48 protein-coding genes and 1 pseudogene (2 of these 49 cut by a window edge) are annotated in these 57,671 nt (G+C 36.2%); 37 read left to right on the plus strand and 12 right to left on the minus strand.

Annotated features, from left to right (window positions below; all coding sequences use genetic code 11):
- The 4 genes from DSM03_RS05090 to DSM03_RS05105 all read left to right on the plus strand — a co-directional run.
- Window positions 1-223, plus strand: the end of a protein-coding gene (locus DSM03_RS05090) for an ABC transporter permease (protein WP_128759910.1). Its footprint begins 2,174 nt before the window's first position; 223 of the gene's 2,397 nt are visible here — the last part of the coding sequence; its start codon lies beyond the left edge, outside the window; its stop codon occupies window positions 221-223.
- Window positions 224-268: 45 nt separating this feature from the next.
- Complete coding sequence (locus DSM03_RS05095; RefSeq protein WP_128759911.1) at window positions 269-946, plus strand: ABC transporter ATP-binding protein; 678 nt, start codon at window positions 269-271, stop codon at window positions 944-946.
- A gap of 83 nt (window positions 947-1,029) precedes the next feature.
- Entirely contained in the window at window positions 1,030-2,454 is a 1,425-nt protein-coding gene (locus DSM03_RS05100; RefSeq protein ID WP_128759912.1) for a TolC family protein, read from the plus strand.
- 244 nt (window positions 2,455-2,698) lie between these two features.
- A complete protein-coding gene (locus DSM03_RS05105) occupies window positions 2,699-2,923 on the plus strand; it encodes a hypothetical protein (RefSeq protein ID WP_128759913.1) in 225 nt (74 codons plus the stop codon).
- Window positions 2,924-3,523: 600 nt separating this feature from the next.
- Here the strand turns inward: DSM03_RS05105 and DSM03_RS18960 are convergent.
- A complete protein-coding gene (locus DSM03_RS18960) occupies window positions 3,524-3,679 on the minus strand; it encodes a hypothetical protein (protein ID WP_161567052.1) in 156 nt (51 codons plus the stop codon).
- A gap of 38 nt (window positions 3,680-3,717) precedes the next feature.
- Window positions 3,718-3,897 (minus strand): annotated as a pseudogene (locus tag DSM03_RS19290) (IS3 family transposase); the annotation flags it as partial.
- A 231-nt stretch (window positions 3,898-4,128) separates the two neighbouring features.
- Here DSM03_RS19290 and DSM03_RS05110 point away from each other — a divergent pair.
- From DSM03_RS05110 to DSM03_RS05120, 3 genes are all read left to right on the plus strand, one after another.
- Entirely contained in the window at window positions 4,129-5,481 is a 1,353-nt protein-coding gene (locus DSM03_RS05110) for a hypothetical protein (RefSeq protein WP_128759914.1), read from the plus strand.
- 870 nt (window positions 5,482-6,351) lie between these two features.
- Window positions 6,352-6,750 (plus strand): hypothetical protein, encoded by a 399-nt coding sequence (locus tag DSM03_RS05115; RefSeq protein WP_128759915.1) that lies wholly within the window; start codon window positions 6,352-6,354, stop codon window positions 6,748-6,750.
- Window positions 6,751-7,087: 337 nt separating this feature from the next.
- Window positions 7,088-8,326 (plus strand): hypothetical protein, encoded by a 1,239-nt coding sequence (locus DSM03_RS05120; protein WP_128759916.1) that lies wholly within the window; start codon window positions 7,088-7,090, stop codon window positions 8,324-8,326.
- Window positions 8,327-8,519: 193 nt separating this feature from the next.
- Here DSM03_RS05120 and DSM03_RS05125 read toward each other — a convergent pair whose 3' ends face one another.
- The 6 genes from DSM03_RS05125 to DSM03_RS05150 all read right to left on the minus strand — a co-directional run bounded on the left by DSM03_RS05125 (window position 8,520) and on the right by DSM03_RS05150 (window position 14,695).
- Window positions 8,520-9,197 (minus strand): potassium channel family protein, encoded by a 678-nt coding sequence (locus DSM03_RS05125; RefSeq protein ID WP_128759917.1) that lies wholly within the window; start codon window positions 9,195-9,197, stop codon window positions 8,520-8,522.
- A 23-nt stretch (window positions 9,198-9,220) separates the two neighbouring features.
- Window positions 9,221-10,783: a TrkH family potassium uptake protein gene (locus tag DSM03_RS05130; protein ID WP_128759918.1), complete on the minus strand. Its 1,563-nt coding sequence runs from the start codon at window positions 10,781-10,783 to the stop codon at window positions 9,221-9,223.
- A complete protein-coding gene (locus DSM03_RS05135) occupies window positions 10,776-11,072 on the minus strand; it encodes a hypothetical protein (RefSeq protein WP_128759919.1) in 297 nt (98 codons plus the stop codon). The genes DSM03_RS05130 and DSM03_RS05135 overlap by 8 nt, the downstream gene beginning before the upstream one ends.
- 203 nt (window positions 11,073-11,275) lie before the next feature.
- Window positions 11,276-11,953, minus strand: coding sequence for a response regulator (locus DSM03_RS05140; RefSeq protein WP_128759920.1), 678 nt, complete (start codon window positions 11,951-11,953; stop codon window positions 11,276-11,278).
- Window positions 11,946-13,019, minus strand: coding sequence for a sensor histidine kinase (locus tag DSM03_RS05145; RefSeq protein ID WP_128759921.1), 1,074 nt, complete (start codon window positions 13,017-13,019; stop codon window positions 11,946-11,948). The genes DSM03_RS05140 and DSM03_RS05145 overlap by 8 nt, the downstream gene beginning before the upstream one ends.
- Window positions 13,020-13,909: 890 nt before the next feature.
- Window positions 13,910-14,695 (minus strand): hypothetical protein, encoded by a 786-nt coding sequence (locus DSM03_RS05150; protein WP_128759922.1) that lies wholly within the window; start codon window positions 14,693-14,695, stop codon window positions 13,910-13,912.
- A gap of 383 nt (window positions 14,696-15,078) precedes the next feature.
- Here DSM03_RS05150 and DSM03_RS18965 point away from each other — a divergent pair, with 383 nt between their 5' ends.
- The 3 genes from DSM03_RS18965 to DSM03_RS05160 all read left to right on the plus strand — a co-directional run bounded on the left by DSM03_RS18965 (window position 15,079) and on the right by DSM03_RS05160 (window position 17,943).
- Window positions 15,079-15,252: a hypothetical protein gene (locus DSM03_RS18965; RefSeq protein ID WP_161567053.1), complete on the plus strand. Its 174-nt coding sequence runs from the start codon at window positions 15,079-15,081 to the stop codon at window positions 15,250-15,252.
- A gap of 70 nt (window positions 15,253-15,322) precedes the next feature.
- Complete coding sequence (locus tag DSM03_RS05155; protein ID WP_128759923.1) at window positions 15,323-17,266, plus strand: tetratricopeptide repeat-containing sensor histidine kinase; 1,944 nt, start codon at window positions 15,323-15,325, stop codon at window positions 17,264-17,266.
- A gap of 11 nt (window positions 17,267-17,277) precedes the next feature.
- Window positions 17,278-17,943: a response regulator transcription factor gene (locus tag DSM03_RS05160; protein WP_128759924.1), complete on the plus strand. Its 666-nt coding sequence runs from the start codon at window positions 17,278-17,280 to the stop codon at window positions 17,941-17,943.
- On the opposite strand, the gene DSM03_RS05165 is transcribed toward DSM03_RS05160, so the two are convergent.
- Together DSM03_RS05165 and DSM03_RS05170 are read right to left on the minus strand one after the other, a co-directional pair.
- Window positions 17,940-18,752: an endonuclease/exonuclease/phosphatase family protein gene (locus DSM03_RS05165; protein ID WP_128759925.1), complete on the minus strand. Its 813-nt coding sequence runs from the start codon at window positions 18,750-18,752 to the stop codon at window positions 17,940-17,942. The genes DSM03_RS05160 and DSM03_RS05165 overlap by 4 nt on opposite strands.
- Before the next feature lie 244 nt (window positions 18,753-18,996).
- Window positions 18,997-19,575, minus strand: coding sequence for an RNA polymerase sigma factor (locus DSM03_RS05170; RefSeq protein ID WP_128759926.1), 579 nt, complete (start codon window positions 19,573-19,575; stop codon window positions 18,997-18,999).
- Between the two features lie 107 nt (window positions 19,576-19,682).
- Between DSM03_RS05170 and DSM03_RS05175 the strand changes: the two genes are divergently transcribed.
- From DSM03_RS05175 to DSM03_RS05230, 12 genes are all read left to right on the plus strand, one after another.
- Window positions 19,683-20,837, plus strand: a complete 1,155-nt coding sequence (locus tag DSM03_RS05175; RefSeq protein ID WP_128759927.1) for a FecR family protein — start codon at window positions 19,683-19,685, stop codon at window positions 20,835-20,837.
- Between the two features lie 140 nt (window positions 20,838-20,977).
- Complete coding sequence (locus DSM03_RS05180) at window positions 20,978-24,430, plus strand: SusC/RagA family TonB-linked outer membrane protein (RefSeq protein ID WP_128759928.1); 3,453 nt, start codon at window positions 20,978-20,980, stop codon at window positions 24,428-24,430.
- Window positions 24,431-24,441: 11 nt separating this feature from the next.
- Window positions 24,442-25,974 carry a SusD/RagB family nutrient-binding outer membrane lipoprotein gene (locus DSM03_RS05185; protein ID WP_128759929.1) on the plus strand — a complete coding sequence of 511 codons (1,533 nt, stop codon included), beginning with the start codon at window positions 24,442-24,444 and terminating at the stop codon, window positions 25,972-25,974.
- 12 nt (window positions 25,975-25,986) lie between these two features.
- Complete coding sequence (locus DSM03_RS05190) at window positions 25,987-26,466, plus strand: RidA family protein (protein ID WP_128759930.1); 480 nt, start codon at window positions 25,987-25,989, stop codon at window positions 26,464-26,466.
- Between the two features lie 4 nt (window positions 26,467-26,470).
- Window positions 26,471-27,721: an aminotransferase class V-fold PLP-dependent enzyme gene (locus tag DSM03_RS05195; RefSeq protein ID WP_128759931.1), complete on the plus strand. Its 1,251-nt coding sequence runs from the start codon at window positions 26,471-26,473 to the stop codon at window positions 27,719-27,721.
- On the plus strand, window positions 27,711-28,976 hold the full coding sequence (locus DSM03_RS05200; RefSeq protein WP_128759932.1) for an amidohydrolase/deacetylase family metallohydrolase: 1,266 nt from the start codon (window positions 27,711-27,713) through the stop codon (window positions 28,974-28,976). Before DSM03_RS05195 ends, DSM03_RS05200 begins: the two co-directional genes overlap by 11 nt.
- 7 nt (window positions 28,977-28,983) lie before the next feature.
- The gene (locus DSM03_RS05205; RefSeq protein WP_236643934.1) at window positions 28,984-29,904 is read left to right on the plus strand and encodes an RraA family protein; all 921 of its coding nucleotides are present in this window, start codon (window positions 28,984-28,986) and stop codon (window positions 29,902-29,904) included.
- Between the two features lie 18 nt (window positions 29,905-29,922).
- Complete coding sequence (locus DSM03_RS05210) at window positions 29,923-31,146, plus strand: aminotransferase class V-fold PLP-dependent enzyme (protein ID WP_128759933.1); 1,224 nt, start codon at window positions 29,923-29,925, stop codon at window positions 31,144-31,146.
- 1,766 nt (window positions 31,147-32,912) lie between these two features.
- Window positions 32,913-33,731, plus strand: coding sequence for an ABC transporter ATP-binding protein (locus tag DSM03_RS05215; protein WP_128759934.1), 819 nt, complete (start codon window positions 32,913-32,915; stop codon window positions 33,729-33,731).
- Window positions 33,728-34,564 (plus strand): hypothetical protein, encoded by an 837-nt coding sequence (locus tag DSM03_RS05220; RefSeq protein ID WP_128759935.1) that lies wholly within the window; start codon window positions 33,728-33,730, stop codon window positions 34,562-34,564. Before DSM03_RS05215 ends, DSM03_RS05220 begins: the two co-directional genes overlap by 4 nt.
- A 1-nt stretch (window position 34,565) precedes the next feature.
- A complete protein-coding gene (locus DSM03_RS05225) occupies window positions 34,566-34,916 on the plus strand; it encodes a GntR family transcriptional regulator (protein WP_128759936.1) in 351 nt (116 codons plus the stop codon).
- Window positions 34,917-34,935: 19 nt separating this feature from the next.
- The gene (locus DSM03_RS05230) at window positions 34,936-35,688 is read left to right on the plus strand and encodes a hypothetical protein (protein WP_128759937.1); all 753 of its coding nucleotides are present in this window, start codon (window positions 34,936-34,938) and stop codon (window positions 35,686-35,688) included.
- Window positions 35,689-36,031: 343 nt separating this feature from the next.
- Here DSM03_RS05230 and DSM03_RS05235 read toward each other — a convergent pair whose 3' ends face one another.
- Both DSM03_RS05235 and DSM03_RS05240 read right to left on the minus strand, forming a co-directional pair.
- Window positions 36,032-37,129: a hypothetical protein gene (locus DSM03_RS05235; RefSeq protein WP_128759938.1), complete on the minus strand. Its 1,098-nt coding sequence runs from the start codon at window positions 37,127-37,129 to the stop codon at window positions 36,032-36,034.
- A gap of 2 nt (window positions 37,130-37,131) precedes the next feature.
- A complete protein-coding gene (locus tag DSM03_RS05240; protein ID WP_128759939.1) occupies window positions 37,132-37,926 on the minus strand; it encodes an RNA polymerase sigma factor in 795 nt (264 codons plus the stop codon).
- A 1,268-nt stretch (window positions 37,927-39,194) separates the two neighbouring features.
- Between DSM03_RS05240 and DSM03_RS05245 the strand changes: the two genes are divergently transcribed.
- The 15 genes from DSM03_RS05245 to DSM03_RS05320 all read left to right on the plus strand — a co-directional run.
- The gene (locus DSM03_RS05245; protein ID WP_128760113.1) at window positions 39,195-39,410 is read left to right on the plus strand and encodes a transcriptional regulator; all 216 of its coding nucleotides are present in this window, start codon (window positions 39,195-39,197) and stop codon (window positions 39,408-39,410) included.
- A gap of 176 nt (window positions 39,411-39,586) precedes the next feature.
- Window positions 39,587-39,814, plus strand: a complete 228-nt coding sequence (locus DSM03_RS05250; RefSeq protein ID WP_128759940.1) for a hypothetical protein — start codon at window positions 39,587-39,589, stop codon at window positions 39,812-39,814.
- 273 nt (window positions 39,815-40,087) lie between these two features.
- Window positions 40,088-40,969, plus strand: a complete 882-nt coding sequence (locus tag DSM03_RS05255; RefSeq protein ID WP_128759941.1) for a hypothetical protein — start codon at window positions 40,088-40,090, stop codon at window positions 40,967-40,969.
- Between the two features lie 172 nt (window positions 40,970-41,141).
- Entirely contained in the window at window positions 41,142-41,822 is a 681-nt protein-coding gene (locus DSM03_RS05260; protein WP_128759942.1) for a hypothetical protein, read from the plus strand.
- Between the two features lie 176 nt (window positions 41,823-41,998).
- Window positions 41,999-43,546, plus strand: a complete 1,548-nt coding sequence (locus DSM03_RS05265) for a type I restriction-modification system subunit M (RefSeq protein ID WP_128759943.1) — start codon at window positions 41,999-42,001, stop codon at window positions 43,544-43,546.
- Entirely contained in the window at window positions 43,543-44,763 is a 1,221-nt protein-coding gene (locus tag DSM03_RS05270) for a restriction endonuclease subunit S (RefSeq protein ID WP_128759944.1), read from the plus strand. Before DSM03_RS05265 ends, DSM03_RS05270 begins: the two co-directional genes overlap by 4 nt.
- A 1-nt stretch (window position 44,764) precedes the next feature.
- The gene (locus DSM03_RS05275; RefSeq protein ID WP_128759945.1) at window positions 44,765-45,943 is read left to right on the plus strand and encodes an ATP-binding protein; all 1,179 of its coding nucleotides are present in this window, start codon (window positions 44,765-44,767) and stop codon (window positions 45,941-45,943) included.
- Window positions 45,930-49,034 (plus strand): type I restriction endonuclease subunit R, encoded by a 3,105-nt coding sequence (locus DSM03_RS05280; RefSeq protein WP_128759946.1) that lies wholly within the window; start codon window positions 45,930-45,932, stop codon window positions 49,032-49,034. Before DSM03_RS05275 ends, DSM03_RS05280 begins: the two co-directional genes overlap by 14 nt.
- Window positions 49,035-49,067: 33 nt before the next feature.
- The gene (locus DSM03_RS05285) at window positions 49,068-49,970 is read left to right on the plus strand and encodes a DUF5655 domain-containing protein (protein WP_128759947.1); all 903 of its coding nucleotides are present in this window, start codon (window positions 49,068-49,070) and stop codon (window positions 49,968-49,970) included.
- A gap of 19 nt (window positions 49,971-49,989) precedes the next feature.
- Window positions 49,990-50,817, plus strand: a complete 828-nt coding sequence (locus DSM03_RS05290; protein WP_128759948.1) for a HipA family kinase — start codon at window positions 49,990-49,992, stop codon at window positions 50,815-50,817.
- Window positions 50,814-51,689 carry a hypothetical protein gene (locus DSM03_RS05295; protein ID WP_128759949.1) on the plus strand — a complete coding sequence of 292 codons (876 nt, stop codon included), beginning with the start codon at window positions 50,814-50,816 and terminating at the stop codon, window positions 51,687-51,689. The genes DSM03_RS05290 and DSM03_RS05295 overlap by 4 nt, the downstream gene beginning before the upstream one ends.
- Before the next feature lie 713 nt (window positions 51,690-52,402).
- Entirely contained in the window at window positions 52,403-53,137 is a 735-nt protein-coding gene (locus DSM03_RS05305; RefSeq protein ID WP_128759950.1) for a CPBP family intramembrane glutamic endopeptidase, read from the plus strand.
- A gap of 456 nt (window positions 53,138-53,593) precedes the next feature.
- A complete protein-coding gene (locus DSM03_RS05310) occupies window positions 53,594-54,712 on the plus strand; it encodes a DUF2254 domain-containing protein (protein ID WP_128759951.1) in 1,119 nt (372 codons plus the stop codon).
- A 445-nt stretch (window positions 54,713-55,157) separates the two neighbouring features.
- The gene (locus DSM03_RS05315) at window positions 55,158-55,757 is read left to right on the plus strand and encodes a hypothetical protein (protein WP_128759952.1); all 600 of its coding nucleotides are present in this window, start codon (window positions 55,158-55,160) and stop codon (window positions 55,755-55,757) included.
- Between the two features lie 89 nt (window positions 55,758-55,846).
- On the plus strand, window positions 55,847-57,671 hold the 5' portion of the coding sequence (locus DSM03_RS05320; RefSeq protein ID WP_128759953.1) for a S41 family peptidase. It continues 377 nt past the right edge of the window; the window shows 1,825 of its 2,202 coding nt (coding positions 1-1,825); the start codon lies at window positions 55,847-55,849; the stop codon falls past the right edge of the window.

Genomic DNA, 57,671 nt, shown 5'->3' on the forward strand with positions numbered 1-57,671 from the left:
TGATTTTTTGAAATTGATATTTTTGGCTATTCTCATCGCATCGCCGCTGGCATGGTATTTTATGCATCTGTGGCTTCAGGACTTTAATTATAAAACCACCATACACTGGTGGGTCTTTTTAGGCGCTGGTACAGGGGCTATGGCTCTTGCGATTTTAACGGTCAGCTTTCAGGCGATTAAAGCCGCACTTGCAAACCCCGTAAAATCATTACGAACTGAATAGAAATAGGAATTAAAATATCAATAGTAATAACAATAAAACTAAATCATGCTTTTACAACTCAATCATATTTACAAATGGGTCAAACAAGGCGGGAAACGCGTCTTTTTACTAAATGATATCAGCCTTGATGTGGAAGAAGGCGAGTTTATCTCCATAATGGGACCTTCGGGATCGGGTAAATCGACCTTGCTTAACGTCATCGGGATGCTAGACGAATTTCAGGAAGGCGAGTATATTTTTAATGAGGAGCCGGTACACAGTTTAAAAGAAAAGCAACGTGCAAAACTCTATAAAGAATACATCGGTTTTGTATTTCAGGCGTATCATTTGATCGATGAGTTAACCGTTTATGAAAACATCGAAACTCCACTTTTGTACAAGAATATCAAGTCTTCAGAACGAAAGGCGCTGGTCGCAGATATGCTGGACCGGTTCAACATCGTAGGCAAAAAAGATTTGTTTCCGGCGCAATTGAGTGGCGGGCAGCAACAACTGGTGGGCATCGCTCGGGCATTGATCGCTAAGCCTAAACTCATTCTGGCAGACGAACCTACCGGAAACCTCAATTCGAAACAAGGCGAAGAAATTATGGAGCTTTTTAAAGAATTAAATCAGGAAGGGGTGACCATCATTCAGGCAACACACTCTGAGTCTAATGCGGCGTATGGCAATCGCATCATTCACCTGCTCGACGGAAGCAAACAGCATCAGGCTTCTAACTAAAATCTAATAAAGCGCCCACAAAGAGGAATCATCAACCTGGGCGCTTTTAATATTCAATTTATTTATCATCAATCAAAAGCATTATGAAAATTCCGTTTATAGGTCTGCTAACGGCCTGCTTAATTCATATCTGTAGTATACAGGCACAAGAAACACAAGCCACACTCACACTAGAAGATTGTATCGAGATCGCTTTAGAGCAAAACTTCAGCGTAAAACGTGCGGAGCTCAATGCGCAGGGCGAAAACATTCAGTATAAACAAAGCCGAAACGCGCTTTTACCGCGGGTTAATGCCGATTACAATTATGGGGTAAGCAACGGCCGAAGCATTGACCCGTTTACCAATGCCTATGTAACTGAACAGCTCAATTTTTCAAATGCCGGACTTAGCCTTAGTGCTACAGTTTTTAACGGGTTTAGACTGCTTAACAGCTTGAAGCAAAGCAATCTGAATAAAGCTGCTGCCGGGATGGAAGTGGAAGAAGCCCGCCAAAACCGGATGCTTGATGTTACGCTGAGTTTTTTGCAGGTTTTAAATGCCCGCGAACTCGTAAAACTGGCGGAAACGCGTTTGCTAACGACTCAGGAACAGCTTAAACGTCTTGAGAAACTCAACGAAGAAGAGACCGGCAATCCTTCTGATTTTTACGATTTGCAGGGACAACTGACCACAGATCAAAATGCCATAACCGATGCCACTAACAGTTTGAACAACGCCCTTGAAGACCTGAAGTTTTTGCTGAATACCGATGCGGAAATTGAAGCAGAAAATCTGGTTCTGATAACTGAATTTGAAAACCAGCAACTGTCTGCTGATGGCATCTACGAGCAGGCCCTGCAAAGTCTTGCAGCTATAAAGGCTCGTGAACTAAGGCTTGAGGCTACGGCCAAAGGAGTTGCGGTTGCACGCTCGCAATACATCCCCGAGATCAGCCTGTTTGCCAACCTGAATACCAACTACTCCAGCGCCGCCCGTTTGTTTGAAGAAACGGGAAATCAACTTATTGAGACGGCCGATTTTGTGAGCATTTCGGGAACCGATTATAGTGTGTTTACAGAAGAAACGCAGTTTGAATCTCGCGGCATCTCGTATACCGATCAGTTAAATAACAACCTCAATTCTACAGTAGGAGTATCGGTGAGCATCCCGTTGTTTAACGGGTTTCGGGCAAAGAACAATGTACAACTACAAAAGGTTGAGCAGAGTCGGGCTGAGGTTGCTCTGGCTGAAACCAAACGTGCGCTGAAGCAAAACATCGCACAGGCTTATAACGATTGGGATGCTGCGGCGACCAACTATGAGTTGCTCCAGGAGCAGGTCGAGGCTTATGAAAAGTCATTTGCCATCAATGAGGCGCGCTTCAACCTGGGTGTGGCTACCAGTGTGGAATACATTACTAGCAAAAACCGACTGGACAACGCCCGTATCAATTTAACCAATACCCACTACACCTATCTTTTGCGCGATAAAGTGCTGGAGTTTTATCAGGGGAATGCAATTCGGTAAGGAGTTTTCTTGCTTCAGTTTTTGCGGAATACCGTAAATGGCCTCTGTGTTAATGAGATATATTTACGCAAAAAAGAGCATAAAATATAGTTAGTTAATACTTTAAGTAAGAATGGGAATATTACTTATACCTTTGATATTTATTCTTTTTTTGATCCATTCTAAAGTCAAATTTCTGAAGCTAAGAGAAGGTAGTAAAAAGCTACTTGCGACAGTAGTTGAATACAGGAAAGAAAGAGGACCTATGAGAAATGATTATACGCTGTTAAATTACCCTTATGTGCGAATTTCTACAGAAGATTTGTATTATGTGAAGCAAAAACTCAAGTATGCCAACAACTGGGATAGGCCATTTGAAATAGGGCAGGAAGTTGAGGTGTTTTGGTGCGGCTCTGATTTACTGTATTGGAATGCCTACGAAACAACGTTCTTCAAATATTTGCCGAGCAAGTGGAGTTTTTGGAGGTAGTTACTAGATTGGTCAAATACATAATGCGTTATGCAAGTGTACTTAATGATATTCCCAAACATGTTCTACACGAGTATCATTTTGGAAAAAGTAGCTAGGTAATAATGTGAATTGAATTTTAAAAGTCTGATAGTTCAAAAATGGAGAGGAAGTTTTGAATTTGGACAAAAAGGAACAAGTGTAATACTGTAACAGAAGAACAAAGAGATTATATTAAATGCTTGCGGAATTGTCTATAATGTTTAAAAAGACTCCCATCTGGTCTTACTTAAGTAAAATCTTTCATCAGGTTGAGATATTTTCTTAACCAGTGCTTAGAATTAGTTGTTTTTGCATAATTATTTCACGGTTATATCAGCATTGAGTCGGATATCAGATTATCAAACAGGGCATTCCTAACTATTTTAAGGCTGGTCCATTCAAATTTAATTTTGAGCAGATAATACAGTTTATGAGCACCCGAACTTGGAATTTGTTAGCACAATTTTTAAAATCAGTGGCTTGATCCCAGTAAGTTTGCAGGCCCTTGTCTTTGCTCGCTTTTCTGCTTGATAGCCACCCTGTATACGTATGCCAGAAATCTGTAACAACGCGATAGGCTTAGTTGGTGTTCTTGCCGGATTCGTTTGAATGAATAGAAATGCTGTATTGCTGATCTGGGATATCGATCATCGTATTGAGAATTTTATTCTTGAGCATCTCATCTGATAACTTTTTTTCTAACCTCTTGATTTTTTGAGCCTGTGTTTCTTTCATTTTGTTGCAGATAAGCCTCGACTTGTGTTCATTCCATTCTAAGGTACCGTGTTTTCGTAACCAGATCAAAACAGTACTCCTTTCTGATTACCATAAGCTTTTTAGGTTTGCTTGTAAGTCATATTGCCCTTTCCCACTTGAGATACTAGAGCTAATTTAAAGCCTAAATCGTAATCTCGTTGAGTACTATTCTTATTAGGTTTTTCTGAATATTTCACGAATAACTCGAATTTTTGTCAACTTATTTCAAGAGACGGGACACTATTTTAAAAGAGTACTAAATAGTTGTCTTTTTATAAAGTACATTATGTTATTTATGGTAATGCAACAGTTAATGGTTTTAAAAGTCATTTTAAAACTACTTAGAAGTAAAAAGCTCAGCGTTATTATGCCTGTTCTCAAAACCTTAATAAGTAGTTAGATTTTACTAACGCATTAAACCAAAAGATATGTTGAAAAGATATACGATCCTTCTAATTATTTTCATTGCTCATTATTCATTTAGTCAAGAAACTTTAGTCATTAAAGTCATAGATCAAGATTCTGAAAATCCAATATACGGAGCTTCCTTAAAAATCAATAATACCTTTGTGAATTTCTCTAATAAAAATGGGGAAATCAAGATTGATACCAAGGATATTATTCAAAGAAATGATACTCAATATTGTTTTTCACATATGTCATATGATACAGAATGCTTAACCTATAAAGAGTTAAAGGTATTAAATACAGTAAGTCTTAAATATCAATTAAATGAATTGGATGAAGTTTTATTGACTTATAATTCTGCAACTCCTTCAAATAAAGAAATTATAAAAAGGGCTAAGAATTTTTTTAAAGAGTCATTGGATAGAGGTTCGTATTGGTCTAAAATTAATCTAAAGGAAGTTTGGATGATGTATGATGTACCCCAGAGTTATCTTGAAATAGATGGTACTATTTTTATGAATTACGATTACTCTCCAAAAGCTATGTTTTGGGCTGATTTTATAATACCTAATAAAGTTAGAAGGATCGAAGAATCAACTACATTAAAAAGAAACGACTTAGATTCTAAAAGAAAAAAAGGAATTATTCAAAAAAGTGTTCATTTTGTAGGGAAAGATTTACTTTTTGCTTACCGAACCTATTTGAAATTACATCCTTTGGGAAAAAAATCAAATAGATTTTTTATTAATTTTTTAGATGAAGAGGAAATTAGAGGGAATAAATATTATGTCATAGAATATAGCAGAAATGAAAATCTAAATATAAAGGGTAGAGGTTTCTCTAAGAATTATGGTAAAATATGGATAAGTAAAAAAGATTATTCAATTTTTAAAGAGCAAATAAGTTTTCATTTTGAGACTTTAAAAAGCTTTACGATGAATATAGATCATACTACTTATGAGAATAAGTCTTACCCAACTAAAATTGAATCTATAAGTCATAGCTCAAAACTAGAAAAAGCTGTTTCTACAAAATCGATCTTGATGTTTGAAGAAATAGCTCCCAGTCATCGAGATTTTTTAGAAAATGACGGGACCGGTATTTCATTTCTTTATAAAAACTATCCTTACACAAAGGATTACTGGAATGCTAAACCTGCAAATATAAATCCATTTCAAAGTGAAATTGAAACCTTAGTAAGGACTGAAAATAGTGATGATATTTTTACAAATGGAAATTTATCTCCAATATATGATAATGAAAATAAAGTCACAAAATATTGGTATTCAATAAATAAAGACAAGTGGGACATTGTTAACAGGTTGTATGAGAAAGACTTCAAAAACGCAATGAACACTATAAAAATAAACTGAAACTCCTAAAATACATTTATTAATAAAGCCTTGTAAATTAAATGTTTAATAATCAGAATAGATACAAGCTTGAGAGAATCTTTTTGGCTGTAATATTAAATAACCTGATTAAAAACTATAAGGTTATTTAAGGCAATTAACTAATCTTAAATGAGCTTTTTAAAAGCAAAAAAACTCTCAATTTCTAGAAGAACATTTTACGGGATGGACTAGCCTTTTTACATGTTAAAACCGCTATGAAGTAAGTTGTGATTTCAGAAATCTGATTGTTCCATTTGAATAGGGAATTTTTAATCTGGAATATCAGAAAACTGAAACTCGCGAACAGAACTAAGTCCTCTTTAAGCTCACCAATAATTTGGTGGAAAGCAAATAGAGTAATCTATAATCTCTATATGCTGGTTGTTGGGTTTCTAAGTTTCTTTTCCAACTGTTTTGATTTCTTAAAATCGAAGGGGATTTCTGCTCCACATTTTACAGTTTATAGACTGAATTTTAAGTTATTTAAAAAAACGATTTCTTATTGATTGGATTTTTTTTAGTCTAGATGCTGCTAAAAATAGATTAGTAATGGAGTTGAAATCTACTTTATAGGTTTTGAATTTTTACGAAAATGTTTTTCTTCGAGATTTGAGGCTTTTTAGTCTACGCTTATATAGTTATCACGTAAGATAAGTCAATCTAAATATTATCAATTAGATAATATTCACTATCGAAATATGTGAAAACTAAATTTATAAATTAAATAATTTATTTTTTATCAAAAGTTTAATTTTTGAAAAGACATTTAGGTTAAATTTCTGAAATACAGCTTTTTAAGCTTTAAATTAGGTGTGTGTTTTTTTGTCCTAAACCTCAAATCTTACTGATATGTACTTGCACTATTTTGGGAAACAAAGTTTTACGAATCGAGCTGTAAATAAAGCTAATCGTATACTCATTAGTTCGTTTTATCAAAACGAAATTGAAAAACGATTGGATTTTATAGATGCGGCCTGTTTTTTACAAGAATTAAAATCCAATGAACCTCAACCTATCGAGGTGTTTAGTACCTGGGCTCCTTTTCGAACAAAAAAGGAAACAGTTCCCATTCAGGCCGATGCAATTCATATAAATCGCAGTCAAATTAGAAATTCCAGAAGGTTATTGATCGTTAAATTATTACAAGATTATACGTGTATACGATTAGGCTTGTTGGATTCCAGCCAAAATGAAGATCGGGCACGTGTGAATAGTATCATAGAAAAGCTTGCTAAATCCTATCTTTAGGATATTCATAATGTGAACATCAACAAGCTGATACTTTTTTGAAAAAGCGTGGTCGGTTATTCCAAATTATAAAATACAATTAATTCATTTGTAAGCATCTCTAAAGTTAGTTGCGGTTGTTAATTTGAACTTATTGGTTTTAATTTAGTCTTTCAGTGATTCCTCATCTATTGGGTTTTTTGGTCTAGATTCAGCTTAAAAGAGTTTAGCAGTAGCATAAATATCTACTTCTCAACACATTTCTATCCTATTCTTTTTTTACGTAAATTTCTTATTTACAATAGGTTCGGGTCTTCTTTTGATTGATCTGAATTTATAGGATTAAAATGGTAGAACTATGCATAAGAATTTTTCAGTCCTCTTTCTGCTTTTTATGGGTTTAAATAGTTTCGCGGCCGTTTTCAGTAATTCCGATTTGAATTCGGAAGATGTTAAGCGAAAAAGTGTATTGGCCCTTATGGTAGATAAGGTTGCACAAACGTATTTTGAGGCCACAGAGGCCCTTGGGGATGATATTCCAGATTTTGATTCCAGCAGAGTAAAGTTGTTGCTTGAAGGAATGCATCAGGCTACCGAACAGATGGTTACCCTTACCGCAGATGAAGAACGGCAAGAACGTTTTTTTAAGGAGAATTCAACATTTCAGGAAATCAGACAGCTTACATTACTCAATTTAAACAGGGCAAAGCACAATTTAATAAATGTTAAAACTAAAACACCAACTGCCCACTTTGCGAAATTTATCACAGTCCTGGATGCTGCACGAAGTTTTTGCGATCAATTAGTAATTATAGAAGGAAATGCAGAACGGGTAGCGTCATTAAGAAAATGGACGGTTTCTGTAGGAAAAAGTACTGCCGAAAAATTCGAGGAAAGTATGGGAGCCGACAATCTTACAATTTCGCAATGGCTTGGGGTTATGAAATGGGGAGGTGGTAAAACCGCTACCGAAGATTTGAGGGAGTTGGGTAGGAAAAATCAGGCTGTTTTAATAGAACTTAAAAAGAAAGAACGTGCATTCGTTAAAACCGGAGCTGTTGAAGAGGTCAAAGTATATGCAGATACCGTTGATGGAGTTCGGTATAGCTATGCTGATTTTCCGCCCGAAAGATGGTCGTTTTTATATTCACCTGATGCTGAATTGACAAAAGAGCTGATACGTTGGTTAGTGTATATTAACTCTGGAAATTCAAGTAGACTAAGCGATATGCTGAGCATAGGGATAGGTTCTGATAATTTTGATCATAATGTTTCTGAAATGCTCAAAACGGGTGCGAATATAAGAATACTAAAAGACGCTTATGATAATCAGGTGGTGCTTGAACTGAATAGTGAAATCATAACCGCCTCAAACTTTGGAGCGGTGTATTTGAGTACGGTAGGTATTAAAAACGATCAGATTGTCTATTACGGCAGTTCTAAGGATGAAAGAGACGTTAAGCAGGAGCTTCAGCCCATTCTGGTGCTAAAAAACATACAGGGGGATTTGCTAACTAAAATAAAGAAAGCTGTTGAAGACTTACGTTTGTCTCTAGGTAAGTATACATTACCTGACCTTGGTTTAAACCGGTATTGAGAGTGTTTTGAAATTTTAAATGTGGGATTCGAGCTAATCTGGGCTTACCTGTTTTTTCAGGGTTTTAAGTATAAACATCAAAACCTATGTAATTATTTTCTTTCATTAATAAATATCAGATTGATTTTAGAGATAAAAGTTACGCACTAGTAAATCTGAGATCTCTGAGGCATTCTGGTTCGTATGGAGTTGTCTATTTAGCTAGAATAGCTGCTCCAAACACCTTTGATATCGAAGAGATTTGATTTTTGCGTGATAAAACCACTACTATATCATTCACAAAAATGCGGGTATCCCCTTCCGGAATAATAATTTGATTGTTTCTTTTAATTAAGTTAATCAGGGTATCTGCCGGTAAGATTTTCTCTTTATTGAGGTCTTTTATTAATTTGTTTGCTATGGAAGACTGATGCTCAACGATAATTTCCAAGAGTTCAAAACCATCTCCTAAATCCAGAAATTCTTTTACATTAGGTCCTTGTACCGCTCTGTACAAATACCTTCCATTTAAACGATGCGGACTCTCAACGGTGTCAATACCAAGCTGTTCAAAAACCGGCAAAAGATCGTCATTGTTAACAGAGCTCACCAGGCGTTTAATCCCCATATCTTTTGCAAGAAGTATAACCAGTGCATTTACGGCATCATCGTGAGTCGTTACAATAATCGCATCTGCTTGTTCAGCCTTTGCTTCTTTTAGTATTTCGCAACGTGTGGCATCTCCGTGAATAACCACACAGTCAAAATTAGTAGCTACCCAGTTGGCGGCTTCTTTATCTTTCTCAATTACATAAACATTCTGACGGTCATTTAGGGCGGCTTCAATAATGTGTTTTCCGGTTCTTCCAGAACCTACGATGATAATATGCATAACTGTATTTTTTAAAATTAAGATTATAGTTTTCGTGCTTTGGTCCCGTAAAAGAATAAGCGTACCAGTACCAGCACCGGTATAATTTCAATTCGGCCGGCCCACATTTGCAGGATGTATACCGTTTCTAAAACCGGTGACATCGAAGGATCTGATATCCCGGAAGAAAGACCTACCGTTCCCTGTGCAGATGCCGCTTCAAACAGGGCATCAGCCAATGTAAAATCATCACTCATGTAGTACACGGTAAGCATGGTTGAAGCAAAAACGAACAGCAAATAGATTAACGTAAATATTCCGGCCCGGGCTAATTCTTCATTCATTTCCGCAGGCATCATATAGCGGTTGTTGAACTTGACGCTCTTAATGGTATTTTCAGAAAGAAAAATCTTATTGATGTGCCAGCGCAGTCCTTTTTGCAACAACAAAGCCCGTATGATTTTAATACCTCCCACAGTTCCTCCCGCAGAACCTCCTATAAGCATTGCCGCAGCAACGATAAAGAGGATTGAAAGATCACTCCAATCACCTATTGCTGAAGTTTGCCATCCGGTTGTAGAAAGTGCACTAATGAATTGAAAAATACCTTCTCTAAAAGGTTCCAGTACGGTGCCAGACTGCATCAGTAACAGCGACAATACAATACCGCCAACTACTGACGCGATTAGTACCGCCCGTGTTTGAATATCGCTCCAGACTTCACTGAATTTTTTCAGAATAATAAAGCGGTATAGAAAAGGAATAGAGAGTCCGCCCAGTAACATCGGAAGTAAAAAGAGCGTTTCCATTTGCTGAGAATGATAACCCGCTATACTGTCATCAAGCGTACTGAACCCTCCGGTAGATTGCCCGGCCATAGCATGGTTGATGGCATCAAAAAGATTTTCAGCTAACGGATAATCGGGCAAAATAAAATAGGTCCCAATGGCAATATAAAAAAACATGAGTATCGTAATGATGAAATAGACCTTCCATATAGAGCGTGCCGTCTCGATTACGTTTGTTTTTAGCTTGGTTCCGCTGGCTTCAGACCCATAGAGCAAAATAGCAGACTGTCCGGGAATGTGTTTAAACACAGCCAAAGCCATTACAATAAAACCGGCACCGCCCACCCATTGTGAAAAGCAGCGGTAAAAAAGGATGGCTTTACCTACCGAAGGCTCGTGATATGCCATTGTTAATCCGGTAGTGGTAAAAGCGCTGGTACTTTCAAAAATACAGTGCAGGATGTTTTTAAAATTGAGAATACTCGACTCGGTATACGAAGCTCCTACAGGTATGAATTCATTAATAACTTTAAGAGGGGTGATGTGTGCAATCACAAAATAGGGTATCGCACCCATAATGATAATGCTAAGCCAACCCAGCGCCGCGATAATAAGAGACTGCTGGTATTTAGGTTCTTGCGCCTCACTCAGGAGCTTATACACAACATATCCCAGACCGGAAGTTAAAATTCCCGAAGTGGCAAACCCTAATAAGGAGTACCATTCTTTGTAAAGGATAGCTACCAGACATGGGACAAGCATAACACCTCCAAGAATAATCAGAAGGCTTGAGATTTGTTTGATAATTGTCTTATACATGTGGATTCAGGTTAGTGCCAAATTGTTGTAGAAGCATTTGAAGTTGAAGAAGTAGGGTGTTCAGTTCTTCAAAAACCTTCAGGTTTTGCCGGGTAGTCGTCACATACTTTTGAAGGGGAACAAGTTTACCCGAAAAATCAAGTTCTTCCTCGCTTGAAAGGACTTCTCCCATCAACCTGTTCAATTCTGAATCAACTCCTTGAATGGTGAGTGTGGAGTTGGTTAGATTGCTCACCTTTCGCATTTGAAATAAAATAGCGACAAGCATCTTTGCCTTTGATTGTTCCATCCTACTGAATTTTTAAAAAAGGGTTGAAACTGTGTGTTCTACCCTTAATTAAGAAGTCGGGTTTGAGGAGTAAACTGTAATGATCATCTATACAGTCTTCAACTCCCTTAAAAACCTTAGCTTCTTAGACAATACAAAGTTGAGGCGAAAAGAATATGTATAAAATCAAAGAAATGGCAACCGGTATAAAGATTTTATAAAGACTATTGAAAACGGTAGCCTACGCCACTCTCGGTAATGAGGTGTTGGGGATTGTTTGGGTTTTCTTCTATTTTCTTCCGAAGTGACCCCACAAATACTCTTAGGTATTGCGTTTCGGTCTGGTAGCCATAGCCCCAAACTTCTTTTAAGATGTATTGATGGGTAAGTACCTTACTTTCATTTTTAGCAAAAAGAGCCAGTAAGTTATATTCGGTAGCCGTGAGTTTTACAATCTCGTTATTGCGTTTTACAATACGCGCTACCAGATCAATTTCCAGTTCGTTGGCAGTAACTACAGATGCGTTAACTGTGGTCTGGCTTCTGCGTATTGCAGCTCTGATTCGGGCGAGGAGTTCGCCTGTTCTAAAAGGTTTGGTCAAATAATCTGTAGCACCGGTATCTAGGGCAGATACGATGTCTTTTTCATTATCCAATACAGAAAGAATGATTACAGGCTTGGCGTACCAGTGCCGGAGTTCGCTTAAAACCTGGTGCCCGCTCTTATCGGGTAGCCCTATATCTAGAATAATGAGATCTGGAGGATGATTAGCCGCCATTAAAATCCCTTCTTTAGCAGTACGCGCCTGCACTACTTTATAGTCATTGCTTTCCAGATTGATCTGAAGCAATTTCTGTATTTGGGGCTCATCATCAATAATGAGAATCTCGGCTTTATTCATGTTCAAAATCTTTTAAAGCAAGTGTTTTAGATGGAATACATACATTGAAAAGAGCGCCACCTGTTTTCTTATTTTCTAAGGATATGGTTCCCGCCAAAGCCTCGGTAAACCCTTTAGCAATTGAAAGACCTAATCCCGTACCACCGGTAGCCTGATTATTGAGCTTGTAAAATTTATCAAAAGCAACAGGAATACTCGCTTTAGGAAAACCATTCCCATTGTCGGAAACACTAATTTTTAAAGATTGATCTTTAAGACGTGCTTCGATTAATATGGTGGTTTGCTTCGGAGTATGTTGCAACGCATTGTAAACAAGATTTTGAAGAATGGTTTCCAGAAACCCACCATCTGTCCAGACCAGATCCAGATTTTTCTGCGGCGTAAAGACTAATTGATGATTTGCGACGTGTTCCTGGTTTTGTTTCAGCACATTAAAAATTAGCTCATTGACATCAAACCAGTCAAAAGAGGGCTTTAAGATCCCAGCTTCGAGTCGACTCATATTCAACAGGTTTTCTACCTGCCTGTTTAACCGCGAACCTGCAATTGAAATCTCATCGTACAATTCCTGTTTATGCGTTTCAGAAAGTTTGGCTTTTTGATCCTGTATGGTATCTATAGAACCGATTATGGTTGCAATAGGAGTTCGTAACTCATGAGAAAGTGAATTTAAGAGAATGTTATACAGGTTTATGGTCTTGGTCTTTTCCTCTTCGTCCCTTTTCTTACTGTTGTAATCTCTAATTTTATAGGTCAGTACTGCATTGACCAAAGCCAAAATCAAGTACATAAAAAACATCAGTACATCTTCGGTACTTACTATTTTAAAGGTGTAAAGTGGTGTAATAAAACAGAAATTGAGCAGTACGGCACTGCTTAAAGCTGTAATTAAAACCGGCCAAATATCAAAAAGCATGGCGCTTATCGAAACTACAAGCAAATAAATCAAAGCTACTCCCTGATATCCAATATGGTGAATTGATAATTGAGAAATAAGCGTTGCTGCGACAATGAGTAAGCCGCTTATCAAATACGGATTCGATCTTTTATAGATTGTTAAAGGCATCAAATTCCTGTTTCTACGAAGTTACTTTAGATTCTATAAAGATTTTATAAAAAATAAGCAGTTTGCATAGTCAGACATTCAAGTCACTCTTTTTATAAAAGCTATCCTCAATTCTAAATTTTAAATACCGGCAACCGAAAAGAAAACACATATCGGGAGAAAGATCGCCCGCACCCGTGAGCTGCTCGGGATGAAATAAGAAACTCTTACTCAAGAGCTGGCGATCAGTAATCAAAGTGTTTCGCATGTCGAGCAGGGTGAAGCCTTAAAGGTCACTTTTTGAAGAACACGCTCTGATCAAATATTTAGCGGATGAAAATGAAGGTTCTCATTGGAATAAAAGGAGAAGGTTATAATGGAGAAGTTGTATTTCCTCAAAAAGAAACTAAAAGTTGGATTGAATTAAGGTGCAAAATAATGAAACAAATAAATTAAAAAATACGTTTGGTAACACCGATAACCGTTGCACAAGCCCCTAATTCTTATAAAATCTCATTTATTTAAACCGTCCCGATAGCTATCGGAATGAGCGGTTTTCTAGTTTTAGGCCTTTTGTGAATTAGCAACATGAAGTCCCTTTAAAATAGACTTATACTCCTGATTTAACGTCATTGCAAACTTTAAAAACAAACCGAGCATTCCTGCCCACTTTTCATTCGGTTTTGCGTGAATTTCATTCTAGATACTAATCTTACTTTATACGTTATCATGGACTAGGAATAGGCTTTTGCGGTCTGGACGGGACTCGAACTGATCTGGGAGTACCAGTGTTTTCAGGGCTTTAGAAAATGCTATTTTCAATGACTCACCGAATCGTACACCTACATTTAAACTTTAACATTTTTAACATTTCGTTTAAATTCCTTTTGTCCTACTTGAAAGTAGCTGATTTAATCACGAATAAATGATGAAGATTTATTCTGATGAATAGGGACATATTTTTCAATGATATATTCGGTCACAGCTTTTAAGGTTTTCCCGTTTACCGGATGAACTCCTGGAGCAGTATAGTATTCAATTTCTCCATTTTCATTCTTATAATACCAGACCAATGGCTTTTGATTCTGTTCAGAAAAAAATGAGGTCGTGATATCTACATCGATACGTCTAAAGTTCTCAAACCGTTTTTGATCATACGGTTCAATTGCAGTTCCATATTCAGAATAGGAACCTGCAGAGCAGGATATTTCTTCGTATACAGTTCCGTTCCAGGTCATGCATTTTACAGGCGCGCCTGGTTCGGATGCTTTATTCTCAGCGATAAAATAAAACGCAATAATTAGCGTAAGGGCAAACGTCCCAAAAATAGAGATCGAACGCCAATTTTTTTGATTCGTTACAGTTGCTGTGCCTACGGATGAATCTTCATTTTCGTCTTTCTGGCTTATATCAGGTGGATCATTTACGCGTTCCTTTGCTTTGTTTTTCTCAACGAACTCAGCATAATCCTTATAATCCAAATATTTACAAAACTCTTCAACTGTATTTGCAGTAGGCATATTGCCTTTAGCTCTTCTTCTTATGTATTTGTCGTAAGCCCTTTCAACGGTTCGGTAGCTCAAATCGGTTGCCGCCTCAACTTCTTTAGCCAAAGCATATTTTTTATGTGAAGCGGATCTGTTTCTGGCTTTCTCAAATACTTCTTCAGTGATTTTCTCTATATAGAATTCATCCATTATCCTAAAAATACAAATTATATATAGACATCTACTAGACACATACCTCTGTAAAGTCCTGTATTTATTGATGTCTAAAAGTTGTCTAAAACAAGTCTAGCACTTGTCTGCAACTACACGTTTAGCTTCCCTTTACTTTGTCCCAGAGAATGATTGCTGCTATGTGTTGCTAACATAGCTTTTCTAGAACAAGCATTCTTACGGAAATCTATAATGCAGTGGTTAAGGCCAATTTGGAAAGTAGCTAAAGGCTGCTGCATAAGATTTCCACTTTCCAAAAAAAACAAGAGGAGTACTCCAAAACTCAATGGTGGCTGTAAAGCAAAAAGCTGGGAAAACCCCGGACGGCCACCCCTTTGTTTAATCACAAAATTTATAAAAGGATGAAAAAAATAATACTGGCCATATTCATTGTGGCATTAAACGGGGTGATCACCTCGTGCAGCGCAGACGCTTATGAAGAAAATTTGATTCACGGCACTCAGGCCACTGAAGGGGATGATGGGAATGTAACTCCACCCCCTCCACCACCCCCTCCACTTGAAGAGGTTAACTAAGAAGTCTAAAAAGAAAAGGTTTATGCCAACTGCATAAACCTTTTTTAGTAGTTTTAGATTAAAAACTAATTTGTATCGCCAACTATACCTACTACTTTTTGCTTTCATATGCTTCTCTTGTGAAGAGCATTTAAAATTTGGCAGACAAGGTTCTGAATTTGAAAACGACAGTATTTACGTTTATTATCAAAACGCACAGGACAAAGAATACACGTTAGCTGAACGGCTTGATTATACTAATAAGGCACTTCAAGCCATTTCCGATTCTAAATCGGATTCTCTATACCCACCTATACTTTATCAAAAAAGTTGGCTGCATTTTTCAATGGGACAATACGATAGTCTGGTAAGAAGTGATCAACTTCTCTATACTGTAGCAGCTACTAGTAATACGGTTAAAATTTTGGGAATGCAAAACTATCTTATGGGGTATTATTTTGAAAGAGTTTCTCAAAAACCCGATAGTGCGTTTGTGCGCTATAACAGATCCAGATACTACTTTCAAAAGGTCAAAGACAATAACTGGCAGGGAATAAATTTGTTGAATATGGGAACTATTCAAAAAGATCAAAATGATTTTTTTGGTAGTAAGGAAACCCTTACTGAAGCGATTCAATATTTATCGGATAGTCAAGACTATAAATCCATCGCTTCGGCTTATAATACCTTAGGCACAGATCATCGAAAGCTTTATAATTATGATGATGCATTAAATTATTATTTCAAAGCAATTCAAACCTCAGAATCTAAAGAAGATGTTTTGATATACAAAAATAATTTGGCTACAGTTTATATGGATCTAAAAGACTTTGAGAAGGCCGTATCCCTATTAAATTCTATTGCTCAGGATTCGATAACTGACACAGGTGAATATGCTCGGGTTTTAGATAATTTAGGCTATGCCAAGTGGTTGTCAGGTCAATCTGTAGAATCGAATGCATTTTTGATGCCTCTTGAATTGCGTAAAGGGGAGGGGGATAAACGGGGTCTGCTTTCCAGTTATACGCATTTAGGCGCGTATTATAGTTATCCGGAACCGGAACGTGCGGCACTGTATTTAGATACGGTTATCCGACTTTCTAAAGAGCTTAAAGCTCCGCGCGCTGAGCAGGATGCTCTTAAGTATAAGATGGAACTTTTTCCTAATCGTATTGCCTTACGAGATCGATATATTTTTTTACAAGACAGCCTTTATAAACATGAACTCAAGGTCAAAACCCAGTTTGCTAAATACAAGTATGATGACCGCATCAAGCAGGAATCGATACTACGGCTTGAAAAGGAGAATGCCGAAGCCGAACTTGAGGCGGAAAAAGAACGTAATATAAGGTATTGGTTTCTTGGAGGTACCGTTTTGTTGGTCATTGTATTGGGGATTGGATATTATTCAAATAGACAACGCGTTAAACGTTTAAAAGCTCAAAATCGTGCAGATCGGGTTGAGGCTTCTTTTGCTACCGAAGCAGCTCTGTCACAACGTTTACACGATGATTTTGGGGCCGGTTTACACCATTTGATGCTTATGGTGCAAAGTAAAGCTGATCCAGAAAAAATACTCGACGAACTTGATAAGCTCTATCAACAAAGTCGGGATTTTTCCCGAGAGATCAATGCCGTAGATACCGGTGTAAATTTTAAGGAGGCTCTTTACTCCATGCTTGACTCACATAAACCAGAAGAAACACGCCTGCTTATTGTGGGTGGTAAAGATATATCCTGGCAATCCCTGAACAATGTGACCAAAATAACGCTTTATAAAGTAATACGGGAGCTGTTTATCAATATGAGCAAACATAGCCAAGCCAGCCTTGTCACTTTAAATCTTATGCACCACGCAAAAGAACTTGAAATTCGGTATTCAGACAATGGTGTAGGGATTGATACTTCTAAAGGATTTGAGAAAAACGGACTTTTCATTACAGAAAAGCGTATGGAAGCCATCGGAGGAACCATTACTTTTGATTCGGATCAAGACAAAGGATTTAAGTCTGTGATCAGAATACCCAATTATTAAAGAGTCTTTTTATGTTTCAAAAAGTTTTGATCGCAGAAGATTTTCAGGGAGACAACAAGAGTATTGTTGATACCTTAAAATCAGAATTAAATATCGCAGAAATTCAGGAAGAGTATTATTGTGATAAGGCATTTAACCGCCTTAAAGCAGCTCTCAATAATCAAGAGGCCTATGACCTGCTTATAACCGATCTTTCTTTTAAAGAAAACCACATCCCTCAAAAGTTAACCTCTGGCGTCGCATTGATCGATGCTGCCAGAAAGGTACAACCCGACTTAGGGATCATCGTAAATTCTATGGAGGAGAATCCGGTTAAAATCAAATCCCTTTTTGATACGTATCATATTAATGCTTACGTGTGTAAAGGCAGGCAAAGTCTTGATGAATTAGTTAAAGCAATGCACGAAATAGGAAATGGAAACACATATCTATCTCCTCAAATTGATCTCAATACAGCTAAGAATGTATTTGAACTGGATGAGCTGGACTTGTTCATTTTAAAAAATCTAGCTGAAGGTTTCAGCAAAAAAGAGATTCGTTTTAAACTCAAGCAGAAAGATTTAAAGCCCAATAGTGAAAGCACCATTGATAAGCGGGTAAGCAACCTCTTTACAGAATTTGGAGCCAAAAATTCAACAGAGCTCGTGGCAAAGCTCATTCGGGATGGTCTGATTTAATTCAGGCTAAATTTCGCAAAAACCGGTAAGTGGTCTGAAAGATTACGAGCCTGATCCAATTGATCACAAGTCAATACAAAGTCCAACACTCCGCTTTCCAGAAAAATTATTTCTTTCGAATAAAATATATTGTCAATCGCATAATTCAGGTAATTTAATCCAATACACTCTCTCTTGAGTGTGGTCTTTTGGTCGACTAGAACGGGAGTAAACCCCTTACTTTTTAATACATCAAATACGGGGTCCTGCTCCATAACGTTAAAGTCTCCTGCTAAAAGTACAGGGCCTTTTATAGCGTTGACAATATGGTGCGAAATGGCACTTATTTCGGTCTCTGGATTTTTATTATGAGGTCTTGAATGAAAATTTATGACCTTTAAGACCTTTTGATCTAAATAGAAATTTATAGTAAAGGGTTCGCGCTCTACTTCAGAATCCAACGCTGCGATTAACGTGCCTCTGTTTTTGATTTTTATGTTCGTCGTTCTCCAAATAAAGGCATAACGCTCGGTGACATATTTAGAACTGTTTGTTGGATTACTGATTACGTAATCCCATTTTGAGCCTTTTCGATTTAGAATATCTGTGAGTCTTGCTACGGCCTGTGCTCCACCGTAACCCGCTACTACTTCTTGAATAGCAACAATGTCTGCCTCCCTTACGATTTCGGCAATTTGCTCAAGTTCTTTACTGTTTTTGGTTTTTCCAAAGTCTCTAATGTTCCAGGACACTAGGGTGAGTTCTTGCTGTTGAGCAAAGGACGCTAAAGAATATAGAAGGAGTAGGAGTAACTGAAAATATGCTTTCATAAAAAATTGTGTAATCCTTTTCTATTCAAAATAAAGATAGTTTTAGTAGTATGGTTTACAGAATTCTGAATGATTTAAATTTTATAAATATTTTTTGTGTTAAAATAGACACCAATAAATCGAAAGGAAAGAGATAATATTAAAAGTAATATAGACAAAAAGTTCTTGAAATGAGGTGCTATTCGGATATGGAGAAGGCTTCAACTAAATCTACAAGTCAATTTTGAATCTAAAGTGATAATCTTTAAGTGACTTGCTTAAATAAATTACTGTTGAATAATAGCCACAGAATTATTTTATCATTTTTAAAGGTCTCTCTAATTTTCTGGAAAGCAATACGCATTTGGGACTCAACTGTTTTAACTGAGATGTCTAATTTTTCCGCAATTTCTTGATATTTGAGTCCATCAACTTTATTTAATAATAAGATAGTTTTACATTTTTCAGGAAGCAGATCAATGGCTTTTCTTAACTCCAATATTTTGTCGTGAAGAATTTCCTCATTATTTATCTCATCAATTATCGCATTGTGTTGTAGTTCTTGAATATAATTTCTTTGATTTTTAAGTTTTTTCTGAGAGTCAAGAAATAAATTATAACCAATCGTAAAAAGGTAACTCTTTGTAGATTTTGAGATATCAATTTTCGCTCTATTTGTCCAAAGTTTAATAAATGCTTGTTGAGTAAGATCTTCTGCCTCGTCTTTGTCAAAGGTTAGTGAGATAATATATGAAAACAGAGATGCATAATTGGTTTTAAAAAAAAATCTGAAGGCTTCCTCATCACCATGTATTATTCGTTGAAGCACGATTTGTTCTTGCATTAGGAAAACGTTTAGAAGTTGGTATTAAAAATAATAAATAATAAAAAAATGAATATTATTTAAGGGTTTTTGCTAAATGGCCGTATTATAATAAACAAATAGCTCAATTGGATAATTTAATCGTAAAATATTTATCAAACTCTTTAACCGAAGAAGAAGCAGGAATCCTTCTTGAGTGGTTACAATATGATGAAAATAAAGAAAAATTTAAGAAATATGTTCGATTAAATCATAACATTAATTTAACACTTCAAGATGTTGATGCAGAAAAGGCTCTAATAGAAATTTTTTCAAAAATTGATAAATCACAAGCGCCTCGTAAATTTAAAAGGTTCAAAAAGCGTAGAATTTATAATTCTCTATATGCAGCTGCAGCCATAATTATATTATTAATAGGAGTCTGGTCAATAAGCAATTTAATTCAATCAGGATACAATGGTGAAAAAATAACTCCTTTAGCAGAGATGCCAATTACAATCAGTTTAGAGAATGGGGAAATGATTGCAATCAATACAAAAGACAGCTTAGTTAAAGATGGTAAACGAGTTATAGCTAGTCAAAACGCTTATAAGCGACAACTGAATTTTCATCAGATTTCCTCGACTTCTCTTAGTAGTGGTGTGAGATATTTGAAAATTCCTAATGGAAAGAAGTATACTGTAATTCTTGAAGATAGTACAGTTGTTTATCTCAATAGCGGAGCTACATTAAGATTTCCGGGGTCATTTAAAGAACAAAGTAAAAGAGAAGTCAATTTGACTGGGGAAGCCTTTTTTAAGGTCGCTAAAGATGAAGAACATCCTTTTGTGGTAAATACTCTTGGAGTATCAGTTGAAGTATTAGGGACAAGTTTTAATGTTTCGTCTTATAAAAATTCTGAACTGTCTGAAGTAGTTCTGGTTGAAGGAAAAGTTAACATGATTGTTAATAGTGATAAGGCAGGTACTATTTTGAAGCCTGGGTATAAGGGGGCATATTCTAAAGCTAATGATATTATAGAAACGGCAAAAGTAGATACTGAATTATATACTTCTTGGATATACGGGAAACTGATCTTTAGAAATAAAACGTTGAATGAAATTTTAAGTACGTTAGAGCGCAACTTTAATGTTGAAATTGAAAACAAAAACGTCTCTCTAAAAAGTGAGAAATTAAACGCTACCTTCAATGAAAAGGAAAGCTTGCAGCGTATTTTGTATTATCTCAAAGAAGCTTACAATATAAAATATACCGTACAAGGTAAAAAGATTATAATCAATTAAAGACTCAATGCGTATGATGTAAAAACAAACAAAATCCAACGTATTCTTTAAAAACAAAAAACCGAAGAATGCTCCAACATGCTTCGGTTTATATAGAATGCGATTAACTTAATTAATCACACAAAAAACTATTCAAAATTATGAAAAAATTTCTTTTTCAAGAAAGATATTTTCATCTTCCTAAATTTGACCTTAAGATGAAATTGAGTGTTGTCTTCCTATTATGTACTCTATTTTCAATGAATGCAAGTCATACGTATTCTCAAGGTGACGCAATATCTCTAGATATTAAAAATCAAAAGCTTTCAAAGGTACTCGAAGATATTGAGCAGCATTCAGACTACAACTTTGTCTATAAATTAAATGATATCAATACGGATCGACCTATTTCTTTACAAGTCAATAAACAGAAAATTGAGCGTGTTTTAAAAATGCTGTTTGATGATTCTGATGTGAATTACCGAATCATTGATACACAAGTTTTTTTAAAAAGAAAGTCTTCAATCATCTCAGAACCACTAACGAATACGACTGAAAATAAAAATTTTCAAACGCTAATAAAAGGTTTTATTAAGGATGAATCAGGTACTCCATTACCCGGAATTACGGTCATGGAAAAAGGAACGGCAAATGGGACATCAACTGATTTTGATGGAAATTATGAGATCACTGTTCCAGAAAATGCAGTCTTGGTTTTTTCTGGCGTAGGTTTTAAGACTCAAGAAGTTCCTGTTAACAGCAAAACTTCGATCGATATTCAAATGATGAATGATGTTGAAGAGCTTGAAAGTGTTGTTGTTACAGCATTAGGCATAAAGAAAGAGGAACGTGCATTAACCTATGCAGTAAGCGAGGTTGATGGAGAAAGTTTTACCCAGGCTAAAGAGGTTAATCTAGCTGATGCACTTTCTGGTAAAATAGCCGGTGTAAGTGTTTCTAATTTATCTACAGGTGCTGGAGGTTCAAGTAGGGTGACAATAAGGGGGAACACCTCTTTATCTGGGGACAACCAGCCCTTATATGTAATTAATGGTATGCCCATGGATAATACCACCTTAGGAGGAAGCGCTTCAACAAGTGGTGGTGGGTTTAATATTGACCATGGTGATGGAACAGGAGGTATCAACCCGGATGATATAGAAACTATTAGTGTTCTAAAGGGGGCTACGGCTGCAGCTTTATACGGATCTCGTGCCTCAAATGGAGCAATAATTATCACAACAAAAAAAGGAACTCTAAATAGTGGGATCGGTATAGAGTTTAATTCAAGTTTTACCATTGATTCACCAATGGATCTTACTGACTGGCAATATGAGTACGGAATGGGGAATGGTGGAGAGAAACCTATTAATCAGTCTGAAGCGGTTACTTGGGGGCGTAGAAATTGGGGGGCACCCATTGATGGGTCAACATTTATTGCTTTTGACGGGCTAGAGCATCCATATACTGCCAAAAAAGATAATATCAAGAACTTTTATAATACAGGTTCAACTTTTATAAACACAATTGCGCTAAGCGGAGGTGGAGAAACTACGAGTTACAGATTTTCTGTGTCAGACACTGATAATAAAGGTGTTATACCCAATAACACCTTTAATCGTAGGATTTTCAGTTTAAATATGAGTTCAAAAATTGGTGAAAAACTTGATCTTGAAGGCTTGGCGCAATTTAATACATCAAAAGCATATAACAAAGCGAGTGCGGGGGATGCAACCGGAAATCCTAACTGGGTGAATATGTTAGCCAATACAGTAGATGTGCGTTGGCTAGATCCTGGGTATGACGAACAGGGGAATGAAATTCAATGGAATGAAACCCCATATGCCTCAAACCCTTATTTTGTAGTCAACAGGTTTCAAAACAAAGAAGATAAAGAACGCTATTTAGGACAGTTTGCTTTAACCTATCATTTGTTAGAAAATCTATCAGTCAAGGGTTCCGTAAGTAAGGACTTTACAGATTTTAGTTTCACTGCAATTTTACCTACAGGAACACAATATACTAATAATGCGGCAGGTGAATATCACGGATTTGATGTTACTGTTAGTGAACTCAATAGTATGCTTACTGCTAATTATAATGCAGACCTAACTGATAACATCAATTTAGGTGCCGTGGCTGGTGGCAATATTAGAAAGTATGAAAATAAGCAAACCTCCTATGATGGGACGCAGTTCATCATACCTTTTTTCTACAGTTTTACCAACTTAGAAACGAGTACGGCAATTCCTAATACGCGTCGACTAACTACAAATTCACTTTTTGCTTCTTTAGATTTAAGTTATAAAAACTTTCTTTACTTGAATGCTACAGCTAGAGAGGATTGGTTTTCTACTTTGACAGCTTCAGACGGTAGCGATAGTGATAACAATATTTTTTATCCTTCAGTTGGTGCAGGATTAATATTTACCGAAGTTTTAAATCTCCCTCAATGGTTTAGCTACGGAAAATTGAGAGGTTCCTGGGCTCAAGTAGGAGGAGGGCTACCAGATCCATATACCCTGAATGAGAGTTATACCATGATACCTAGCAGTGGTCAGCCTCTTCAACAAGTAACTCAAGTTTCAGGACAACGCTTATTAGCTAATTCAAACTTACGCCCTTATACGTCTACGACTTTCGAGTTGGGATTAGAGACCAAAATGTTTCAAAATAGATTGGGACTTGATGTAGCTGTTTACAAGAAGACCACAACAGATGATATTGTTAATGCTCAAATACCGGTAACTACAGGTTATGAATATACTTATTTCAATGTTGGAAAGGTTGAAAATAAAGGAATCGAATTATTACTAAGTGGAAAACCTATTAAGAATGAAAATTTTGTTTGGGAGGCTTCTTATAATATGGCCTATAACAAAAATGAAGTCATTCAACTTGCTGAAGGGATTAATACTATCTCTGTAGCAAACTCTGTTGGGAATTGGGCTGAAATTCATCATGAAGTAGGAGAACCTTTTGGAATTATAAAAGGGTATTCAATTCTTAGAGATGAAAATGGAGAAATAGTTTTTGATACGTCTTCAGGCCTACCTATGAAAAGCGAATTAAAAAAGATAGGCAATTCTGTTGCACCTTGGTCAATGGGTTTCAATAATACATTTAGATATAAAAACCTATCTCTTAATATTTTAGTAGATGGGAAATTTGGAAACGATATTTTTTCTGTACTTAATGTTTATGCAACTCGATTTGGTTTGTCAAAAAGAACACTTGAAGGAAGAGTAGATGGGTTAAGTTTAAGTGGAGTCGATATGCAGGGTAATCCGTATAGCAATTATATCCCTTCAACAGATATACGTAACTATTATCAAAATTCAAAAAATTACTCAGACCAGTTTATTTACGATGGCAGCTTTGTAAAGCTTAGACAGGTGATTTTAAGCTATAATATACCTGTTGAAAAGATAAAGCTTTTCAAAGTTCAAGCTGCCTCTCTTTCCTTCGTAGCCAGAAATCTACTTACCCTTTACAGTAAGACAGATAATTTCGATCCCGAGTCTTCTTATACCAATAGCAATGCACAAGGATTTGAGTCTTTTTCTCAGCCAAGAACTAGAAGTTATGGGCTTAACCTTAAGTTTAATTTTTAATACAATATTCAATGAAAAATTTATATATAAAATATATTTCGCTGATCATGGTACTTTGTATTGTAAGCTCTTGTGATGAGGGTTTTGATGAAGTTAATACAAATCCAGATGCTTCAACGAGTATTGAAGCAGAGTATATGTTTACCAAAGCCATGTATGATGCACTAAATAATAGTACAGGTACGGTATACGAATTTTCAGCAGGTGGGTTTGTTCAGCACTTTGCTACCTATTTAGAAGTGCCGGGTCTTGGAGATAAATATGTCTATACTTCAGGCGCTTATCCGTATGCGTATTTTAATGGCGCTTATGTAGATGGGGTAAATGAAATTAGTAAAGTTTTAAATGCCGTTGAAGATGATCCTGATGAAGTTAATAAATATGCAATAGCGTTAATTTGGCAGGCTTATATTTTTCATCGAATTACTGATCTGTATGGTATGATTCCTTATAGCGAAGCCACTACAGCATATGCATCTTCAAACTTCGCTCCGGTTTACGATACGCAGCAAACTATTTACTTGAGTATGCTGTCAAATCTGGAATCGGCAATTTCAAGTTTTGACGCTAGTAAAGAGTCCTTTAATGAGGGGGATTTATTATATGCTGGAGATACTTCCAAATGGGAGAAATTTGCAAATTCTCTAATGCTTAGGTTGGCCATGAGGCTCACTAAAGTTGATCCAACTACTGCTCAGCAATGGGCTCAAAAAGCTATTGCGGGTGGTGTTATAGAGGATGAAACTGATGATGCAATAATTGACTATGTCGGTGGACAAGTGATCAATAGTAATCCTATTTCTTTTCAATTAAGAAATAATAATTATAGTGCATCAAATCAAGGAACTAGCAATACGGAAGGAGGAAAGTACTCAGATACATTTATAGGCTATTTGAAGGATAGTGATGATCCTAGATTAAATTCTATTGCTGCCGTATGGGTAGATGGAGTTCAGGTTACGGACACCGATTTGCAACAAGGTATGCCTAATGGTTTGAATAACAGACCTGATAATTTTGCGTCACTTTCTGAACCCAATTTATCTACCATTCTAAGCCTATCCTCTTCCCTGATGGTCATAGGTAGTTCTGAAATGAACTTATTATTAGCAGAAGCATCTATTAGGGGATGGGAATCTGGTGATGCAAAATCCTATTATGATAAAGCCATTCACAGCTCAATGAATACTATGGGGCGTCTATATGGCACAGAAGCATCAATCTCTGAAGAAGCAATTGAACAATATATTGCTACGAAACCATTTCCAACCGGTTTTGATGCGCAAATGGAGCACATACATACTCAATTCTGGGTATCGGTTTTTCCAGATGAAATAGAAGTTTATTCCAATTGGAGAAGAACCAATTATCCTGTATTGACACCTGTAAACGTTACTGGTAATTTAACCGGAGGTACAATCCCAAGACGACTTACTTATCCACCGGGTGAAATAAGTGTAAACTCAGAAAATTATAACCAAGCAATCTCTGCACAAGGAGTCGATAACTTCACGACCAGAATATGGTGGGATGTTGCTGAATAAAAATAGAATAAAATGAAAGTAGAAAATAAAAGAAGAAACGTGTTGAAAAAAGTAGCTGCATCAATCTTTGGATTTGCAGGTGCAGCTGCATTTGGCAATAACTTGACACCGGTTATCAATAAGGATCTTTCTATATCTCATAACACAGATGATGTGGAAAATCAAGAGATACCATTGTTTTCAAGTTCTGTAGTTCATAATGGGTTAGTTTATATAGCAGGAAAAGGAGCTCATTTTGAAGGTGATATCAAGGATCACACAGAATTTGTTCTTGATGAATTGAAAAAGGAGCTTGAGAAAGCCGGTTCTTCGATGGAAAAAGTTCTAAAAGTGAATGTCTACTTAGCTGATCTCAATGATTATAAAGCTATGAATGAAGTATATCGAGGCAAGTTTGGAAAGAAACCCCCGGTAAGGACGACAGTCGCTGTTTATGGCGGCGTACCTGGAGATTCACTCGTCGAAATTGACTGTATAGCCGCTCTAAAATAAACCCATGATACATAGAAGAAAAGTTTTAAAGCAACTGGCAGTTTTGCCGGTTGCAGGGAGTCTTGTGCCCATTGATATGTTCTCGCCTCTTGTTCATGATTCTGATAAAGAGTCTGTTAACCCGTTAAAGAGAGATTATTTTAAAGAATTGGGGGTGAGAACTTTTATTAACGCAGCGGGAACGTATACGTTTATGACGGGCTCATTGATGAGACCTGAGGTTGTGGAAGCTATAGCAAATACCTCTGATGATTTTGTTAACCTTAATGAGTTACAGGACAAAGTTGGTGCACGCATTGCAGAATTACTCGACTGTGAGGCTGCTACAGTTACTTCTGGAGCAGCATCTGCAATTTCTCTAGGAACTGCGGGCTGCATATCTGGAACCGATCCTAAAAATGCAGCACTTTTACCACATATAGACACTACCAAACTCAAAAGTGAGGTAATTATGCAACGTAAGCATTCAATTGAATATGCACATGCTATTGAAGTGAGCGGGGCTAAGGTGATATATGTAGACACTAAGGAAGAGTTAGAAGCGGCGATTAATGAGAAAACTGCTATGTATTACTTTGTTAATTTCTTGAATTACGAAGGTCAAATACAATGGCAAGAGGTACTAGATATATGCCAAAAGCATAATGTACCCACGATGATTGACTGTGCAGCAGATGTACCCCCTGTAGAAAATTTGTTCAAGTTTCAAAAAATGGGGTTTGACATGGTATGTTTTTCAGGAGGCAAGGGATTGAGGGGGCCTCAAAGTGCTGGAGTACTTTTAGGTAAAAAGAAATATATAGATGCAGCACGATTAAATGCGCCACCATTTGGAGAGACCATCGGCAGAGGGATGAAAGTCAATAAAGAAGAAATAGTTGGCATGCTTGTAGCTATTGAAGATTTCCTTAACAGGAATCACGAAGAGGATTGGTTGCTATGGGAAAAGCAAATAGAATTAATAAAGGATAGTGTTTCTTCTTTCGAGTCTATGAAGACTGAGGTGGTTGTTCCAGAATTAGCCAACGTGGTCCCCACTTTACATTTAAAGTGGGATAATCGTGTGTTAAAAATAACAGGAGATCAACTCAAAGACGCCATGCGAATGGGACATCCTTCGATTGAGATCGCTGGTGGAGGTAGTAATTCGGTAAGTGTTACAACCTGGATGCTTAAGCCAGGTCAAGAGCGAATAGTCGCAACTAGATTGAATGAAATTTTTAACGCTAAATCAGAAAAAAATCATGCTAAATAAAAAACTACTGATTAAAATAGTACTCGTATGTATTCTAGGTAATTACAATACTGTTTTATCTCAACAATATGATTTAATTCTTAAGGGTGGAAGTGTAATCAATCCTAAAGATGGTAAAAGAGCGTCTATTTATGATATAGCTGTTTTAAATGATACCATTGTAGCTATTGATAAAAAAATTGCAGACTCAAAAGGTAAAAAGGTTGTTGATTTAAAAGGATATTATGTTACTCCCGGATTAATAGACTTACACAGCCATCATTTCTTTGGTACCAAAGAAAATCATTACTTAAATGAGGGATTTCACGCAGTAGCACCTGATGGATTTACCTTTAGATCTGGAGTAACCACTGTAGTGGATGCAGGGAGTCCAGGTTGGAAGAATTTCGAAATTTACAAGAATACAATTATCAAGCATTCCAAAACAAGAATTTTATCTCTACTTAATATAGTAGGAGAAGGTATGCGGGGTGGAGTTTGGGAACAGAACTTAAATGATATGGATGCTAAAATGACGGCACTAACCATTCAACAGAATCCTGAACTTGTAGGTGTTAAAGTTGCTCATTATTCAGGAGAAGAGTGGACTCCAATAGAACGCGCAGTGGAGGCCGGTGAGTTAGCGAATGTTCCCGTTATGATTGATTTCGGAGGCCATCAACCTCCGCTCTCTCTCACTAAACTATTGATTGAAGAACTTAGGCCGGGAGATATCTTTACGCATATGTACGCTAATCTTTCAAGTGTGCGAATGACCATTCTAGACCCTGATACTAAAAAGCTTTATGATTATGCGGTTAAGGGTAGAGAAAGAGGCATTATATTCGATGTTGGACACGGTGGAGGAAGTTTTGCATTTGCTCAAGCTGTTCCTGCAATGTCGCTAGGATTTTACCCAGATACGATCAGTACAGATTTGCATACGGATAGTATGAATGCAGGAATGAAAGACTTACTTAATATAATGTCAAAGTTTTTAAACCTTGATATGCCATTTGAGGCCATAATAGATGCAACAACTTGGCGCCCGGCACAAGTTATTCAGCGTCCTGAACTGGGTAAATTAGAAGTTGGAGGGGTTGCTGATATTGCTGTTTTGAGTATTCAAAAGGGAGATTTTGGTTTTGTTGATAGCGCAGGGATGAAAATGAAAGGAGATGAAAAAATTCAATGCGAAATGACCATCAGAGCGGGAGAAATTGTCTATGACCTAAACGGTCTTGCAAGTGAACTATGGAATCAAACAGCTCAATAACAAAATTATGAGTGTTTTTAGATTTTATCTCGTATTACAAGTATTATTTGTACTTAATGAAGGTTTCTCGCAAGACATGAATCGGGAAGAATTAATATACTTAACCGCGAGTTATACAGGAGACCGTTATGAAAATGGAAGACCGAAAATCCCGAGTGATTTATTAAAAAGGGCTGAACGTATTTCAATTGATGTTGCTTGGCAAATCTTGGATAATGAAGGGTACAAAGCGCAATACGAAGGCAATTGGGAAACTCTTAATTCTGAAGTCATTGTCGGTAGAGCTGTAACCGCTATGTATCTACCTAGTCGTCCAGATGTGGAAAAGCAAATTCTGAGTAGGGGTCATAAAAATGGGAGGATAGGTAATTCTAATTCTTGGCCAATTGAACAACTAGAGAAGGATGATGTTTACGTTGCTGATGCGTTTGGAAAAACTATAGGAGGTACTTTAATTGGTGACAATCTTGCTAATGCTATATATGGGAAGACGGGTAAAGGTGTCATTTTTTATGGAGCATCTAGAGATAAAGAAGGATTAGCGATGATTGAAGGGTTTAATGCTTATGTCAAAAACTGGAATCCTACATTTCTGAAAAATGTGATGTTAGGTGGACTTAATACTCCTATTCATATTGGTGATGCAATTGTGATGCCAGGAGATTTGGTTTTAGCAAAAGCAGATGGAGTTGTTTTTATACCCGCTCATTTGGCCGAAAAAGTGATTGAAACCGCAGAGTTTATTGAGTTAAGAGATGCCTTTGGACATACAATGCTAAGAGAGGGAGTTTATTCCAGTGGAGAGATAGATAATGAATGGACAGCAGCAATAAAAGAGCATTTTCTAAAATGGATTAAACAAGAGCGCTTCAATGCTTCTTTAAGTATTGAGCAAATAGAACAATTTATGGAGCATCGAACTTGGTAATTAGAAAAAAACCTTTTTATGAAACGAAGATATTTATTAAAAACACTACCGTTACTCCCAGTTGCAGGTAGCCTATTACCGACGCCATTAAACCTAATGCATTTCAATAAAAATATATCTAAGACAGATTATTTTGAAGAATTAGGGGTTGAAAAGGTTATAAATGCTGCTGCAACTATGACGTTTTTGTCGGGCTCTTTAATGCTTCCCGAGGTAATGGATGCTATTAATTCTACCTCCAATGATTTTGCCAATATGTATGAGTTACAGGACAAAGTAGGAGTAAAAATTGCAGAAATGTTAAACTGTGAAGCTGCGATGGTTACTTCGGGTGCTGCTTGTGCTCTTGTATTAGGAACAGCGGCTGCAATTACAGGTGATGATCCGGAAAAAATTAAAAGTTTACCCAGTTTTTCGGGTTCCCGTCCCGAGGTTATTATGCAGAAAAAACATAGATATGTTTTTGATCAGGCTATAACAACTACCGGAGCCAAAATTATAGAGGTTGAGAATGTATCTGAGATGGAGGCTGCCATTAATGAGAATACGGTTATGGCATTATTCTTCAATGCTGCAGAATCTTGGTTTGGGATTGAAGATAGTATATCTCATCAGGATTTTATAAGTGTTGCCCAACGATATAAAGTGCCATCATTTATTGATGCCGCTGCAGATGTACCTCCAGTAGAAAACCTGTTTAAGTATCAGGAAATGGGTTTTGATCTGGTTACATTTTCGGGGGGTAAAATGCTCAGGGGGCCTCAAAGTTCAGGCTTACTTTTTGGAAAAAAAGAGCTGATCGAAGCTGCTAAATTAAATTTTAGTCCACACGAGGCACCTATTGGGCGTCCTATGAAAGTTAATAAGGAGGAAATTTTCGGAATGTACGCAGCATTAAAAGCATATTTAGCTAAAGACCACGATGCAGAATGGCAAATGTGGTTAGATCGTACGAAAACCATAGGTGATATATTAGGAGAATTACCAGGTATTAAAACTAGTGTCAATATTCCTTCAGGGAGAGCTAATGTATTTCCTTCATTAGATGTCTTTTGGCCCGCTGAATATAGCATTAATGCCAAGGATGTTTATGAAGAACTTAAAAATGGGAAACCTAGTATAATTTGTAATCTATCAAAACGAAATAATCGGGACATAATTAATATTGGAGTCGTTCTTTTGAAAGATAAACAGGTGGAATTAGTAGCGAAACGCTTGAAAGCAATTTTAATCAAACAATAATTAAAATGCTAATAATGAAAATAATATAGAGTACCCCTTTTTTTTTGTCTTAATAAGCTTTGGGATTCAAGCCCAGTCTAAGGTGAAAATTTCAAAACTAAAAGAAGGTGACATTTTAAAAGTTGGACCACAATCAACAGAAGATTTAAAATACGTTAAACCTTCAAAAGCAAATTTCATTATCAAAAATGAATGACTAGCAAATAAGAAAAGGTTATTTATAAGAGTGTCGAAGTACTTAGCGTTAACAATGAAAATAGAGACAAACCTTTTATCACCGTTAAGTTTACTTAAGGAAAAGCAGCTAATACTTTTGATTATTTTGAAACCGTATTAAAACATCCAATTGACTCAGGAGAACTCTTACTATAGCTTTATAAAGGCTTTGCCTAGTTAAACTGAGTAAGGCAATAGATATTTTATAAGCACAATTTCACAAATAGAAATTGTGCTTTTTTTTTAATAATTGATCAACAGGAAGTATGGTTGTAGCAAAAACTCAACATATCTAGAGGTTCTGATAAAGTATATATTAAATTCTTAATTTTTGGAAACGACTAAACTATACTGAATAAACCCCATTTCCCTCCATTCCGCAAAAGGCCTGTCTTGAGCAAAGTCGAAGGGCTTCATTCCAGAAAAAGAGGTTTATTCCAAAATCTTGAACCCAATCCGGAAAAGGATTGCGTTCGCCTGATCCTGCTGACTTCAAGTTTGCGTTTTACAAGAAACTTTTAACCAACTTCAAAGCGGTAGTTGAACATCCTGTACAGCACTCATTTCCTTTTCGTTTAAGAACTAAAATTTAGCCGGAGCCGCTTTGCATAACCAGGCTCCCCTGTCGCACTTTTTATAAAAGCGCTTCCTTGCTAAATTTTAAAAGGAAGTCTGTCGAAAAGGAAACGCGATGGCGCTATGGGAAGTAAATGGAACTGCAATCCAGATCCTCTTTTTCGTTGCCTTGATCTTAAAATAGGAGGTGATTGAAGTGTTCTGAGCTGGATGGAACACCAAGAAAAACGCTCCAGATATAATAAGTAAATGGGTTTGCTCCTCATTTAATTTGACAGCATTTGATATCAAAATTAATGCGGATTTTAATTGATAACTTAGGGTGTAAAAGTTATCGTTTTGAGGAGCGAAGCGGATAAAAATGAAAAGCAAGAGGATAACCCGCTGCGCGAGGTTACGGTATACATTTTATAAATTAAGTTGTTGGTAATCAGTTGATTGTTTGTTTTTTTAACTGATTGGTCTTTAGATTTTTGCGACAAAAGCTCTGGGAGCCCCTATTTTTAGTGAAGATTTTGCGACAAATCGATTTATTCTGCTTGCACTTAAGGCTGAAGATTTTTTATAAAACCAATTGAGTTCCGAATTTTGATAATTATCTCCAAACAATAAAGAGTACTACAATGAACTGGATGAAAATAGATTTGAAGACTGAGATAGTAAGGATTTTTAGATACTCTAAGTTCAAGTCTATTCTTCGATCGCCGGATTAGATCTTTACCTGTGTGGAGTTATAGCAATCTTATTTTTTGCCTTATTAGTATTCTATTCATTGAATTGAAATTTGGAAATAACCCTTAATCTTTCACGTGCCAAATCATAAATATTTGTACTTCAGTTTGATCGTATGAAAACCCATCAAATACATAATCGAATCTTTTTTATAATTTTTTTTTGGAAAAAGGGGATCATATAAAATATAATACTTAATATTACACTGTATTAGTAAAGTAATACAGTAAAACAGTCTATATATGATTCACATTGACTCTTTAGAATTTTCACATGTAAAACATGACAGGTTATTTAATGACTTAGGATTTCAAGCAGAGCCTGGGAGCATTACCGGTCTTTTAGGAAAAAATGGTGCCGGGAAAACCAGCTTATTAAAACTAATCGCAGGGATATTATTTCCAGATAAAGGTAATATTCAGGCCCTGGGCTATCAACCTAAAAAGCGACATCCGGATTTTTTAAAACAAGTCTATTATCTGCCTGAAGAGTTCTATCTACCCAGTACATCAGCAACAAACTACATAAAAGCCAATAGCAGTTTTTATCCAAAATTTGATCACGAGTTGATGCGTAGTCAGCTGCTGGACTTTGAAATCCCAATTAAAAATTCATTGGATAAGCTATCTTACGGGCAAAAAAAGAAGTTCTTAATCTCCTTCGCCCTTTCGACCAAATGCAGCCTGCTCATATTAGATGAGCCTACAAATGGTTTAGACATTCCCTCAAAAACGCTTTTTAGAAAATTGCTCGCGGGAGCACTGGATGAGAATCAATTGGTACTTATTTCAACGCATCAGGTAAAAGATGTGGAGAATCTTATTGATCGTGTCACGATATTGAACGACGGTAAGATCAGCTTTGATCAGGATATTCTCAGTATATCTGATCATTTTCAATTTACAACACTACCCAATTTAGATAACCAAACACTATTGTATAGCGAGAGAAGTCCCAACGGTTATAAGGTTATTTTGGATAACCCGGGTAGTAATTCGCAGGTAGACATTGAATTGTTATTTAACGCCATCACTCAAGGCATAAAACTGGAAGGACTATGAAAACAGGATCTATTTTTAGTGCTTCACGCCTTTTCCGCCTAAGCAAAAGACACTTTTTACACAACTATAAAGTTCTTTTGACCGCCATTCTTGTAGGTTTCGGTATTTCCTTTTTAATAATTGCCTTCCTACAATTTATGAACGGAGCGAATCAAAGTGGAAATACAATGTTCATAGTAATCGGAGTTTTAGGCTACGCGCTCTTAGGTGGTTTCTATATTAGTTCTTCCTTTTCGTATTTTAGAAATAAAGAGAAGGCTCAGGATTATTTAATGTTACCCGGGACCGCCTTAGAAAAGTATTTAGTTGAGTTTGTATTCTACCCTCTACTTTACTTGTTGCTATTCCCTATGCTTTATCTTCTAGCCTACGAGCTGAGTACTTCATTTATATCTATAATTAAACCCCACTTCATTCCATTCAATCTTAAGGAAGAATTTTATGAAATTTTGGTTTTAGAGGGTTACTATACAGAGGATGGAGTTCCAATAACTTCACGAGTAAACTTTTTGATTTTATGGGTCACAAGTAGTTTTTCTCTTGCTATGGCCTTCTTTCTGGGAGCCTCAGCTTTCAAGAAACAGGTAATGCTCAAAACACTATTAGGACTAGCTATATACTTTGGTCTCTGCTCGTTACTACTCTATTATTTAATGGTTGAACTAAAATGGAGTAATTACGATATAAATGACACCAAAACATTTCTATCTCCAATTGGTTCAGAAGATCATTCCCCAAAACCTATAATTAATTTCTTTAGCTATTGGATTCTTTCTTGGGGTATTCTATTTAGTGTCGTATCATTCTTTAAGCTCAAAGAAAAGGAGGTTTAGTATGGAATTTGACAACAATCAAAGCATATATATTCAGATAGCCGATACCTTATCGGATCGGATCATTAACGGAGAATATAAACCTGGCGAGAAAATACCATCTGTACGTGAACTGGCGGCAGAAGTAGGCGTAAATCCCAATACCATTATGCGAACCTATACCGAGTTACAATCCAAAGAAATTATTGAAAATAAGCGGGGAATCGGCTACTTCGTGACTCCTCAGGCTCTGGACTGTATTCTACAGGAACGAAAGAAAATCTTTTTTAATAAGATTTTACCTCAGTTTATTAAAGAAGCCTCTCAATTAGGAATTAGTTCAGAGGAACTTAAAAATCATCTGGATCTATAGATCCTTAAAACGCTAAAAAATGAAATTAAGTAATATCATATTAGGGAGCTTCTGTGCATTATTTATAATCTATGTTTTTGGAGTGGCTGCAGAAATCCGATATAGAGGCGAAGAAAGAATACCCTCCTATTTAGATAATAGAGTTGCAAATTACTCAGAAGATTGTAAATCTGATTATAGAATTATTCATGATCTTCCTGCCTTTAAAATTTTGAAAATAAATAAAGTAAGTGGCGTTGCAAAAATTAAGTTTGATCCTAAAGCTCAAAATCAATTTTTAGTATATGCAGAGCGTCAGGAAAAATTACCCGAAATGGAATATCATGTATCCGGCGATACGCTTTTTATTGATAAACTAGATAAAGAAGGACTTTGTGATCAATTTACTATAGAGCTAACAGAGACTCCTCAACAAATTATCGCTGATTCGATGAAAATCAATTTAATTAATAGCTCAGCTGGTTTGAAAAGGTTAAATCTAAAAGGGTCAAACACCACCTTTCAATTATTGACCGTAAACAACAGCATTGGATCTATTGATAGCCTCACTGTTAACCTGAATAATAATTCCTCCATACATTCCCAAAGTATGGTTTTGATCGATCATTTAGAAGGAAAAGCCTGGAATAACTCTCAGATGTTATTAGGCAATGCAAAAGCGGAATCTGCACAAGTTGAAATATATGGGCAATCTCAAGTTATGATTAATGATAAGTTCTTTGATAGTGCAGATGCATCAGAGAAAATAATTTACCAGAAATCAAAGCAGTAGCATGAATGTCCTAAGAACCTATAGGAATAAGACAATACAAGCGGTTTACGATTTATGGTAATCCCAAAAAAGTTTCAACTTGGACTTCCGTTTTTCTAACACTCCCAATTTACGGACTGGGATGGGAAGGAATTATAAGTATTTGAGTTTACAGTCCACCCACGTCCGTTGTATAGGTTTTTGCATTTTATGTCGTTTATCCGTTCCTAACAATCCCTTTTCATTTAATCTTTAAGGGAAGGGTTGTATATGCTGCGTGCATTTAGTGAGTGCTATTAAAATACCTCACCTTACGGGTGTACAAGCACCCTCAGACCCTTAGGGTCAATTACGTATTTACACATCAATCGATGAGCAATTCAATACCTGCTTTTTTGGCTTTGTATTCTATTTTCTGGGTTAATTCATAATAATTCCAGTTTCTAAGCACAAAACGTTCTTGCTGTGCGGCCTCGATCTTAGCTTCCTGATTGAGCAGAATCAAGGTGCCGGCTTGTTGTTGGATACAAAAATCAATGAGCTTTCGGCTGTACACATGCAAACGGTTACTTACGTAGTTTTTTTCCAGTTCGTAAAATTTTTCTACTGCTTTAGTTTTGCGTTTAAAACCTTTTCCCGGTCTGCAATAGGTGGCTCCGCTTTGTGCTCTTTTTTGAGCAGCCTGCAGGGCTAGCCTTCTGTATAGAAATTCTTCCCTGTTGCCAATACGAAGTGTAGCTTTTCCAGATTTCACAGTAATAGGGTATTCAAGGGATAACGAAGCTTCCGCAATGACTTCCGGTTTTAGACAATGCTTTTCTTTCTCAAATTCAAAGGTGGCTAACCAATAAATTTTTTGCTTCTTCAGTTGGATTCTGGAAGTACATAATTTGATTTTGCCGGCGACTAACTGTTCCAGCAATTTTCGTTTATCGGTATAATCCTTTCCTAAATAGGTTTTTAAGGGAATGGAAAACAAACGAAAACAAAATGCTTTTTGCGCTTCGTTATAGGATAATCCATGAATGGCTACCGGCCCAAAAGGGAAAGCAATATTTCTTTTAAAATTGGCAAGCGCGCGTTCTCCTTTGCTATATTCCGGCAGGTTGTTCCGAAAGTTATTGATTATGGTATTGTTCAGGTTGGCTAAAATGTTAGTAGGGATTTCCCCTTTAAAACGATCGGATACCACCCGATAGGTGCAGTTCATTTTTGACCGATTGAGGATGCCGTCTTCCGCTTTTTTTTCATCCGCTAACTTATAGCGTATTCCTTCTGATAGGTAAAAGAATTCTTTGACCCGTTCCTGTATGTACAGATGTGAAATAATGAGATTGGCCGCTCTAAAGCTTCTGTTCTGCCAGCGGTAGAGCGTGTCGTAGACCTCCTTCTTTTCCTCTTTGGTAGGCGCATCCACCTGTAGCTGGATCTTTCGGGTGAGTTTTATCGTTTCTTTTCCCATGACTAAGCGGATTGTTGCTGATCGTGCTTAAGCTGTACCCGTTTGTAGGCAGCCATAAATTCCTGATGTACCTCCTTTAGAGAAAGGTTTAGCTCCTTTGAAATGGCTGCAAAGGAATACCGCTTTTCCGTACGCAGCTGCAAGACTTTTTCCTGTTCGCGGGTCATATTACCGGGAGCCTTTAACGCCCGGATCGGTGTGGCTTCAGCTTCGAGTGTACTTCCATTAGTAATGATATTCTTAATATCTTCAATAGCGCCTTTTACTTCAATACTGGTTTTGGCAGTGCTGGTTCCCATTGCCTGAGCTATAGCTTTATACTGAAAGCCGTATTTTAAGCACAGTTCTACCAGAAGCTTTCTTTCACTGCCCAGTAAGGGAAGTACCTTTTGAATCTGGTCTAAAGCCTGCTGATCTGCTTCCTGTCTTTGTAGGTGTGCAGCTTCTTCATTCCCCTCATAGCCGCCTAAATAATCCTGATAATTCTCGAAATAGTCTAATCGGCTTAGGTTTCGTTGAAACGCATTCCGGGGCTTGCTATATTGGTAAATACACTCGCTTTTCATTACAAAGTGTAAGAACGCATGTAGATGTTCCGGGGATTGTATGCGATCCCTTTTTTCCCATAAGATGAGAAAGGTATCCTGAAGGATATTTTCAACTGCATAGACATCCTTAAGTATGCTCCTGCCCATCCAGTAGACACTACGGTGATACTGCCTGTAAATCGCTTCAAATGCGTGTGGACACCCTTTTTTGAAGGCATCATAGTGCGTATCAAGTTGAAATCGTTTCATAAGCTAAGTGTTCTGTTTTTCGTTTACATTCTATTCTTTTTAAGGGCATTTCGGTTTAGGCTATTAAGGTTATGCAAGGAACCGGGCTTCAAGGCATTTAGACTCCTGAAAAGGCTTTATAGCTCCGGTAACGCAGCCTCTATAAGAGGTCTAGCATCGTTTTTTAATATTTCATAGCTGTATTACGTAAACCAATCGTTTTTAGTTAAGCTCAAGCCTTCCCGCCGGACTCCAGTCACAACCGTGAAGGTTTTTGAGCTTAACAGCTTCTCTTTTTCACAGACCCTAAGGTCTGCAGCACTTTTTTATGGCTAATTCACCGGTGTGCTTAAACCTACCCGGTATAAGCCCAGGCCGCTATTAAAGCGGCGTTTCCCACCCAACTACAGGTTACTTCGTAGGGAAGCAACCCATAACCCACGGGTGACTTAGCGGATTATGACGTGTACCCGTAAACACGTCCTTTGTGCATAGGTGTTACCCTTATCCCCAAGCCTTTTCCTTCCGAAGTTTCGGAGAAAAGGGAGTTTGATTCTTACTGCTAGTAGCTTTAGGATCAAGAAATACTATTCTCTAGTCTCCTTTTGGTCAGTATAGTAAGGGCGTCCCGTTAAGAATTTCTGAAGCCTTGGAAGAAATTTAGGGAGGCGCTTGCGGTTTTTGCAATAGCAAAAAATACCTATCCAAAAGGCGTCGTTTCTTTTGGTTCGTTTTCTTTAGACGAGTAAAGAAAATGAACAGAACATCCTAAAGAACCTCTAAATGCTTAAACCCAAAGGGTTTCCTGAAACTTGTAAACTCTTATAGACAGTCTCACTTAAGAAAACAAAAACAACACCTCATCTATACCATAGGCAAAATCATATTAAAAAAATAAACACATCACCCCGTGCGGGATGCCGGCCAATATGGCCTATATGATGTAGGGGAAAAAGGGTGCGAAGCTTTATAAAGAAGAATACAAAAGCTCTGAAAGTGGAGTGTAGGCCCAATACAAAAAGGCGCAGGTCTCAACTTATTGAACAGAGGTACTGGTATACCTAACAGCAATAAGTGAGAGCCCACGCCCGGGTCGTGAGCATCCCTGCTTATCATCTCGCTGTTTAAAAATTACCAGTTTTCTGTTCGAGATTCAAAGCGAATGCTTCTAATATTTTACTTAAAGAAGTTTCGCAAATATATAATTATGAGTCAAATATAAGATTCTTTTACTTAATGCGGAAGAACTTCCGCATTAAATTTTAATTGATATTCTTCCTTTGTTAAATATGAATATCAATTTTCTAATAAGTAATGCCATTTCCGAATGGATTAAAGATGCCAAATCAAACCGTGACTTTGCACTTAATCATAATATTGATGAGAAAATTGTAAGAAGAATTCTTGACGAGAAGGAATATCGTATTCCGGTTGAAACTCTAAAAAGGATTTGTGATGCACGTCAATTAAAATTGTCTGATTTCTTTTCTGAGATCAAAGAATAGTTCAGTTTAATTTTCATACACTCTTCTCAATCCTATGCATTTAGTGGGCTTTGCCTAGGGGGTACTATAATGCTGTCTCACCTACTGAATTGAAAAGTAAAAAATGAAATTTGTCTTTTTGTGACAGAATTTTTCTTTCGAAACATCCTAATTATCTTTGCCTAAAAATCTTATTTATGAATTTCGAAGAAGCATTAAAACTCAAATCAGAAAAAGAAATTAAAAACTCAAGTGAATTTAAAATTGTGTGTCCACACTTTATTGAAGACCCAATTGGAAATAAAAAATTTAGAGATGATATTCCTAATTTCAGATTAACAGACTTGGATGCGAAAAAATACTCGACCAACGGAAAATATGGTATTATGGATATAAATATGAATGTTTTTAAACAATATCGATAAAATTTCAATAACCGATTTCCGCAAGTAAAACGTTGAATTATCACTTAAACTCTGAATTTAGCTAGTTACAGAATGGTTTTCTCAAACGGAATTGAATGAATAATTTGAGCTATGAAAAAACAACGAAATGGTAAAACCGTGAATATTATTGCTAGTACTCGCCTCCTTAAGCAGATCTTACAGAATTTCTATTCATTAGTATTTGCTAAATTAAGTGATCAAACACCCCACTAAGTATATATTAAAAGTTACCTGTAAGCTGACAAAACCATAATGACAAATATAGAATTACAAAAACATAATGATTTCTTGTTAAAACAAATGGAATTAACAAGAAAAAGAATTATTCAACCTGTTTATCGTGGTGACTCTCTTAGAAACCTATGTTTTAGATTAAATGTTGAGTTTAATGAGACTCAAACCGATACTGAAACTCTATTGAATAGGTTGTTTATGGTTGGAGAAAAAGCTCAAAGATATTACACAGATAATGAAAATTTCCGAATCGAAGATGCTGAAGATTATGTGTTTGACAGAATTATTAAGTACTACAATGATTCTATCAAAAGCAAAAATAAGCACACTTTATTCTTTTTTAAGCAAAACAAAAATTTCACTGATTTTTTTTCAAATAAAGTAAACAAGAAAATTTTTATTGAAAAAATTGAGAACGCAGGTTATCAAGAAAGACTTAATATTAGGAATTATTATTTAACCATTTTACATCAGCTTGCTGCAATTAATTATAAAAAAAAATCTCATTTTGTTTCAACAACAAGAGACTACGAAATTGCCGAAATGTTTGCTAACGGAAAACGAGAAAAAAGTAGAATTATATTACATTGTTGGCTTCCAAAAAAAATAAATAGAAATGCTGTGTTAAAATATGGCTTACCAACTTATACTTTTCATCCCTATCAATATCAGAGAGAATATTCAATATTGGGAGGAATTTTACCACATTTTATTTCTGGTTTAGAATTAATTGAATCCAGAGAATTTTATCCAAATCCAAATATTTTTCTTCAAGAAATCAAAAATTCAACTTTTTTAGAGGGTATTAGAATAAATCAACAAGATTTTCACAACATTGCTGAATTAACAAATTATAAAATAACATTATCAACGGATGGAGATAAAACATGGGAAAACTAAAATCCAGAAGTTAACAAAGTATGCTATGAAAATCACTAGGCCTGTTCTTTCCAGTTTTTCTTATTTTAAACAGTTTCTTGACCAATAAGAATTCAATAAAAGCTTAAATAACCTCGATCTAGGTATTGAGTAACATCTGTAATTTCAACCAGATATCCAATTCAAACCACTGATGAACAAATTCAATTTATTAAGCCAAGCAACAGCGATAAAGCTATTTAGAACAACTAGTGCTATTGTTGAGTATGTCGTCATTGAAGAAGAATTAAATGAATTATTCAATTACTGCATCTTACTCCAAGAGTCGACACAAGATAAAATTGATCAATTAGTTAGTGAGCGTGAGGAGCTTGAAAAAGAATCTTATAAACGTTTTGAATTTGATGGCATACAATTCAAGAATATAGATACTATTGACGGAATTGAAAATTTCGAAATTCCATCTTGGAATGCCCTGTTTGAATTTACAGTACCTATGAATCAAATTTTACTCATAAGTATATTCTTGGAAAAATCACTAAAATCTTTATGTGCTGAATATAGTCCTAATAATGATTCTACATATTATGATGGTTATAATCTCAAGATTAAAAGGAATAGACAAGAAAGTCTCATCTGCACCTATATTAAATACCTTGAACAACAATGCGGATTGAAAAACGTATCAAATCCAACCATTGAATATTTAAATCAAAATATCAGACCGCTTAGAAATTCTTTTGTACACGGTGATTGGATGACTATTAAAAGATATACTGAAGAAATTGATATCAATGAAGTTTTTATTTCCGTTTCAAATCTATTTCGAATCATTGAAGAAAAGTATCTAAATAAATCCAATGCGAATATATAAGGGCGAATGTGGTCTTATTAAGGTATTCGTTTTATTATTTTCGTACGCTTACCTAAGAGATAAGATTCGACAGCATCAATTGATATCTATCAAAATTAAATACTTTAGCTTTAGCAAAGTTCATAAGAAAAAGCAGGATCTAACCTGCTTAGGATAAAACACATTTAAAAACAATAATGACAAGTACATCACAAAGAGCCGAATTACAAAGTAAAATCTGGAGTATAGCCAATGACGTTAGAGGTTCAGTAGATGGATGGGATTTTAAACACTTTGTATTAGGAACGCTTTTCTATCGATTTATCAGTGAAAATTTCACTTTATACATTGAAGGTGGAGATGAAGGAATAGACTACGCCAATTTATCAGATGATGTAATTACTCCGGAAATAAAAGAAGACGCTGTAAAAACCAAAGGGTATTTCATTTATCCGAGCCAGCTTTTTGTTAACGTAGTTAAAGATGCGAACACCAATCCAAACTTAAATACAGACCTTGCGGCTATATTTACTGCTATCGAAAGTTCTGCCAATGGGTTTCCTTCCGAAGAAGATATTAAAGGCTTGTTTGCCGATTTTGATACTACAAGTAGCCGACTAGGTAGTACAGTAGAAAGCAAAAACAGCCGTTTAGTAAAGGTTTTAAAGGGAGTTGCGGGTTTAAGCTTTGGAAGTTTTGAAGATAATAAAATCGATTTCTTTGGAGATGCCTACGAGTTTCTAATTTCTAACTATGCCGCCAATGCAGGTAAATCTGGTGGGGAATTCTTTACTCCGCCTAACGTTTCGCATCTCATAGCCAAACTAGCATTGCATAAACAAAAGACGGTAAATAAAATATATGATCCTGCGGCCGGTTCAGGTTCCTTATTGCTGCAGGCAAAACCCTACTTTAAAGATCATATTATACAAGAGGGTTTCTACGGTCAAGAAATTAACTATACCACTTATAACTTGGCTCGTATGAATATGTTTTTACATAACATCAATTACGATAAGTTCCACTTAGTGCACGGAGACACTTTGGAACATCCAGAACTGGGAGATGAAAAACCCTTTGATGCCATTGTTTCCAATCCGCCATATTCGGTAAAATGGATTGGTAACGACGACCCCACGATGATTAACGACGATCGTTTTGCACCGGCTGGCGTATTAGCACCTAAATCAAAGGCAGATTTTGCTTTTGTATTACACGCTTTAAGTTACTTATCCAGTAAGGGTAGAGCAGCATTGGTTTGTTTTCCGGGTATTTTCTATCGTGGCGGTGCCGAACAAAAAATCAGAAAATACCTTGTCGACAATAACTTTATAGAAACGGTGATCTCTTTAGCACCTAACCTATTTTTTGGAACTTCTATCGCGGTGAATATCCTGGTGCTTTCCAAAAGTAAAACCGATACGAAAACTCAATTTATAGATGTAAGCGGAGAAAATTTCTTTAAAAAGGAAACGAATAATAACGTATTGCTTGACCAACATATCGATAAGATTATAGAGATGTTCGACAGCAAAGAAGAAGTAGCCCACGTAGCAACAACTATCGATAATAATAAAATAGCAGAGAACGATTACAACCTATCCGTAAGTTCTTATGTAGAACCTAAAGACACCCGAGAGAAAATAGATATCAAGGTTTTAAATAAAGAGGTTGCCCAAACCGTAAAAAAAATAGATACACTTCGTGCTGAGATTGATAACATCGTAAAAGAGATTGAAGGATGAATTATCTAGAAAAATTATTAGATGGAGTTGAGGTTCAATGGAAAACTTTAGCTGATTATGCCGATTATGAACAACCAACCAAATATCGCGTAAAATCAAAACTTTATAGTGACGAATACAAAACACCTGTATTAACTGCGGGTAAAACATTTTTATTGGGATATACTAATGAGACCAACGGTATATACAAGGCATCAGAAAATCCTGTGATAATTTTTGATGATTTTACGACTGCTAATAAGTGGGTAGACTTTGATTTTAAAGTGAAATCATCTGCAATGAAGATGATAACATCTAAAGATGAATCAAAAGCTTTATTAAAGTATTTGTATTATTGGTTAAACACAATTCCAAGTGGACTAGTTGAAGGGGATCATAAACGACAATGGATTAGTAATTATGCGAATAAGGAAATCCCTATCCCTTGTCCCGATAAGCCAAAAAAATCCCTAGAAATTCAACAAAAAATAGTTGATATTCTCGATACGTTTACAGAGCTTACCGCAGAGCTTACCGCAGAGCTTACCGCAGAGCTTACCGCTCGTAAACAGCAATTTGAATATTATCGAGAAGAATTGCTAAGTTTTGATAAGGATAAAGTTCAACATTTACAAATGGGCGATGAAACCCTAGGGGAGTTTATACGTGGCAAAAGATTTGTAAAAACCGATATTATTGAAGAAGGAGTTCCTACGATTCACTATGGAGAAATGTATACCCATTATGGTACTTGGGCAGATCAGACAAAATCTTTTGTCAGTAGAGAATTGGTAGATCGTAAAAAGTTGAGACTTGCTGAAAAAGGAGATGTTGTTATAGTCGCAGCTGGAGAAACTATTGAAGATATAGGGCAAGGAACAGCTTGGCTAGGTAATGAAGGTGTAGTTGTTCACGATGCTTGCTTCTATTACAAAAGTAGTTTGAACCCCAAATATGTAGCTTATTTTACACGTACCAGACAATTTCACGATCAAATTAAGAAACATATTCGTACAGGAAAAATTTCTGCAATAAACTCAAAAGGTCTAGGTACAGCTATAATCCCAATACCTTCCCCAGAAGAGCAAGAACGTATTGTAGGTATCCTCGATAAATTTGATATCCTTACCTCTTCTATTAGTGAGGGTTTACCCAAAGAAATAGAATTAAGGAAACAGCAATATGAGTTTTACAGAGCCTTATTATTAGACTTTGCGAAAAAAAATATAGCAATATAATATGAGTCAATCCTTAGAGCAAATAGCACAGAAACTTATCGACGCTGATAAAAAAGTACAGTTAATCTATGCTTTTAATGGTTCGGGTAAAACAAGACTGTCTCGTAAATTTAGATTGTTGGTTGACCCTAAATTTACAGATGAAGAGCAGGAAGAACAAGAAGAATCAGGGATTAGAGTAATGTATTACAATGCATTCACAGAAGACCTATTTTACTGGGATAATGATCTAGATGGAGACACAAAAAGAAAGTTAATCATACGCCCCAATAATTTTACTGATTTAGCCTTGGGGTTCTTGAAAGATCAGGGTTTAGATATCAATATTGCGACTAATTTTCAGCATTTTACTACAGATTCTATAACACCTAAATTCAATGAAGAATATATTGCTCAAGATAAAAATGGAAATGATGTTACTGTAAAGGCATATTCGGAAGTAACTTTTTCAGTAGCAACTGGTGATGAAAGAAGTGAGCCTAATATCAAAATTTCCAAGGGTGAAGAAAGTAATTTTATTTGGTGTGTATTTTACAGTCTTTTAGAACAGATAGTAGAAATATTAAGTATCACAGAAGTTGAAGATCGATCCACTAACGACTTTAACGACTTAAAATATATTTTTATTGATGACCCCATAAGTTCACTTGATGAAAATCATGTAATCGAGCTCGCTGTAAACCTAGCGGGGTTAATCAAAAAATCTGATAATTTAAAGTTTATTCTGTCTACGCACGATCCATTATTTTATAATGTTTTATACAATGAATTAGGCAATAAAAAATGTTATTTACTTGATAAATTAGAGGATGGGACGTTTGAATTAGAAGAAAAACAAGGTGATTCTAATAAAAGCTTTTCATATCATCTTTATTTAAAAAATACTATTGAAAATGCTATTGAAAAAAATGACATTCAAAAATATCATTTTGTTTTGCTTCGTAACCTTTATGAAAAAACTGCAAATTTTCTTGGATATTCAAAGTGGTCTGATCTCCTACCTTCCAATGACAGACAGGCTTACATCAGCCGTATAATGAATTTTTACAGTCACAGTACTTTATCAAACGAGGAGGTTAGAGAACCAACTCAGCCAGAAAAACAAATAATTAGTTTTTTGTTTAATTACTTAGTAGAAAATTCAAAATACCTGAAAGAAGAGGAAAATGTCACAGTATAAACCCATAGCAGAATCTAAAATTTTTATTGTTTTAGATAACTATAAAAATTTTTCAGAAGTTAATGAAGCCCCGGTGAGCTATCAAACCGAAGCGGCATTAGAAAAAGAGCTCATTCAAGATCTAAACAATCAAGGGTATGAAGTACTACCGCAGCTTAATCAACAATCAATGCTAGCTAATGTGCGGGTACAATTGCAAAATCTAAACGATATGCAATTTACCGATAGTGAGTGGCAGCGTTTTGTAGTAGAATACTTAGATAAACCTAGCGACAATAGTACCGATAAAACAAGAAAAATACACGACGATTATATATACGATTTTGTATTTGATGATGGACATATACAAAACATCTATTTAGTAGATAAACAAAATATTACACGAAATAAACTGCAAGTTATTTCGCAATTCGAGCAAAAAGGCACACACGCCAATCGTTATGATGTGACCATATTAGTGAATGGTTTGCCTTTAGTTCAAATAGAACTTAAAAAAAGGGGTATTGCGATACGAGAAGCTTTTAACCAAGTGCATCGATATACTAAAGAGAGTTTTAATGCCACAAATTCCCTATTCAAATACCTACAGCTTTTTGTCATCACCAACGGTACAGATACCCGCTATTTTGCCAATACGGTAGAGCGTAACAAAAATAGTTTTGACTTTACCATGAACTGGGCAAAGTCTGATAATTCGCTTATCAAAGATTTAAAAGATTTTACAGCTACTTTTTTTCAGAAAAATACCCTGCTCAACATTCTGATTAACTATTCGGTGTTCGATATCAATAACACCTTACTTATAATGCGCCCTTATCAAATCGCCGCTACCGAACGAATGCTTTGGAAAATTCAAAGTAGTTATGCGGCAAAAAACTGGGCAACCACAGAAAGTGGGGGTTATGTATGGCACACCACAGGGTCTGGTAAAACCTTAACCAGTTTCAAAGCCGCTCGTTTGGCTACGCAATTGGATTTTATAGACAAGGTATTCTTTGTGGTAGATCGTAAAGATCTGGACTACCAGACGATGAAAGAATATCAGCGCTTTTCGCCTAACAGTGTAAACGGTTCTGAGAGTACTGCAGGTCTAAAACGCAATATTGAGAAAGAAGATAATAAGATTATTGTCACTACTATCCAAAAATTGAATAACCTCATTAAGAGCGAAAAAGACTTAGCCCTATACCATAAGCAAGTCGTATTCATTTTTGATGAAGCCCACCGCTCCCAATTTGGTGAAGCCCAGAAAAACCTGCAGAAAAAATTTAAAAAGTACTATCAGTTTGGGTTTACCGGAACCCCTATTTTTCCGGACAACGCTTCCGGGGCAGAAACCACAGCCAGTGTCTTTGGCCGGGAATTACATTCCTACGTGATCACCGATGCCATTAGGGATGAAAAGGTTTTAAAATTCAAGGTAGACTATAACGATGTACGTCCCCAATTTAAAGGCTTAGAAACCGAGCAGGATTTAGATAAGCTAAGTGCTGCAGAAAACAAACAAGCATTATTACATCCCGTACGTATCCGGGAAATATCGCAGTATATTTTAAAGCATTTTAGACAGAAAACGCACAGAACTAAAGGAGGCAATAGTGGTTTTAATGCCATGTTTACTGTAAGCAGTATTGATGCGGCTAAGTTGTACTATGAATCCCTAAATGCACTGCAAAAGGACAGTGATAAACCCCTAAAAATTGCGACCATCTTTTCATTTGCAGCCAATGAAGAGCAGAGCGCTGTTGGTGAAATTCCCGATGAATCTTTTGAGCCCTCGGCTATGGATCTGAGTGCTAAGGAGTTTTTGACCAAAGCGATCAACGATTATAATACTATGTTTAAAACCAGTTTTGGAGTAGATAGTAAGGAATTCCAAAACTACTATCGGGATTTAGCCAAACGGGTTAAAAATCAGGATGTCGATTTTCTAATTGTTGTTGGGATGTTCCTGACCGGTTTTGACGCGCCTACCCTCAACACGCTATTTGTGGATAAAAACTTGTGCTATCACGGCTTAATGCAGGCCTTCTCACGCACTAACCGTATTTACGATGCGACTAAGACCTTCGGAAATATTGTGACCTTTCGAGACTTAGAAAAAGCTACTGTAGATGCCATTACGCTTTTTGGTGATAGCAAAACTAAAAATGTGGTCCTTGAGAAAAGCTACCGGGAATACCTGCAGGGCTTTACTGATATCGCAACTGGAAAAGCACGCCGTGGCTATCTGGAGATTGTTCAAGAGCTTAACGAAAAGTTCCCCCATCCCGATCTGATCGAAACTGAAAAGCAAAAAAAGGAATTTTCTAAGCTCTTCGGAGAGTATCTGCGTGTAGAAAACATCTTGCAAAACTATGATGAGTTTAGCTATCTGAAAGCCCTGCAGGACATTGATAAAAATGATCCTGAAGCACTAGAAGCCTTTAAAGAGAACAACTTTCTGACCGATGCCGATATCGAAAATATGAAGGATATCACGGTGCTTGAAGAGCGCACGGTTCAGGACTACCGCTCTACTTATAATGATATTCGCGATTGGCTGCGCAGGGAGCGCCAGGGAAAGGAAGCAGAAGAATCGGGCATCGACTGGGACGATGTGGTATTTGAAATTGACTTGTTAAAATCTCAGGAAATCAATCTGGATTATATTCTCGAATTGATTTTTGAAAACAACAAAAAAACTAAAAACAAGTCAGACCTGATTGAAGAGATCAGGCGCGTCATACGGGCCAGTATCGGCAACCGGGCTAAAGAAAGCCTGGTGGTTGATTTTATCAATACTACCGATTTAGATGCCATACAGGACAAATCAACGATCATTGATTCCTTCTTCAAATATGCACAGGAAAAGCAAAAACAAGAGGCTGAAGAACTCATTAAAGAAGATCAATTAAATCAAGAGGCTGCAAAACGTTATATTCTAACTTCTTTAAAGCGGGAATACGCCAGCGAAAACGGAACGGAATTAAATTCTATACTACCTAAGATGAGTCCTTTAAATCCGCAGTATTTAACCAAAAAAAGAAGTGTGTTTCAGAAAATAGCAACTTTTGTAGAAAAATTTAAAGGAGTTGGTGGGCAGCTTTAAAGTCTTTAATCGCTTGATGGAAAATGCAAACCTATGAATATTTATAAATTACAGGCAAACCAACTTAGGGGTATTAAAGAAAAGCCTTTTAAATTAGAAAAGGAAATGCAGCAGGTATTTGAAGCCAACCTGAGCACGATTATGGAATTGCAATTGGTAAAATCTGAGTGTTCCATTAAAAACAAGCGTATTGATACCCTGGCTTATGATCCCCAGTCTAAAGCCTTTATAATCATCGAATACAAGCGGAATAAAAACATCAGCGTAGTAGATCAGGGCTTTACCTATTTAAGTTTAATGCTGGAGAACAAGGCTGATTTTATTGTAGAATACAATGAAACCCTAAAAGCCAGCTTAAAACGTACCGATGTGGATTGGAGCCAGACCCGGGTTGTTTTTGTTTCTACAGGATTTACCGAAAATCAAAAAACAGCGACCAATTTTAAAGATATTGCTATTGAATTATGGGAGGTAAAACGCTACGAAAACAACTTAATCAGCATTAACCAAATTAAGAAAAGTAGATCTGCAGAAAGTATTAAACCCATCACAGCTTCCAATTCAAAGCTGGAATCTGTAGCAAAGGAAATTAAAGTCTACACCGAAGAAGACCACCTCGTCCATAAATCTGACGAAGTGATTGAACTCTACGAAAGCTTTAAACAGGCTATACTTAACCTTGCAGATGATATAGAACTCGAACCTAAGAAGCTCTACATTGCTTTTAAAAAGGAAAAAAATATATCAGATATTGTGATCTTAAAAAAGGGTTTGAAATTATTTATCAACTTACCCAAAGGCAGATTAGAAGACCCCAAAGGCATCATGCGTGATGTTTCCAATACTGGGCATTGGGGTAACGGGGATTACGAAACTTTAATAAAGAACACAAAGAATTTAGAGTATTTGATGAGCTTAATTAAGCAAGTCTTGTAGTTATTTAAAATTTTGCAATTTGATTAATGTCATAAATACGGAATTGCTTCTGGAGGAGATACAGACGGATGGCCATGCCCCCTTAAAATTCCTATGTGATAATAATAAAATATACTATTGCAAATACCTTAATGCATTTAACAAACACGAGCTAAATCTTTTAGCTTATGAGATGATTTCAAGTCATTTATTAAAAAGACTATCCATTCCAACACCTGAAGTTGCTTTGGTTAAGGTTGCAAGGGGGACATTGAATAAATATAAAATTCGTTATAATCGTAGACTCAAGGAAGGGAATATTTGTTTTGGATCTCAAGAGATAACACCAGCTCAGGAACTACAAGCAATTCAAACATTTTCTAAATATGACTTTAATAGAATTTCAAACCCAGCAGACCTTGTAAGAATTGCAATTTTTGACTTATGGACAAACAATGTGGATAGAGGTAGAAATTTTGAAGGAGGTATCAACTACAATCTCTTAATAGCTTCAGAATTGAACAAACAAAAGATTTATGCATTCGATAATGCTTTCACGTTTGGTGGCGTTGACGAAATCGGTATTTTTAATGCTAATTCCATTCCTAATGCCTATAATAAACTAGTTCTATCACCGTTTTACCGAGACATTATCCAACACATAGCAATAAAAGATTTCAACAAAATTGTGGATAATTTTATACCTTTACTTTTTATTTCTTATAGTGAATTGATTAATGAAGTCATAGATCAATTGCCATCAGAATGGCTCTTAACAAAAAATTTAAATGATCGTATAGATAAGTTTTTATCAAACAAAGAACGCATCGAAGCTATTAAAACGATAATCTTACGTTCCAAATCATGAAAACCTTTTTGAGCATATTGAGTGTTAAAACCAATTCCTTTTCCAGTGAGAAAATAGTAATTGGATTGTTGGCTGTTTCTGCCGATAAGGTTCATTTTGGTTATTCTAAAAACAAAGTCAATCTTTTAAATAAGTTTTCGAGTGATGAGAAGATTTCTTTGTTTGTAGAATCTTTGTTATCTCAAATTAAATCCAGTGTAAAAGGGGAAAATAAAGAATTATCAAATTTGCAAATGAATTTGATAACAGATAAATCTATATTTTCTGAAGAATACTTTAACTATTTGAATAATTATAATAATGGTCTACTTCATTTCTCTAAGCCTCTGGAAGTGAATTATGAATTTTCAGAAAATGACTTTTCCAAATATTTTAAAAACTTCATCGGTGAACCATTTATTGAGCTAAAGAAAGACTCCAAGAAAACATTTCATCAAAAACTAAAACCTTTACTAAATAAGGAAGGTTTATCAAATAAAGTTGATCTTCATTATACTTTCAATCCCAATATCTTTAAAGGAATTCTTAAAGACTGTTCTATTCCATTAATTACTAAAAATGGGAATATTAATTCGTTACAGGAAATTGATTTTACAAATAAACCTGTAACTATAGCCAACAATTTATACGAGACCAAAATAATCCACGATGCTTTAAAAGGTTTCTCAACAAAAATTGACTGTGGCGTATCTAAAATCAAAGTAGCTTTTGAAGAACCAAAACTAGATACTGAACAACATAAAATGTTTGATTTGGCTATTAAAGAATATTCTGATCAATTTGAGTTTATAACTCCGGACGCTGTAGATTCTTTTACCGATAATATCTTGGAAAAAAATTATTCTAAATTCTCTTTGTTGGTAACAGGTTAAAGATTAATCATTATAATTTTGTTTTCGAATCTGATATTTAAACCTATTATACTTCTCAATTTACTTCAGGCCTCGTAAACAGATAAATCTTACTTCAAGCATTTTATCCAGTTTTAGAGCTATAATTTAACCAGAATCTATCTGTTAACAAAACCTTAAATTACGCCTTTCAAAGACCCGTTTTCATACTCTCTTCATACTCTATCCTAGGCTTTGAGTAGGGGAAGGGGTATTTTGGGTATGCTTTACGGTTATACTCCTGTTCCGGTAAGACCATCCAAAAGTCCGGATCCCGCTATATAATTCCTTGTTAACCGCATTATGTAACTACATTCACCCACAAAAAGTGTGGTAACTTGTGGGCTCCGTGTGGAGTCACCCTGCTTTTTTAGGGGAGTTACTTAGCTCTAATTAGCGATTAAAGCATGACGATGCGTTCTTTATATCCGTCCAGAACCGAACTGGGAAGCGATTTCAAATACACCTGAGTCGTATTTAAGCTGGTGCCCGAACATTTCGGATATGTCTTGTAACGGCACTTCTTGCAGCATTGCCTTGGTGGCAAAGCTGTGTCTGACAACGTATTATTTTACGAAGTTCTAAACTATAGATTGGCCCTTATAAATTTTGACCGGTTCCTGATGATCTGGAAACTCCTGTAACAAGGAGCGGAGTGAGTCGTCATCATGATAGTACGAATAAAAAAAGAATTTATGTCATTATGGACGCCAGTAATCTGGTTAAGCATTATCATTCCTTTACTACTTATTGCACAACTCACAACAAAGCAAACTCAACCTAAATATATTGTACTCTTTTGTGGGTACTTTCTTCTTGACTCCTACACTCGGATATTGGGATATAAATGGATAAAACTTGATGCATTGGGTTTAACCGGTAATTGGAGCGGTATGTTGTTAAGTCTTATTATTGCCCTAATATTTATAGGATATCATTCGAAATCCATCAGAAAGGATATAGGGTTCACAACAGAATTCAACAAAAAAACTCTTAAGCTGGGGATTCTCATTTTTCTGGGGTTTCTCGTTTTTGATTTCGTGTTTAAGATGATCCTTTTCCCAAAAGGAGGGGAGTTTGATCTGGAGCAGTTTGTATTTCAAGCTACCTTACCTGGTTTAACGGAGGAAATTGTTTACAGAGGGATTCTTTTTTGGTTGCTGAGTAAGGCCTTTGTTCCCACAAAAAAAGTGAAAGGTATATTTTTTGGATGGGGATTTATAATAGTAACCTTTCTGTTTGCTATGATTCATGGTGTGGTGTTAACCGAAGCGATGGAATTTAAAGTAGATTATATTACTATTGTCTACATTACCTTAATTACCTCGTTGAGTTTGGGGATTCTGAGAAAATTCTCGGGAAATTTGATTTTACCAACTGTAGGACATAATATGGTTAATTTGATGAATTTTTGTATCCGGTTACTCTAGTTCTAATTTTGAAAATGTCTACTAAATCATCACGATGCGTTCGTTATACCCGTCTAATACCGTACTGTAATTACTACATTAGACTGGACATGGAGTGGAATGAATAGTATTGCAAGTTGATAACTTAGCAATTATGAAATTTAAAGTCAAACAGTACAACTCAGATTTTAAGCAAAAAGCAGTGGAATTAAGTTATGCTTCATTAGTATCCTAGGCCTCAGACACCCAAATGTCATTTCCAGTATCATAACTTTCCTTAAAACCCGTAATACTGCTGTGGAACCCGACATCAATGCTAAGCTTTAATTGGCTTTGTATTAACACCCAAAACATTAGTAAGGATTATTTTTGATGCGCTCAGAAACCAAAAATTAAGGGATGCGGTAGTTTTAGAGCGGTCGCGCAAAAGGCTGTAACTGTTTGCCGGGATCCTAATAGAACCATTAAAATACGGGAATGCTCTCGACGCTTAAGAAAATTCTAAACAGCATCGCCTTAATACCTTCAGTATTGGCACTGTGTTTTATGCTTATCGCGATTCTTCAAATTGGGATCGCTATTCCTATTCCCGAGGATTCCATATTGAGCGGTTTGGTTATTACCGAAAAGTCTGATGTACAGTTTATACTCGCGTTTATCATTGGAGGGATTTTTACCCTGACCATTTTCAGCTATACCATGGTGATGAATGTATTGAACCGAAACATCAGTAATTATTCGCCACGCCTTATTCCCCTGCTACTTGCTGAAAAGCACCATCAGTTGGTTTTGGGTTTCAGTTCGGGTACCATCATTTACGCCTTGATCCTGGCGATCCCCATCGCCAGTGCCCATACCGACAGCTTTCCCAAACTGGCAGCGAGTCTGGGTGTGTTTTTTGCCATCATCTGTGTGTTTTTGTTTATCTACTTTATACATACGGTTTCCCAAAGTATTCACATCAATTATGTTCTAAGTCAGGTATTTATACGTACCGAAAAAAACATGCTGAAGCAGCACAAAACCCACCGGGATTTTCGCATTCCCGCAGGAGACGCTCCCTTTAAAAACAGGTTTTCCTTAGGGAAGGCAGGCTATCTGCATCAGCCGGAATTTGATAAACTCCTCACTTTTTGTCAAAAGGAGAGCATTGAACTCTGCTTGCTCCCCTTCCCGGGGCAGTTTATAAACCGGGAGGAGGTGCTGTTTACCTATACCGGCGATCTTTCCAGGGAAGTATTGCAGCAGCTTTCTGAGTATTTTGCGGTAGATCACGAGGTGCCTTTAAGTGTTCCCGAAACCGGATTTAAACATCTGGTGGAAGTGGCGGTAAAAGCCATGTCCCCGGCCATTAACGATCCGGGAACTGCTAAATCGGCTCTGGATTACTTTGCGCAGCTGTTGGAGTTGCGCAATGCCTATCCCTATTATGCCTACGATAGAATAAAATTATCTCAGGAGGTCACCCGTAGCCTGGTATCGCAACAGAAGTTGCTGAAGTACTGCTTTACAGAACTCGAACCGTATTTACAAGACGATCCGCTTCTGAGGGATTATTTACAGCATATAAAACACCGCAACGGCTTAGCGGAATAAAAACCGAAGACTGATTTAATGCGATCTCCCCCCTGAAGTTCGGTGTTATTTCATCGAATTATATCCATCCAATTGCAGGAACAGATATGTTAATGAATTCTTAAATTCAGGCTTTTCAAATGTCGTTTTCATACACTCTTCATACACTATCCTAGGCTTTGCTATGCCTTTGCCTGGGAGTTGCCTTGCCTAAGGCTTGATTTTAGGGGGGCTTTTGCGATAGAAATGTCTTAATCCGTATATAACTATACATTTTGGTTTCAATCCTTAAAGGATTATAAACTTAAATGAGATTCAGGAATTCCGTAAAGTACTTCTAAGACAAATGTTTATTTTTATAAAGGCAACACTAACTTGTTGATATCCTGTAAAATTTGAGGGGATATTTATATATTTAGTATTGATATAACAGTTTGTGCATAATGTCCCAAAACCGCAGAAATCAATGAAAAACCTGAATGGAACTTGGTTAAAAATTAAAACAGGTGCCGACTACTGCCGACCTGAATTTATTGAATTTAGTAAAGACCAAATCATCCATTTCAAACTTGAATTGAAAAGCGGAAATGAATTATTAAAAGTCCGAACTAAATGGAGTGAGAAACTTTCTGAATATAAATATGAGTTTGTGAATGACAATCGAATAAGAATATTGAGAATGGGAAAAACTCATACTGTGTTGAGCGAAACTGAATCTAAAACAGAGGACACTGAATTCGCGACCGACTATGAAAGAATTGAACCTACCAAAACGGAACTTGAATCTGAAAAGATTGAAACGCTCGAATTCAAAGCAGAGTGGAGTAATGAAAAAATACCTTTAAAATTCAACGAAATATTGGATAGTCCAGTTATACAGGAAATAAACAAGAGAATGAAAAGAAGTGGACGAAAATTAATTTTGGAAAATTTTCAGGGAACTTATTTCGCTTCGATTTTTGATAATGACGAACGAGATAAACTAATCGGAATAAAGGAAATAGATGAGGAAAAAGCAATTCTTTTCGGATTTCCAGAAAAGCCGTATGAAATTAAAGCTGAATAAAAACGGCTACCAACAAAGATGAGTTAAAATCCGGAAGGATTTACCTCAATAAGACAAACGTAAAACTGCTGGCATCAACTTAAAATCCTGTGAGACAAATCTTCTTAATCCTACTAAGCCTTTTTTGCTTAAGCTGCTCTTCTCAAACAGAACGGAAATACAATTTAGATTTTGAAGATTATGATGAACTGTACATGTTTCCAAAAGATTGGTTTGCATGGGGTGACTATACGTTGACTGCAGATACTACTACTGTCCACTCCGGGAAGTTTTCTGGTAAAATTAAAGCTACTAAAGCAGGTTCTTTTGGTTCTATTGGTTATAGAATTCCCGCCAATTATGAAGGAACGTCTATTCAGCTTGAAGGCTACATGAAACTTAAAAATGTAGCAAATGGGTTTGGTGGATTATTGATTCGTATAGACGACGACCAGAAGAGCATAGCCTTTGATAATATGGAAAGTCAGCATATTAAGGATACTAAAGATTGGCAACACTATTCGATCACCTTGCCCTATCCCAGGGAAGCTGAAAATATTTTTATTGGCGGCATCTTGACGGGTACCGGTGAAGCATGGTTTGATGATTTTGTACTTACCATTGATGGTAAAGATGTTCAAACCTTAGCTGAGAAAGAAAAACCGGTTTTTAAGGCTACTTTAGATAACGAGTTTGAACTGGGTTCTAAGATTGACGTGCCTAAACTTGATGAAGCGCTAATAAGCAATTTAGAATTATTAGGGACAGTTTGGGGATTTTTAAAATACAATCACCCGGAAGTCTGTAAAGGAAATTACAATTGGGACTTTGAGCTTTTCCGTATGCTCCCAAACTATCTGAAAACAACTAATAAAATAGAAAGAGACCAAATTCTCCTTCAATGGATTTCTAAGTACGGAGAGTTAGATAAATGTACTGAATGTAAAAAGACATCTCCCGAAGCATTTATTAAACCAGACTTATCTTGGTTGAACGCTGATGATCTAAATCCTGAATTAAAGAATAAAATAGAATATATCTATCAAAACAGGTGTCAGGGAAAACATTTTTACATTAAAAAGGGTGGTGCTGGTAATCCTGATTTTTCAAATGAAAATATCTATTACAGTTTGCCTTCTGATGATGATGGGTTTCAACTTTTAGCGCTCTATAGATATTGGAATATGGTCCACTATTTCTTTCCTAGCAAATACCTAACAGATAATGATTGGAATGGCGTTTTAAAAGAATATATACCCAAGTTTATAAATGCAAAAAATAAATTTGAATATGAACTAGCGAGTATTGAATTGATAGGTGAAATAAATGACACACATGCAAGTACAAGTGTAGGTTTTAGTAATGTGCAATATAAGAGAGGAAATCTTTATCCACCGATACTCACGCAATTTATAGATGAGCAATTAGTCGTTACCGATTATTACAAGCCCGAATTAAAAGGAGCTTCTCAAGTTGAAACTGGAGATGTCATAACACACATTGAGGGAAAATCAATCAACACTATACTCGATAGTATTCGCCCGTATTATCCGGCATCTAATGATGCTGCAAAACGGAGAAATATAGCTTATGATATCTTACGCTCTAATAAAGAACAAATCAGGATTGATTACATTTCAAACAATCAAAAGAAAGCTGCATTATTACCACTTTATGAAAAGAGTGCTCTCAATATGAGATGGTATAAATGGACTGATGAGCCCTGCTATAAACTACTGGACGGAAATATTGGGTATATCACTTTAGCATTTATCAAGGAGGAAGATATTGCTTTAATAAAAGAAACTTTTAAAAACACAAAAGGAATTATTATTGATATCCGTAATTATCCTTCGACCTTTGTGCCTTTTACCTTGGGATCGTATTTTGTTAGTTCAACAACCCCTTTTGTAAAATTCACAAAATTTAATTTAG

The organism is Leeuwenhoekiella aestuarii, assembly GCF_004104055.1.
In the GTDB taxonomy this organism is placed as follows: domain Bacteria; phylum Bacteroidota; class Bacteroidia; order Flavobacteriales; family Flavobacteriaceae; genus Leeuwenhoekiella; species Leeuwenhoekiella aestuarii.

Bases quoted from the DNA above. Each gene is read 5' to 3' on its own strand.
- DSM03_RS05210 (WP_128759933.1), top strand. From the start codon at position 29,923: ATGAAACGAAGATATTTATTAAAAACACTACCGTTACTCCCAGTTGCA.
- DSM03_RS05245 (WP_128760113.1), top strand. From the start codon at position 39,195: ATGAATATCAATTTTCTAATAAGTAATGCCATTTCCGAATGGATTAAA.
- DSM03_RS05110 (WP_128759914.1), top strand. From the start codon at position 4,129: ATGTTGAAAAGATATACGATCCTTCTAATTATTTTCATTGCTCATTAT.
- DSM03_RS05125 (WP_128759917.1), bottom strand. From the start codon at position 9,197: ATGCATATTATCATCGTAGGTTCTGGAAGAACCGGAAAACACATTATT.
- DSM03_RS05160 (WP_128759924.1), top strand. From the start codon at position 17,278: ATGTTTCAAAAAGTTTTGATCGCAGAAGATTTTCAGGGAGACAACAAG.
- DSM03_RS05280 (WP_128759946.1), top strand. From the start codon at position 45,930: ATGTCACAGTATAAACCCATAGCAGAATCTAAAATTTTTATTGTTTTA.
- DSM03_RS05225 (WP_128759936.1), top strand. From the start codon at position 34,566: ATGGAATTTGACAACAATCAAAGCATATATATTCAGATAGCCGATACC.
- DSM03_RS05315 (WP_128759952.1), top strand. From the start codon at position 55,158: ATGAAAAACCTGAATGGAACTTGGTTAAAAATTAAAACAGGTGCCGAC.
- DSM03_RS05190 (WP_128759930.1), top strand. From the start codon at position 25,987: ATGAAAGTAGAAAATAAAAGAAGAAACGTGTTGAAAAAAGTAGCTGCA.
- DSM03_RS05165 (WP_128759925.1), bottom strand. From the start codon at position 18,752: ATGAAAGCATATTTTCAGTTACTCCTACTCCTTCTATATTCTTTAGCG.
- DSM03_RS05115 (WP_128759915.1), top strand. From the start codon at position 6,352: ATGTACTTGCACTATTTTGGGAAACAAAGTTTTACGAATCGAGCTGTA.
- DSM03_RS05215 (WP_128759934.1), top strand. From the start codon at position 32,913: ATGATTCACATTGACTCTTTAGAATTTTCACATGTAAAACATGACAGG.
- DSM03_RS05185 (WP_128759929.1), top strand. From the start codon at position 24,442: ATGAAAAATTTATATATAAAATATATTTCGCTGATCATGGTACTTTGT.
- DSM03_RS05105 (WP_128759913.1), top strand. From the start codon at position 2,699: ATGAGAAATGATTATACGCTGTTAAATTACCCTTATGTGCGAATTTCT.
- DSM03_RS05255 (WP_128759941.1), top strand. From the start codon at position 40,088: ATGACAAATATAGAATTACAAAAACATAATGATTTCTTGTTAAAACAA.
- DSM03_RS05295 (WP_128759949.1), top strand. From the start codon at position 50,814: ATGAAAACCTTTTTGAGCATATTGAGTGTTAAAACCAATTCCTTTTCC.
- DSM03_RS05265 (WP_128759943.1), top strand. From the start codon at position 41,999: ATGACAAGTACATCACAAAGAGCCGAATTACAAAGTAAAATCTGGAGT.
- DSM03_RS05305 (WP_128759950.1), top strand. From the start codon at position 52,403: ATGTCATTATGGACGCCAGTAATCTGGTTAAGCATTATCATTCCTTTA.
- DSM03_RS05260 (WP_128759942.1), top strand. From the start codon at position 41,142: ATGAACAAATTCAATTTATTAAGCCAAGCAACAGCGATAAAGCTATTT.
- DSM03_RS05150 (WP_128759922.1), bottom strand. From the start codon at position 14,695: ATGGATGAATTCTATATAGAGAAAATCACTGAAGAAGTATTTGAGAAA.
- DSM03_RS05220 (WP_128759935.1), top strand. From the start codon at position 33,728: ATGAAAACAGGATCTATTTTTAGTGCTTCACGCCTTTTCCGCCTAAGC.
- DSM03_RS05180 (WP_128759928.1), top strand. From the start codon at position 20,978: ATGAAAAAATTTCTTTTTCAAGAAAGATATTTTCATCTTCCTAAATTT.
- DSM03_RS05230 (WP_128759937.1), top strand. From the start codon at position 34,936: ATGAAATTAAGTAATATCATATTAGGGAGCTTCTGTGCATTATTTATA.
- DSM03_RS05195 (WP_128759931.1), top strand. From the start codon at position 26,471: ATGATACATAGAAGAAAAGTTTTAAAGCAACTGGCAGTTTTGCCGGTT.
- DSM03_RS05100 (WP_128759912.1), top strand. From the start codon at position 1,030: ATGAAAATTCCGTTTATAGGTCTGCTAACGGCCTGCTTAATTCATATC.
- DSM03_RS05310 (WP_128759951.1), top strand. From the start codon at position 53,594: ATGCTCTCGACGCTTAAGAAAATTCTAAACAGCATCGCCTTAATACCT.
- DSM03_RS05135 (WP_128759919.1), bottom strand. From the start codon at position 11,072: ATGGAACAATCAAAGGCAAAGATGCTTGTCGCTATTTTATTTCAAATG.
- DSM03_RS05130 (WP_128759918.1), bottom strand. From the start codon at position 10,783: ATGTATAAGACAATTATCAAACAAATCTCAAGCCTTCTGATTATTCTT.
- DSM03_RS05200 (WP_128759932.1), top strand. From the start codon at position 27,711: ATGCTAAATAAAAAACTACTGATTAAAATAGTACTCGTATGTATTCTA.
- DSM03_RS05205 (WP_236643934.1), top strand. From the start codon at position 28,984: ATGAGTGTTTTTAGATTTTATCTCGTATTACAAGTATTATTTGTACTT.
- DSM03_RS05095 (WP_128759911.1), top strand. From the start codon at position 269: ATGCTTTTACAACTCAATCATATTTACAAATGGGTCAAACAAGGCGGG.
- DSM03_RS05145 (WP_128759921.1), bottom strand. From the start codon at position 13,019: ATGCCTTTAACAATCTATAAAAGATCGAATCCGTATTTGATAAGCGGC.
- DSM03_RS18960 (WP_161567052.1), bottom strand. From the start codon at position 3,679: ATGAAAGAAACACAGGCTCAAAAAATCAAGAGGTTAGAAAAAAAGTTA.
- DSM03_RS18965 (WP_161567053.1), top strand. From the start codon at position 15,079: ATGAAAAAAATAATACTGGCCATATTCATTGTGGCATTAAACGGGGTG.
- DSM03_RS05250 (WP_128759940.1), top strand. From the start codon at position 39,587: ATGAATTTCGAAGAAGCATTAAAACTCAAATCAGAAAAAGAAATTAAA.
- DSM03_RS05235 (WP_128759938.1), bottom strand. From the start codon at position 37,129: ATGGGAAAAGAAACGATAAAACTCACCCGAAAGATCCAGCTACAGGTG.
- DSM03_RS05240 (WP_128759939.1), bottom strand. From the start codon at position 37,926: ATGAAACGATTTCAACTTGATACGCACTATGATGCCTTCAAAAAAGGG.
- DSM03_RS05120 (WP_128759916.1), top strand. From the start codon at position 7,088: ATGCATAAGAATTTTTCAGTCCTCTTTCTGCTTTTTATGGGTTTAAAT.
- DSM03_RS05140 (WP_128759920.1), bottom strand. From the start codon at position 11,953: ATGAATAAAGCCGAGATTCTCATTATTGATGATGAGCCCCAAATACAG.
- DSM03_RS05270 (WP_128759944.1), top strand. From the start codon at position 43,543: ATGAATTATCTAGAAAAATTATTAGATGGAGTTGAGGTTCAATGGAAA.
- DSM03_RS05275 (WP_128759945.1), top strand. From the start codon at position 44,765: ATGAGTCAATCCTTAGAGCAAATAGCACAGAAACTTATCGACGCTGAT.
- DSM03_RS05285 (WP_128759947.1), top strand. From the start codon at position 49,068: ATGAATATTTATAAATTACAGGCAAACCAACTTAGGGGTATTAAAGAA.
- DSM03_RS05170 (WP_128759926.1), bottom strand. From the start codon at position 19,575: ATGCAAGAACAAATCGTGCTTCAACGAATAATACATGGTGATGAGGAA.